36 protein-coding genes and 2 tRNA genes are annotated in these 43,953 nt (G+C 66.5%); 19 read left to right on the top strand and 19 right to left on the bottom strand.

Annotated features, from left to right (window positions below; translation table 11 throughout):
- A partial coding sequence (locus tag FB600_RS37555; protein WP_222432930.1) for a hypothetical protein occupies positions 1-199 on the top strand: 199 nt, incomplete at its 5' end.
- A gap of 149 nt (positions 200-348) precedes the next feature.
- A complete protein-coding gene (locus FB600_RS35505; protein WP_145758191.1) occupies positions 349-2,472 on the top strand; it encodes an NACHT domain-containing protein in 2,124 nt (707 codons plus the stop codon).
- A gap of 545 nt (positions 2,473-3,017) precedes the next feature.
- On the opposite strand, the gene ilvD is transcribed toward FB600_RS35505, so the two are convergent.
- Entirely contained in the window at positions 3,018-4,877 is a 1,860-nt protein-coding gene (ilvD, locus tag FB600_RS35500; protein ID WP_017918824.1) for a dihydroxy-acid dehydratase, read from the bottom strand.
- Between the two features lie 342 nt (positions 4,878-5,219).
- Entirely contained in the window at positions 5,220-9,290 is a 4,071-nt protein-coding gene (gene purL / locus FB600_RS35495) for a phosphoribosylformylglycinamidine synthase (protein ID WP_036041122.1), read from the bottom strand.
- A 298-nt stretch (positions 9,291-9,588) separates the two neighbouring features.
- Between purL and FB600_RS35490 the strand changes: the two genes are divergently transcribed.
- The 3 genes from FB600_RS35490 (at position 9,589) to pgi (ending at position 14,330) form a co-directional block, all read left to right on the top strand.
- Positions 9,589-10,893, top strand: a complete 1,305-nt coding sequence (locus tag FB600_RS35490) for an FAD-dependent oxidoreductase (RefSeq protein ID WP_046579727.1) — start codon at positions 9,589-9,591, stop codon at positions 10,891-10,893.
- A gap of 50 nt (positions 10,894-10,943) precedes the next feature.
- Complete coding sequence (locus FB600_RS35485; RefSeq protein WP_145758192.1) at positions 10,944-12,551, top strand: NAD(P)H-hydrate dehydratase; 1,608 nt, start codon at positions 10,944-10,946, stop codon at positions 12,549-12,551.
- Between the two features lie 156 nt (positions 12,552-12,707).
- On the top strand, positions 12,708-14,330 hold the full coding sequence (gene pgi, locus FB600_RS35480) for a glucose-6-phosphate isomerase (protein ID WP_105821313.1): 1,623 nt from the start codon (positions 12,708-12,710) through the stop codon (positions 14,328-14,330).
- A 77-nt stretch (positions 14,331-14,407) separates the two neighbouring features.
- Here the strand turns inward: pgi and FB600_RS35475 are convergent, their stop codons facing one another.
- The gene (locus FB600_RS35475; protein ID WP_096748695.1) at positions 14,408-15,121 is read right to left on the bottom strand and encodes an ABC transporter ATP-binding protein; all 714 of its coding nucleotides are present in this window, start codon (positions 15,119-15,121) and stop codon (positions 14,408-14,410) included.
- On the opposite strand from FB600_RS35475, the gene FB600_RS35470 reads away from it, so the two are divergent.
- Positions 15,120-15,824, top strand: a complete 705-nt coding sequence (locus tag FB600_RS35470) for an arylesterase (protein ID WP_080959666.1) — start codon at positions 15,120-15,122, stop codon at positions 15,822-15,824. The two genes, FB600_RS35475 and FB600_RS35470, sit on opposite strands and share 2 nt — an antisense overlap.
- A 128-nt stretch (positions 15,825-15,952) precedes the next feature.
- Here FB600_RS35470 and FB600_RS35465 read toward each other — a convergent pair whose 3' ends face one another.
- Complete coding sequence (locus FB600_RS35465; RefSeq protein ID WP_145758193.1) at positions 15,953-17,893, bottom strand: SurA N-terminal domain-containing protein; 1,941 nt, start codon at positions 17,891-17,893, stop codon at positions 15,953-15,955.
- 484 nt (positions 17,894-18,377) lie between these two features.
- Between FB600_RS35465 and FB600_RS35460 the strand changes: the two genes are divergently transcribed.
- A complete protein-coding gene (locus FB600_RS35460) occupies positions 18,378-20,126 on the top strand; it encodes a cholesterol oxidase substrate-binding domain-containing protein (protein ID WP_145758194.1) in 1,749 nt (582 codons plus the stop codon).
- A 112-nt stretch (positions 20,127-20,238) separates the two neighbouring features.
- On the opposite strand, the gene FB600_RS35455 is transcribed toward FB600_RS35460, so the two are convergent.
- The 7 genes from FB600_RS35455 to tig form a co-directional block, all read right to left on the bottom strand.
- Positions 20,239-20,315: transfer RNA gene (locus FB600_RS35455), tRNA-Asp, on the bottom strand.
- Between the two features lie 32 nt (positions 20,316-20,347).
- Positions 20,348-20,423, bottom strand: a tRNA-Val gene (locus tag FB600_RS35450).
- 70 nt (positions 20,424-20,493) lie between these two features.
- Positions 20,494-20,766 carry an HU family DNA-binding protein gene (locus tag FB600_RS35445; protein WP_013698345.1) on the bottom strand — a complete coding sequence of 91 codons (273 nt, stop codon included), beginning with the start codon at positions 20,764-20,766 and terminating at the stop codon, positions 20,494-20,496.
- A 244-nt stretch (positions 20,767-21,010) separates the two neighbouring features.
- On the bottom strand, positions 21,011-23,428 hold the full coding sequence (gene lon / locus FB600_RS35440; RefSeq protein ID WP_013698346.1) for an endopeptidase La: 2,418 nt from the start codon (positions 23,426-23,428) through the stop codon (positions 21,011-21,013).
- 199 nt (positions 23,429-23,627) lie between these two features.
- Positions 23,628-24,899: an ATP-dependent Clp protease ATP-binding subunit ClpX gene (gene clpX / locus FB600_RS35435; protein WP_013698347.1), complete on the bottom strand. Its 1,272-nt coding sequence runs from the start codon at positions 24,897-24,899 to the stop codon at positions 23,628-23,630.
- A gap of 157 nt (positions 24,900-25,056) precedes the next feature.
- Positions 25,057-25,710 (bottom strand): ATP-dependent Clp endopeptidase proteolytic subunit ClpP, encoded by a 654-nt coding sequence (gene clpP, locus FB600_RS35430; RefSeq protein ID WP_013698348.1) that lies wholly within the window; start codon positions 25,708-25,710, stop codon positions 25,057-25,059.
- A gap of 150 nt (positions 25,711-25,860) precedes the next feature.
- Positions 25,861-27,207 (bottom strand): trigger factor, encoded by a 1,347-nt coding sequence (gene tig / locus FB600_RS35425; RefSeq protein ID WP_036051213.1) that lies wholly within the window; start codon positions 27,205-27,207, stop codon positions 25,861-25,863.
- A 415-nt stretch (positions 27,208-27,622) separates the two neighbouring features.
- Here tig and FB600_RS35420 point away from each other — a divergent pair, with 415 nt between their 5' ends.
- Both FB600_RS35420 and FB600_RS35415 read left to right on the top strand, forming a co-directional pair.
- On the top strand, positions 27,623-28,795 hold the full coding sequence (locus FB600_RS35420) for a glycerate kinase (protein WP_096748692.1): 1,173 nt from the start codon (positions 27,623-27,625) through the stop codon (positions 28,793-28,795).
- 75 nt (positions 28,796-28,870) lie between these two features.
- Complete coding sequence (locus FB600_RS35415) at positions 28,871-29,320, top strand: MarR family winged helix-turn-helix transcriptional regulator (RefSeq protein WP_013698351.1); 450 nt, start codon at positions 28,871-28,873, stop codon at positions 29,318-29,320.
- Positions 29,321-29,552: 232 nt separating this feature from the next.
- Here FB600_RS35415 and FB600_RS35410 read toward each other — a convergent pair whose 3' ends face one another.
- Entirely contained in the window at positions 29,553-30,542 is a 990-nt protein-coding gene (locus FB600_RS35410) for a 2-dehydropantoate 2-reductase (RefSeq protein ID WP_145758195.1), read from the bottom strand.
- Positions 30,543-30,838: 296 nt separating this feature from the next.
- Here FB600_RS35410 and FB600_RS37440 point away from each other — a divergent pair, with 296 nt between their 5' ends.
- The 3 genes from FB600_RS37440 (at position 30,839) to FB600_RS35400 (ending at position 31,711) form a co-directional block, all read left to right on the top strand.
- The gene (locus FB600_RS37440) at positions 30,839-31,003 is read left to right on the top strand and encodes a hypothetical protein (protein WP_164465580.1); all 165 of its coding nucleotides are present in this window, start codon (positions 30,839-30,841) and stop codon (positions 31,001-31,003) included.
- Positions 31,004-31,073: 70 nt separating this feature from the next.
- On the top strand, positions 31,074-31,430 hold the full coding sequence (locus FB600_RS35405; protein ID WP_145758196.1) for a BON domain-containing protein: 357 nt from the start codon (positions 31,074-31,076) through the stop codon (positions 31,428-31,430).
- Between the two features lie 83 nt (positions 31,431-31,513).
- A complete protein-coding gene (locus FB600_RS35400; RefSeq protein WP_013698354.1) occupies positions 31,514-31,711 on the top strand; it encodes a CsbD family protein in 198 nt (65 codons plus the stop codon).
- A gap of 227 nt (positions 31,712-31,938) precedes the next feature.
- Here the strand turns inward: FB600_RS35400 and FB600_RS35395 are convergent, their stop codons facing one another.
- A complete protein-coding gene (locus tag FB600_RS35395) occupies positions 31,939-32,967 on the bottom strand; it encodes an aldose 1-epimerase (RefSeq protein WP_315898363.1) in 1,029 nt (342 codons plus the stop codon).
- Between the two features lie 181 nt (positions 32,968-33,148).
- Between FB600_RS35395 and FB600_RS35390 the strand changes: the two genes are divergently transcribed.
- The 7 genes from FB600_RS35390 (at position 33,149) to FB600_RS35365 (ending at position 40,772) form a co-directional block, all read left to right on the top strand.
- Positions 33,149-34,273, top strand: a complete 1,125-nt coding sequence (locus tag FB600_RS35390) for a LacI family DNA-binding transcriptional regulator (RefSeq protein ID WP_096748691.1) — start codon at positions 33,149-33,151, stop codon at positions 34,271-34,273.
- 89 nt (positions 34,274-34,362) lie between these two features.
- Entirely contained in the window at positions 34,363-35,394 is a 1,032-nt protein-coding gene (locus FB600_RS35385; protein ID WP_096748690.1) for an ABC transporter substrate-binding protein, read from the top strand.
- A 41-nt stretch (positions 35,395-35,435) separates the two neighbouring features.
- Positions 35,436-37,073, top strand: a complete 1,638-nt coding sequence (locus FB600_RS35380; RefSeq protein WP_105821318.1) for a sugar ABC transporter ATP-binding protein — start codon at positions 35,436-35,438, stop codon at positions 37,071-37,073.
- Positions 37,074-37,220: 147 nt separating this feature from the next.
- Positions 37,221-38,174, top strand: a complete 954-nt coding sequence (locus tag FB600_RS35375; RefSeq protein ID WP_227743898.1) for an ABC transporter permease — start codon at positions 37,221-37,223, stop codon at positions 38,172-38,174.
- The gene (locus tag FB600_RS35370) at positions 38,175-39,227 is read left to right on the top strand and encodes an ABC transporter permease (protein ID WP_244112440.1); all 1,053 of its coding nucleotides are present in this window, start codon (positions 38,175-38,177) and stop codon (positions 39,225-39,227) included.
- A 298-nt stretch (positions 39,228-39,525) separates the two neighbouring features.
- On the top strand, positions 39,526-39,693 hold the full coding sequence (locus tag FB600_RS37435) for a hypothetical protein (protein WP_186467898.1): 168 nt from the start codon (positions 39,526-39,528) through the stop codon (positions 39,691-39,693).
- A gap of 398 nt (positions 39,694-40,091) precedes the next feature.
- On the top strand, positions 40,092-40,772 hold the full coding sequence (locus tag FB600_RS35365; protein WP_145758198.1) for a hypothetical protein: 681 nt from the start codon (positions 40,092-40,094) through the stop codon (positions 40,770-40,772).
- 51 nt (positions 40,773-40,823) lie between these two features.
- Here FB600_RS35365 and FB600_RS35360 read toward each other — a convergent pair whose 3' ends face one another.
- From FB600_RS35360 to FB600_RS35335, 6 genes are all read right to left on the bottom strand, one after another.
- A complete protein-coding gene (locus FB600_RS35360) occupies positions 40,824-41,624 on the bottom strand; it encodes a patatin-like phospholipase family protein (RefSeq protein ID WP_145758199.1) in 801 nt (266 codons plus the stop codon).
- Positions 41,621-42,052 (bottom strand): hypothetical protein, encoded by a 432-nt coding sequence (locus tag FB600_RS35355; protein WP_145758200.1) that lies wholly within the window; start codon positions 42,050-42,052, stop codon positions 41,621-41,623. Before FB600_RS35355 ends, FB600_RS35360 begins: the two co-directional genes overlap by 4 nt.
- Positions 42,053-42,076: 24 nt before the next feature.
- The gene (locus tag FB600_RS35350) at positions 42,077-42,409 is read right to left on the bottom strand and encodes a hypothetical protein (protein WP_145758201.1); all 333 of its coding nucleotides are present in this window, start codon (positions 42,407-42,409) and stop codon (positions 42,077-42,079) included.
- Positions 42,406-42,708 carry a hypothetical protein gene (locus FB600_RS35345; RefSeq protein WP_145758202.1) on the bottom strand — a complete coding sequence of 101 codons (303 nt, stop codon included), beginning with the start codon at positions 42,706-42,708 and terminating at the stop codon, positions 42,406-42,408. Before FB600_RS35345 ends, FB600_RS35350 begins: the two co-directional genes overlap by 4 nt.
- A 37-nt stretch (positions 42,709-42,745) precedes the next feature.
- Positions 42,746-43,315 (bottom strand): glycoside hydrolase family 19 protein, encoded by a 570-nt coding sequence (locus FB600_RS35340; RefSeq protein ID WP_145758203.1) that lies wholly within the window; start codon positions 43,313-43,315, stop codon positions 42,746-42,748.
- The coding region (locus tag FB600_RS35335; RefSeq protein ID WP_222432931.1) for a hypothetical protein at positions 43,312-43,953 on the bottom strand (642 nt) is incomplete at its 5' end. The genes FB600_RS35340 and FB600_RS35335, both read right to left, overlap by 4 nt.

The following is a 43,953-nucleotide window of genomic DNA, read 5'->3' as shown; positions in this document are numbered from 1 at the left end:
GCTCGATGAAACGCATCGCGAAGCCGTTGAGCGAATTCATGCCATCTGCGGGAAACGTCCGAGTCCAGTCGATGGGTATTTCAACGGCCTGCTAGTGGTGATATCTGGTGCGATCGAACCAGTGAGTCGATTACGAGGTTTTTCAAGACTTATATTGGCGATTCATCGGCTGGCCAAATCGAACTTGGCAAGCTGGTAAAAGATGTCATTGCCGATGTTGCCGCCTACACTGAGGACTATTCAAGGCCAAGCTACTTTTTCGGCGATGAAGACGATTCTGGCAACCTCTTTGTTCCGTGGACACGTTCAACGAGCGAGGGCAATCAGTCTCGGATCGATGCGTTCCGAGTGGGCCCCAACAATAGGAAGGAGTGGAGAAACCCCGAAGACATTTGGCTTCCCTATTCCGATTTTCTAAAAAATATATCCAACTGGGAAATTCTGGCCAGACGAGTAGCGATCGGTCTTGACAATTTTTCGCAGGAGCGCGCCGCTGAAGAGTCATCGCGACTCGGACTCACAAAAAAGATAGCGACGCGAGGGCCCTCAAAGCTCAAGAGGAAAAAAGATGCGCTATCCCCTACGGATTACAGCGATGAAAACTTTGACCTGAAATCACGAATCGACGACTCCTGTCAGCGGATGAAACCATCAACGTCGGTTTATTTCCTGATTGGCCAAGCGGGACTTGGAAAGACTGAATTGATGGTGTCGCTTGCGAGCGAGCGCGCAAAGGAAATCGAGTCGAACCCGGCGCTGGAGCTTCCGCTGTACCTGTTTGTTTCATCCACCGGAAGAACGCTTTCTAGCCTTGAGGACGCTGTTAATAGCGCCTTGAACATCACGAAGATCCTGTCCAGCCAGAGCGCGAAGGCGCTTTGCCGAAATGGGCTTCTTGTCCTCCTAGTCGACGGATTCGATGAACTGTTAGGAAGCAGTGGATACGAGAATGCGCTAGGTTCACTTGAGCCATGGTTCCGGGAACTCGGTGGTCGCGGTGTGCTAGTGGCATCCGCTAGATCGTCTTACTATCTGACCCAGTATCGGAGATCGCTAGCACAGGCGGTCAATCTCAATGTCGACCATACACTGGTGGAGCTTCAGCCATGGTCAAGGAGCGCATCTGAAGCATACCTAAGAGAGATGGGCGTCTCATCCACCATTATTACCGGCATCAAAAATCGCGACTGGAGCATCCTAAGCGTCCCGTTCTTCGCCAAAGCTTTCGCCGCGTGGCTTGCTCGGGCGCATGGGACTGGCCGGACGGTGCTTTCAATCTACGAGATTGTAGTCGAGCAGTACTTGGAGCGTGAGGCGCAAAAGCTTACCGATCCCAATACGGGTCCGTTGCTAAATGCGGATGAATTGCGCGTGCTGTTCACTGAAGTTGCTGAACTGATGCAGGGCTCAAAAAATAGGGAGATAGAACAGGCTGACCTCGTTGCCTGCGCGGAGGTGGTTGTCAACACAGCCAATTTGGAGTTCGCCCGACCTGGCCTTACCCGAAGACTGTCATCTCTGTGTGGTTTGGGAGTGAGCCCTGATTCGGGCGGACAAAATCAGTTCGGATTCTCACATGAGGTTCTGTTCGACTGCTTCCTTTCTCTCGCAATCCAACAACGGATTTCTCACGTACTAAATGTCGGATCCCTCCTTCGGCTGCTCAGCACGAGTACTGTCAACGCATCGGTCTTCGAATGGCTGGTTGAAAAGAACCCCGAGGCGGTAGAAATTCTCTCGAAGGACGTCTCATTTAAACTGGCGAAGGAGGAAGAGGCTTACGTACTTTCCGCGAATTTAGGAGCTCTTTGGGAGGCAATGTTAGTGCACCGGAATGGCATTCCTCCAACAGCGATTGCGTCCGGCCTGCAACTGGAACGGTTAGATCTAGCGAGGGATGGCTGGCGCAATTTGGATCTGAACAGAAGCGTCATTGGCGACATTGTCATCCGCGAAGGATGCGCCGGGTGCATCAATGTTTCAGAAGCAGATATTGCATTTTTGAGGACGGAATCCGCAGATCAGGCCAAGCGCTCACTGAAGGGAATAAATTCAGCGGATGTTCATTCTGTCCATCTAGGTGACCAGTATGGCGACAGTCGAAAACAGGTTCGCGAGATACTGGAATCGTTACAGCTCGTTCAGCGAGAGCATCACGAAGGTGACCATGAGGCCCGTGAGGCAGCCTTGTACTTTCTAGACCGGCTGGCGCGTCGGCCTGACACCGCGGTTATCCTATCTCGTGAAGATCTGAGCGCAGATGATCAACGTCTATCTTGGATCAACCATTACGAGGCAGATCAATGGCGCTCTTTCGTCAGCGCACTTATAGGATCCGGAGTCGCTTCTTTGGAACCGCTTTCAACGGCCGGCAGACCCAAGGTTCGTCTTTCCTTCAGCAAACCTGTCGCGTCCTTGCTTAACCCGGATGAAAATAGTGACGAAATCCGCGAGTTCTGGAAGAAATTGTGATCTTGAACACGGTGCCACCGTGCGTGCCAATCTTAACCCGGCGGCAATCACCTTGATCATTGCGCTGCATCGGCTGTAAGACCGAAAAACCATTTCTACGCTGAGACATTATGAGGCATTACACTGACTGCTCGATGGAAAGAAAAGCGATTATGAGTGGCGCCCCGACAAATGCCAAGTTAGAGTAATTGATCGACCTATGGATGCCTTCGATACGTCAACGCTAGCATTCGACAAAAAATTCGCTCAGGTGCCCCGCGTGAATTGTTTCAAAATTCGTCTGCGATCGACTGCAAAAGCGATATTCGGACGACCTAATGAGCCAACCAGCGAGTGACCGTAATTGGCTGCGAATTCAGACTGTCACAGAATATCTTTGCCTTGCTGAAAACCGAATGAGGCAACAGACGACGACTCATGACATCCAGAACAACCGTCCACCCCACCACCACAGAAAAAATGCCGCCCACAGGGCGGCATTTTTTCACAACCTACCGAACAGATCCCCCGATCCCAAAACCGGACAACCCATCCGCCAACAAACCTCAATCATCCAACAACGACAAATCCCTCACCGCGCCCTTATCCGCCGACATCACCAGCTTCGCATAAGCCTTCAACGCCGCCGATACCTTGCGCGGCCGCGGCAGCGCCGGCTTCCAGCCCTTCGCATCCTGCTCGACGCGACGCTTGGCCAGTTCCTCATCGCTCACCAGCACATCGATGGTCCGATTCGGGATATCGATCCGAATCCGATCGCCATCGCGCACCAGGCCGATCGCCCCACCCGCCGCCGCTTCCGGCGAGCAATGCCCGATCGACAGCCCGGACGTGCCGCCCGAGAACCGCCCATCGGTCAGCAGCGCGCAGGCCTTGCCCAAGCCCTTCGACTTGATATAGCTGGTCGGGTAGAGCATTTCCTGCATCCCCGGCCCGCCTTTCGGCCCTTCGTAGCGAACGATCACCACATCGCCGGCCTTGACCTTGTCGGCCAGGATATTCTCGACCGCCTCGTCCTGCGATTCGACCACATGCGCCGGACCTTCGAACACGAGAATCGAGTCATCAACACCGGCCGTCTTCACCACGCAGCCGTCCTTGGCGATATTGCCCGTCAGCACCGCCAGCCCACCTTCCTTGCTGAACGCATGCTCATACGAGCGAATACACCCCTCGGCACGATCCAGGTCCAGGCTCGGCCAACGCGCATCCTGGCTGAACGCCACCTGCGTCGGAATCCCGCCCGGGCCCGCCATGTAGAACTTCTTCACGGCCGCATCGTCGGTCAGCGTGATATCCCACTGCTTCAACGCATCGCCGAGCGTCTTCGCATGCACGGTCGGCACATCCGTATGCAGCTTCCCTGCCCGCTCGAGCTCGCCCAGGATCGCCATGATCCCGCCGGCGCGATGCACATCCTCGATGTGATACTTGTTCGTGTTCGGCGCCACCTTGCACAGCTGCGGCACCACGCGCGAGAGCCGATCGATATCGCGCATCGAGAAATCGATCTCGGCTTCCTGCGCGATCGCCAGCAGGTGAAGAATCGTGTTGGTCGAACCGCCCATCGCGATATCGAGCGTCATGGCGTTCTCGAACGCCTTGAAGCCGACCGAGCGCGGCAGCACCGTCACGTCTTCCTGCTCGTAATACTGGCGCGCCAGTTCGACGATACGGCTGCCCGCGCGCTTGAACAGTTGCTCGCGGTCCGCGTGGGTGGCCACCACCGTGCCGTTGCCCGGCAGCGACAGGCCCAGCGCCTCGGTCAGGCAGTTCATCGAGTTCGCCGTGAACATGCCCGAGCAGGAACCGCAGGTCGGGCAGGCCGAACGCTCGACTTCCGCCACCTCGGCATCGCTGACCTTGCTGTCGGCGGCCATCACCATCGCGTCGATCAGGTCCAGCTTCTTGATCTGGATGGTGTTGGTGCCCGGCACGGCCAGCTTGGCCTTGCCGGCTTCCATCGGGCCACCCGACACGAAGATCACGGGGATGTTCAGGCGCATCGCGGCCATCAGCATCCCGGGGGTGATCTTGTCGCAGTTCGAGATGCAGACCATCGCGTCAGCGCAGTGCGCGTTCACCATGTACTCGACCGAGTCGGCAATGATGTCGCGGCTCGGCAGCGAATAGAGCATGCCGTCGTGGCCCATCGCGATGCCGTCGTCGACGGCGATGGTGTTGAATTCCTTGGCGACGCCGCCGGCCGCCTCGATCTCGCGCGCGACCAGTTGGCCGAGGTCCTTCAGGTGGACATGGCCGGGCACGAACTGCGTGAACGAGTTGACGACCGCGATGATCGGCTTGGAGAAATCTTCATCCTTCATGCCGGTGGCGCGCCAGAGCGAACGCGCGCCTGCCATGTTGCGGCCGGCCGTGGAAGTTTTGGAACGGTATGCGGGCATTGTTGTGGTAGCGAAACAGAAAGTGACCGGGGAAAGCGGCGGCCTCGTCGACACACGCCTTTGGGCCCGTCGAGACACGCCTGCGCGCACCACAACAGGCGCCTCTTGAGCGCCCGCCGATGCAAACCTGACGATTATGCCGTACCGCGCGCAGGGTTGCGCGCGCGGCCCGGCGGCTCGAGGCCCGGCGGCGCGGCGCCGGCCGGGGCCATCTCGACGCGATCGTCGGCGCGTCGAATCAAGCCTGAAAACGAACTCGACAACGGCAATCAAACAACGCGGCGCGGCGCGAGGCAGTTGCCCCGCGCCGCGCCGCGTATCAAACCTCGAATCTCATCGATCTCAACCGAGCCAGCGACGCGCGTTGCGGAACACGCGCATCCAGGGGCTGGCCTCGCCCCAGCCTTCGGGCGCCCAGCTCATCTGCACGGTGCGATGCACGCGCTCCATGTGCGGCATCAGCACGGTGAAGCGGCCATCGGCCGTGGTGACCGAGGTAATGCCCTGCGGCGAGCCGTTCGGGTTGAACGGATAACGCTCGGTGGCCTGGCCGCGATGGTCGACGAAGCGCATCGCCACGGCCACGCGGTCGGCATCGCCCTGCTGCGAGAAATCGGCGAAACCTTCGCCGTGCGCCACCGCCACCGGGATGCGCGAGCCTTCCATGCCGGCGAAGAAGATCGACGGCGAGGACTGCACCTCGACAAACGAGAAACGCGCCTCGAACTGCTCGGACTTGTTGCGCGTGAACTTCGGCCAGGCTTCGGCGCCGGGGATCATCGACGCCAGGCTCGACAGCATCTGGCAGCCGTTGCAGATGCCGAGCGCGAAGGTGTCGGGGCGCGCGAAGAAGGTCGAGAACATCTCGGCCAGGCCATCGTTGAAGCGGATCGTCTTGGCCCAGCCCTCGCCGGCGCCGAGCACGTCGCCGTAAGAAAAGCCGCCGCAGGCCACCGCGCCGGCGAAGTCGGCCAGGTTGGCGCGGCCGGCCAGCAGGTCGCTCATGTGCACGTCGTGCGCGTCGAAGCCGGCGCGATCGAAGGCATAGGCCGTTTCGAGGTGCGAGTTCACGCCCTGCTCGCGCAGGATCGCGACGCGCGGACGGGCGCCGGTAGCGATGAACGGCGCGGCCACGTCCTCGGCGGCGTCGAACGTCAGCACCGGCTGCATGCCCGGATCGGCCGCGTCGAGCAGCGCGTCGTATTCGGCATCGGCGCAGGCCGGGTTGTCGCGCAGGCGCGCGATGCGCCAGCTCACGTCGGTCCAGGCGCGCTGCAGTTCAGAGCGCGGCGCGTCGTAGATCTTCTTCGCGTCGCGGAACACCTCGATGCTGTCGCGCTCGTTGACCGTGCCGATCACGTGCGAGCAGGTCGACAGGCCATGTTCGCGCAGCGCGGCCAGCACGGCGTCGCGATCCGCGGCGCGCACCTGCACCACCGCGCCGAGCTCCTCGCTGAACAGCGCGCGGATCGTGCGGTCCTCGCGGCGGCCGCTGGTCTGCTTGGCCCAGTCCTTGGCGTCGCCGTAATCGGATTCGTGGTTCGGGTCCAGCGTCAGCATGTCGACGTTGATCGACACGCCGGCGTGGCCCGCGAAGGCCATTTCGCAGACGGTCGCCCACAGGCCGCCGTCCGAGCGATCGTGGTAGGCCAGCAGCTTGCCCTGCGCGTTCAGCGCCTGGATCGCCGTGAAGAAGCGCTTGAGATCTTCCGCGTCATCGACGTCGGGCACCGAGTCGCCCACCTGCTGCGTGACCTGGGCGAGGATGCTGCCGCCCATGCGGTTCTTGCCGCGGCCCAGGTCGATCGAGATCAGCACGCTGTCGCCGACGTCAGCCACGCGGCGCAGCTGCGGCGTGAGGTGGCGGCGCACGTCCTCGACCGGCGCGAACGCGGAGATGATCAGCGACACCGGCGAGACCACTTCCTTGGCCACGCCGCCGTCGTTCCACTTGGTCTTCATCGACAGCGAATCCTTGCCGACCGGGATGCCGATACCCAGCGCCGGGCACAGCTCCATGCCGATCGCCTTGACCGTGTCGTAGAGCGCGGCGTCTTCGCCGGCGGTGCCGCACGAAGCCATCCAGTTGGCCGACAGCTTGAGCTTGTCGAGCGAGGCGATCGGCGCGGCGGCGATGTTGGTGATCGCCTCGCCCACCGCCATGCGGCCCGAGGCGGGTGCGTCGATCACGGCCAGCGGCGTGCGCTCGGCCATGGTCATCGCCTCGCCGGCGAAACCGGCGTAGTCGAGCGCGGTGACGGCGCAGTCGGCCACCGGCACCTGCCAGGGGCCGACCATCTGGTCGCGCACCGAGGTGCCGCCGACCGAGCGGTCGCCGATCGTGATCAGGAAGGACTTGCTGGCGACAGTCGGGTGCTTCAGCACGCTCACGGCCGCATCGGCCAGCGACACGCCGGTCACGTCGACCGGGATACGCTCGACCGCCACGCGCGTGACGTCGCGATGCATCTTGGGCGGCTTGCCGAGCAGCACGTCCATCGGCATGTCGACCGGGAAGCCGTCCTGGCCTTCGGCGAGATCGTCGACCAGCTTCAGCTCGCGCGCCTCGGTGGCCACGCCGATCACGGCGAACGGGCAGCGCTCGCGCGTGCAGATCGCCTCGAAGCGCGCCAGGTCGGCCGGCGCGATCGCCAGCACGTAACGCTCCTGCGATTCGTTCGACCAGATCTCGCGCGGCGACAGCCCGCTTTCCTCGAGCTGGATCTTGCGCAGCTCGAAGCGCGCGCCCTTGTCGGCGCCGTCCACCAGCTCGGGGAAGGCGTTCGACAGGCCGCCCGCGCCCACGTCGTGGATCGACAGGATCGGGTTGGCCTCGCCGAGCTGCCAGCAGCCGTTGATCACTTCCTGGGCGCGCCGCTCGATTTCCGGGTTGCCGCGCTGCACGGAATCGAAGTCGAGCTCGGCCGTGTTGGCGCCGGTGGCCATCGAGCTGGCCGCGCCGCCGCCCATGCCGATGCGCATGCCGGGGCCGCCGATCTGGATCAGCAGGGTGCCGGCCGGCAGGTCGTGCTTGTGGGTGTGCGCGTCGGAGACGTTGCCGATGCCGCCGGCGATCATGATCGGCTTGTGATAGCCGCGCACGGTGCCGCCGACGTTCTGCTCGTAGACGCGGAAGTAGCCGCCCAGGTTGGGACGGCCGAATTCGTTGTTGAAGGCGGCGCCGCCGAGCGGGCCGTCGATCATGATCTGCAGCGGCGAGGCGATGCGGTCCGGGCGGCCATAGGGCGCGTGGGCATCGGCCGGGTTGCGCTCGGCCACCGGCTGGGCGGCGTCGCGTGCGTTTTCCCAGGCTTCGCGCGCGCCGGGAAGGTCCAGGTTCGAGACCGTGAAGCCGGTCAGGCCGGCCTTCGGGCGGGCGCCGCGGCCGGTCGCGCCTTCGTCGCGGATCTCGCCGCCCGCGCCCGTCGCGGCGCCGGCGAACGGCGAGATCGCGGTCGGGTGGTTATGCGTCTCGACCTTCATCAGCGTGTGCGTCAGCTCGCTGTGGCGGCCGTATTGCTCGGCGGGCGTGCCGTCGGCGCCGGCGCCGCGCGGGAACCAGCGCTCGGCCTGCGCGCCGCGCATGATCGAGGAATTGTCCGAGTAGGCGACGATGGTGCCCTGCGGGCTCATCTTCTCGGTGTTGCGGATCATCGCGAACAGCGACATGTCCTGCTTCGCGCCGTCGATGGTCCAGTCGGCGTTGAAGATCTTGTGGCGGCAGTGCTCGCTGTTGGCCTGCGCGAACATCATCAGCTCGACGTCGGTCGGGTTGCGCTCCAGCTTCGTGAAGGCGTCGACCAGGTAGACGATCTCGTCCTCGGCCAGCGCGAGGCCCAGCTCGAGGTTGGCCGTCTCCAGCGCGGCGCGGCCCTGGCCCAGCACGTCGACGCGGCCCAGCGGCTTGGCCGGCAGCTCGTCGAACAGGTGGTGCGCGTCCTCGCGTGCGGCCACCACGCTTTCCGTCATGCGGTCGTGCAGCGCGGCGGCCACCGCGGCGCGCACCTCGGGCGAGAGCGCCTTCTTGCCGCCCATGCCGAGCAGGCCGGCCTTCAGCGTGACCGTGAACTCGACGCCGCGCTCGATGCGGCGCACCGAGGCGAGGCCGCAATGCAGAGCGATGTCGGTCGCCTTGCTGGCCCACGGCGACACCGTGCCGATGCGCGGCAGCACGATGAAGGTGTCGGTCGCGCCCTTCTCGGCGGCCGGCTCGAACGGCGCGCCGTAGTGCATCAGCGCGTCGATGCGGGCCGACTCATCGGCCGACAGCGGCTCGGACGCGTTGACGAAGTGCAGGTACTGGCCGCGGATTGCGACGATATCGCCATCGATCTGCTTGAGCGTGTCGAGCAGGCGAGTCTGGCGGAAATCGGAAAGGGCGGCGGCGCCGGGAAAACACGAGAAGTGAGCCATGGGCTGGACGGACATCGATGAGTCGCGCGAGTCGGCGACATTGGGGCGAAAGGAAGACCGCAATTATACCCGGAAGTCATGCCGCCGAAGCCGTCCGCAAGGCTTTCCGCGGCCAGCGCGCCACGCCGGATCCGGCCACGGCGGGCTGCCGCGTCCGAGGCCGGCGCGCCCGCGACGGCGGCCGGGCGCCGCCGCGAGCGCCCGGTTTGGCGCTATCATTCGCGGTTCACCGGGTTCCACACGGCCCGCACGGAAGACCAGACCCGGGTCGCGACGCGGCCCGTTTTCGAATCACAACATGGATGTCATCGTCATCGGCGGCGGGATCGGCGGCGTCGCCACCGCCTACCAGTTGCGCGCCGCCGGCCACCGCGTCTGCATGGTCGAGCGCCACGCCACCGTCGCCCAGGGCGCCACCTACGGCCATGGCGGCCTGGTGCTGCCCACCCCGCTCGACGTCTGGTTCGGTCCGACCTTCATGCACCACCGCCGCGCGCTCAGGAGCGGCGTGGTCTACAAACCGGGCCTGAACGGCCCGCTGCGCCGTTTCACGCGCGAGCTGGCGAAGCTTCGCCATCCCGATGCCTTCGCCGCGCATTACGCGAAGCTCAAGCCGCTGGTCGACCTGTCGCGCGAATCGATCGCCGATATCGAGCGCCGCTTCGGCCTCGAGTTCGAGCAGCGCCCCGGCGTGCTGCACGTGATCCGCGAGCCGCAGGAATGGGCCGCCGCCCAGCCCGCGCTGGAGCTGCTGCGCGCCTACGAGGTCCCGCACCAGATCCTCGACGCCGAACAGTGCGCCGCGCTCGAGCACTCGGTGCCGGCCGACCCGCCCTTCGCGGGCGGCGTGCTGCTCGAGTTCGAGCGCACCGCGAACTGTCCCCTCTTCTCCAAGCTGGTCAAGCAGACGCTCGACGAACACGGCGTGCAGTTCTGCTTCGGCCGCGCCGTCACGGCGATCCGCGTCGAGGCCAACCGCGCGGCGGTGGAGCTGGCGCCGGAGCCGGGCGACCGGCTCGGCGCGCGCGGCAAGGAAGTCGACGTGATCTCGGCCGACGCGGTGGTGATCGCCGCCGGCACCGGCAGCGTGCCGCTGCTGGCCCGGCTCGGCATCACGCTGCCGCTGCACCCGGTGCGCGTCAACGCGCTGAGCGCGCCGGTCGCCTACGAGGAACATGCGCCGCATCTGAGCGTGATCGATTCGATCAAGCGCATCACCATGACGCGCATGCACCAACGCGTGCGGATCAGCGGCGCGCCGGTCCTGCAGAGCGAGAAGGACGTCGCCAGGCCGCTGCCCGAGGCGCTCAACGACGAGGCGCTGGCCCTGCTCGGCCAGGCCACCCACGACTGGATCCCGGGCGCCGCGAAAATCTCGGCCGCGCTGCCCTGGCAGGCCACGCGGCTGCTGTCGCCGGACGGGCTGCCGGTGGTCGGGCCGACGCGCCACCCGCGCGTGTTCGTCAATCTCGGCCATGGTCCGGCCGGCTGGGGCCTCGCCTGCGGCTCTGCTAAAGTGGTAAGCGATTATCTCGGCGGCACGCCGCATCACGTGCCGGCCGACACGCTCGCCGCGCTCCACGTGGACCGCTTCGCCACCTGACGCCGCCCTCGCGCGGCGTCTCGACCGGCCGCCCCGGCGGCCTTTCCGACATGACGCCGCTCGCTCCGTCCGCCTCGCTGTCCGCCGCCCCGCCCTCGCCGAACGCCCGGCCCGTTGATCCGTTCGACGCCCCGCTCGCCCACCTGCCCCTGGCGCTGTCCAGCGTCGCCGACCTGCGTGCCGCCGAAGCCGAGGCCGCCGCCGCGTTGCCGCCGCACACCTTGATGGCGCGTGCCGGCGCGGCCGCCGCGCGCTGGCTGGCCGAGCGCGGCGAACGCGAGGCGCGCCCGATCTGGCTCGCGGCGGGCCCCGGCAACAACGGCGGCGACGCGCTGGTCACGGCCGTCGAGCTGCTGCGGCTCGGCGTGCAGGTCGAGGTCTGTTTGCCGGTCGAGCCGAAACCCGAGGACGCGCGCTGGGCGCTGACGCTCGCGCGCGAGGCCGGCGTGCCGATCTCGCCCGAGCCGCCCGCCTCGCTCGACGCCTATGGCTGGTGCGTCGACGGCCTGTTCGGGATCGGCCTGGCGCGGCCCGTGGCGGGCCCCTTCGCGGCGCTCGCCGAGGCGTTGTCGGCGCGCTCGCGTGGCCTGGGGCGCGTGCTCGCGCTCGACGTGCCGAGCGGCATCGATGCCGACAGCGGCGCGCGCGTCGGCGACGGCCCCGCCGTCACGGCCACGCACACGCTGAGCTTCATCGCCGCCAAGCCGGGCCTGTATTTCGGCGACGGCCGCGACCACGCCGGCGAGATCGCGGTCGACACGCTCGACGCGGCGCCGGCCCGGCCGTCCGCCACGCTCAACGCGCCGGCCCTGTTCGCGCCTTGCTGGCCCGCGCGCGGCGCCGCCTCGCACAAGGGCAGCTTCGGCAGCGTGGCGATCGTCGGCGGCGACACCGGCATGTGCGGCGCGCCGATCCTGGCCGCGCGCGCCGCGCTGCATGCCGGCGCGGGCAAGGTTCATGTCGGTTTCCTCGGCGACGATGCCCCGCCCTACGACCCGCCCTTCCCCGAACTGATGCTGCATCCGGCGCGCTCGCTGAACCTGGAAGGGCTCAGCGCGATCGGCATCGGCTGCGGGCTGGGCACGCGCGAGCGCGCGATCGAGACGCTGCGCGAAGTCCTCGCGCTCGACCTGCCCTTGGTCATCGATGCCGATGCGCTGAACCTGGTCGCCGCGCATGCCGACTTGAACTCGGCCCTGGTCAAGCGTGGTGTGCGTCACGCCGTGTCGATCCTGACCCCGCATCCGCTCGAAGCGGCGCGGCTGCTCGGCACGCGCACCGCCGAGGTCCAGGGCGAGCGCCTCGCCGCCGCGCGCGAGCTGGCCGCGCGCTTCCACGCGATCGCGGTGCTCAAGGGTTCGGGCACGGTGATTGCCGAGCCGGCCGGGCGCGTCGCCGTCAACCCGACCGGCAATGCCGCGCTCGCCACCGGCGGCACCGGCGACGTGCTCGGCGGCCTGATCGCGGCCTTCGCGGCGCAGCGCCTGCCGGCCTGGGAAGCCGCGCTGGCGGGCGTCTACCTGCATGGCCTGGCGGCCGATTGCCTGAGCACGCTCGGCGCCGGCCCGGTGGGCCTGGCCGCCGGTGAACTGGCGCCGGCCGTGCGCCGGCTGCTGAACCGTCACTTTTACTCTCGCCTCGCGCCGTCGCCGCGGTGAGGCCGTTATACTGGATGGCCCCGCGCGCGCTCGATCCGCTCACGATCGATGCCGAGCGCAGCGCGCGCGGCTTTCGCAGTCCCCGGTAGTCCGCCGGCAAGCGGTGCATCCCGCCGCCCACGCCTTCCAAGTCACGACAGTTTCGCCAGAACCGATATGACGCTGAATTCGCTCCCCGCCTGGTCCGCCCTCCAATCGCACTACGACGAGATCCGCGACGCGCAGTTGCGCGACTGGTTCGCCCCCGCCAACGATCCCGCGCCGACGCGCGCCGAACGCTTCACCGTGGCGGGCGGCGGCCTCGCGATCGACTTCTCGAAGAACCGCATCACCGACGCGACGCTGAAGCTGCTGGTGCAGCTCGCGCGCGAGGCCGGCGTCGAGGCACGGCGCGACGCGATGTTCGCCGGCGAGGTGGTCAACCCGACCGAAGGGCGCGCCGCCCTGCACACCGCGCTGCGCGCGAGTTCGCCCGATGCGCCCTTCCACGCCCAGGTGCTGGCCGAGCGCAAGAAGATGGCCGCCTTCGCCGAGCAGGTCCGCGACGGCCGCTGGACCGGCTACACCGGCAAGCGCATCCGCCACGTGATCAACATCGGCATCGGCGGCTCGGACCTCGGCCCGAAGATGGTGGTGCACGCGCTCGACCATCTCGCCACCCGCGAGCTGTCCTGCGCCTTCGTCTCGAACGTGGACGGCGCCGATCTCTCCCGCGCGCTGGAGCACTGCGATCCCGAGGCAACGCTGGTGATCGTGGTCTCGAAGACCTTCACCACCCTCGAGACCATGACCAATGCGCGCTCGGCCCGCGACTGGCTGCTCGCGCACGGCTGCCCCGAGAACGCGCTGGCGAAACACTTCGTCGGCGTGTCGGCGAACCCGGAGGAAGTGGTCAAGTTCGGCATCGACGCGCACAACGTGTTCGAGATGTGGGACTGGGTGGGCGGGCGCTATTCGCTGTGGTCGGCGGTCGGCCTGTCGATCATGATCGCGATCGGGCCCGAGCAGTTCGACGAGCTGCTGGCCGGCGCCGACGAGATGGACCGCCATTTCCGCGAAGCGCCGCTGGAAGCGAACCTGCCGGTGCTGCTCGGCCTGATCGGCATCTGGTATCGCAACTTCTTCGGCTCGCAGAGCTACCTGGTGGCGCCGTATTCGGAAGCGCTGCACTTCCTGCCCTCGTACCTGCAGCAGCTCGAGATGGAGAGCAACGGCAAGTCGGCGCGCCTGGACGGCGCCTTCGTCGACTACCCGACCTCGGCCGTCACCTGGGGCGAGCCGGGCACCAACGGCCAGCACGCCTTCTTCCAGATGCTGCACCAGGGCCCGACCATCGTGCCGATCGACTTCATCGCGGTGCTCACGCCCGAGCATGCGCTCGCCAGCCATCATCCGAAGCTGCTGGCCAACTGCTTCGCGCAGAGCGAGGCGCTGATGCTGGGCCGCACGCTGGAGGAAGCGCGCAAGATCGCCGGCCCGGACAAGCCCGAGCTGGCACCGCACCTGACCTTCCCCGGCAACCGCCCGACCAGTACCATCCTGGTCGATGCGCTCACCGCGCGCACGCTGGGCGCCCTGATCGCGCTCTACGAGCACAAGGTGCTGGTACAGGCCTCGGTCTGGAACATCAACCCCTTCGATCAATGGGGCGTCGAGCTCGGCAAGATCCTCGGCAAGGTGGTGGAGGCCGATCTCACGGCAGCCGACGTCGATCCCGCCAAGCACGATTCCTCGACCTCGGCGCTGATCGCGCGGGCCCGCGCGGCGCTGAAGCGCTGAGCGACGACGTAAATGCAAACGGCCGGGATTTCCGGCCGTTTGTTCGTGGACAGGACGACATGCGTCGCGCCGCGAGCTCAGTTCGTGCTCGGCTCCGTGGCATCGGCGACGATGCGCCCGCCGTCGAGCGTGATCACCGTGCCGCAGCGGCGCGCGAGCGCCGGATCGTGCGTGACCAGCACCAGCGTCGCGCCCTGCGCGCGGTTCAGCTCGAACATCAGGTCGATCACGGCATGGCCGGTGGCGGCGTCGAGGCTGCCGGTCGGCTCGTCGGCGAACAGGATCGCGGGATCGGTGACGAAGGCGCGCGCCAGCGCGACGCGCTGCTGCTCGCCGCCCGACAGCAGCTTCGGGTAGTGACCGGTGCGCACGCCGAGCCCGACCCGCTCGAGCAGGCGACGCGCGCGTTCGGCCGCCTCGCGCGCCGTGATGCCGCCGCGCAGTTCGAGCGGCAGCATCACGTTCTCGAGCGCGGTGAGATGCGGCATCAACTGGAAGGACTGGAACACGAAGCCGACCGAGCCGCTGCGCAGCGCCGCGCGCGCGTCCTCGTCGAGCCCCTGCAGATCCCGGCCGAGCAGGCGAACCGTGCCCTCGGTCGCGCTGTCCAAGCCGGCAAGCAGGCCGAGCAAGGTGGACTTGCCCGACCCCGAGGCGCCGACGATCGCCAGGCTGCTGCCTGCCGCCACCGTCAGGTCGATGCCGTCGAGGATCGTCAGTTCGCCGGCCGCATCGGCCACCCGTTTCGCCACTTGTCGAACTTCAATGATCGGTTCCGTCATCTTGAGCATGAAGCAGAGTGATTCCTGGAAAGACGGCCTGCGCGCCGTCGTGATCGCCGTGGTCGCCACGGCCGGGTTCGGCGGCCTCGGTGCCGCCGCGCAGGCAGCCACGCAAGCGGCCGCGCCCGCGGCTACCTCACCCAGCGCGGCCAAGCCCAACATCGTGGTGCTCGGCGACAGCCTGTCCGCCGAATACGGCCTGCCGCGCGACACGGGCTGGGTCGCCCTGATGCGCGCGCGCATCGCGGATCAGCGAATCGATTATAGCGTCGCGAATGCCAGCGTCAGCGGCGACACCACCAATGGCGGCCGGGCCCGCCTGCCCGCCGTGCTCACGCGCCTGAAGCCCTCGATCCTGATCGTCGAGCTCGGCGCCAACGACGCGCTGCGCGGCGTGCCGCTGGCCACCACCGAGCAGAACCTGCGCGCGATCGTGGCACAGGCGCAGCAGGCCAAGGCGAAGGTGGTGCTGGTCGGCATGTACGTGCCGCCCAACTACGGCCTCGATTACACGCAGAAGTTCCATGCCATGTACGGCACCCTCGCGAAGGAGCTGCGCCTGCCGCTGGTGCCCTTCCTGCTGGCCGGCCTCGAGGACAAGCCCGACCAGTTCCAGGACGACCAGAACCACCCGAACCAGGGCGCGCAGCCCAGGCTGCTCGACAACGTCTGGCCGGTGGTGAAGCCGCTGCTGGGTCCGGGCGCGCACTGAGGCTCGCGGGAGGCGCAAGAGCGTCACCCTGCCCCGCAGCTCTCCCGCCTCGCCGCCAAAGAAAAAGCCCCGCTCGGTTTCGAGCGGGGCTTTGCGCTGTAGCCAGGTGCCTGGCGGCGCGGCGGCGATCAGTTGTCGTCGCTGTGGCTGCTGCTGTCGCCCAGCGAGCCGTAAATCTTGACCTTCGAGCGGTCGCGCAGCGCCTTCATGTACGCCTCGCTCTCGCTTTGCGCATAGACCTGGGCCAGTTGCTGCTGGGCGGCGGTCAGTTGCTGCGGACCCACCGGCGCGGGCGGCACGATCGCGTTGACGCGGAAGATCGCGTAACCGCCGTTCGCGCCGAGATCGACGCCGACATAGGCCGGCAGCGACTTCGCGTCGGCCTTGTAGATCGCAGCGATCGCCTCGGGCGACAGGCCCAGCGTCTGCGTGCGCGACACCTTCTCGGCCGGCAGGAAACCATCGGTCGACTTCGACTTCTGCAGCGCCGCCAGCTTCGCCGCGCCGTCCTGCTTGGCCAGCTTCGCGCTTTCGTCGGCGATGTACTTCTGGCGCACCACGTCCTTGATCGCGTCCAGCGCGGGCACCGCGGCCGGCTTGTCGGCCGTCACGCGCGCGGCGATCAGCGTGCTGTTGCCGACGTCGATCGCCTGCGTGTTGTTGCCGTTCTTGACCGAGTCCGCCGCGAACACGGCGGCCAGGAACTTCGGATTGTTGAGCGGGCTGTCAGGCGGCAGGGCCGGGTTCGGCTGCGGCGTGACGGTGGCGGTCTGGATCGTCAGCTTGTACTTGTCGGCGGCAGGCTGCAGGCTCTTGGCCTTCTCGTAGACCAGTGACGAGAAACCTTCCGAATTGTCGCTGAAGGCCTTGGCCGCGAACTGCTGCTTGAGCTCGGTCGCGATCGAATCCTTGACCTCGTCGAAGGGCTTGACCACGGCCGGCTTCACGTCGGTCGCCTTGAGGATGTGGTAGCCGAGGTCCGACTCGACCACCTTGCTGACCTCGCCCGACTTCAACGAGAAGGCCGCATCGTCGAAGGCCGGGCCGCCGGCGGTCGAGCCGCGCGTCACGTAGCCCAGGTCGCCGCCCTTGGCCGCCGAGGGCGCATCCTGCGAATTCTTCTCGGCGATCTGCGCGAACTGATCCGGATGGGCCGTCACCTCGGCCAGCAGTTGCTCGGCCTTGGCCTTCGCGGCGGCCTTGTCCGAGGCGCTGGCATTGCGCGCCGCGGCGATGAAGATGTGGCTCACGCGCACCTGCGCCTCGGTGCGGAAGCGCGCGGTGTTGTCCTCGTAGAACTTGTGGAGGTCCGCGTCGGACGGCTGCGCGTTGGCGGCAGCCGCGGCCGGCGTGAACACCAGGTACTGGATGCTGGCCGTCTCGGGCGTGGCGAACGCTTGCTTGTGCGCGTCGTAGTAGGCCGAGAGCTGGGCGTCGGTCGGCTGGACCTTGGCGGCGTAGTCGGCCGGCTTCAGCACCATCGCCTGGATCTCGCGCTGCTGCTGCGCCAGGTCGGTCAGGCGCTGGGCCATGCTCTTGGGCGTGAAGGCGCTGTTGATCAGGTTGTTGGGCAGCTGGCTCTGCGAGAGCTGGTAGCGCACCGATTCCTGGTACTGGTCCGGCGTCATGCCCTGCATCGCCAGCAGCTGCGTGTAGCGCTCGGCGTCGATCGAGCCGTCGGGCTTGCGCAGCGAGGCGATGATCGGATTCGACATCAGCGCTTCGCGCACCGCGTTGTCGGAAGCCGTCAGGTGCAGGCGGCGCACCTCGTCGGCCAGCGCGCGCTGCTCGATGATGCCGTCGAGCAGTTGTTGGCGACGCTCGGGCGTGTCGAACTGCTTGGCGTCGAAGTTCGCGCCGAGGGCCTGGCGCGCCTGGTCGATCTGCTGGCGGTAGGCGCCGTCGAATTCGGCGCGCGTGATCTTGTGTCCGTCGACCGATGCCACATTCGCGCTGTCGTCGAAGAAGTCGCGGAAGCCCTGTACCCCGACGAACCCGAGCCCCGGAAGCACGATCAGGAGCAGGAGGAACATCATCAGGCGCTGGTGATTGCGGAAGAAATCGAGCATGCGGAACCGGAGTGGCTGGACAAAACGACTGATATTACATCAGTGGCAAGGAAAAAAGGCGAAACCGGGGGGCGACCGCGCGCCGAGCCTGCCGATCGACGCCGGCGCAGCGGCTCCGACCATGCGTGACACGCGCTCGTGCATCGACACATGCCGCGTCGCCATTCACGAGAAATGCAATATATCGATCGATTGAAAATACAAAGCGGGCGGCTTGCCCCGGAAAAGCACGACCTGCCGACCCTGCATGCCATCGAATAAATCAAAACTTCGGAATTACCGTTTCGTCGTCGATCGATTTGCAGTAACAATACGACGACGCCCGCTTCACGGCGCCCTGGCGCGAGGGGCGTGGCCGTCGTCGGCTGACCAAGCCGCGCCTGATTCCACTGCCGTTTGCCAATCGATAATCGGCCGCCCGATTTGCTTTCCTTTTGTTTTACTCGTTGCAAATCGGGTGAATCGATAACAAAGAGAGAAAACAATGTCCGAGAAATCCCTGGACGAACGCTCGCCGCGTCGCGCGTTCCTGTCCGACATGGCCAAACTCGCGGCGGCCGGCGTGGTCGCCGGCTGGACCCCGATCTACCAGGTTGCCGCGCACGCGCAAACCACCGGCGCCACGCCGCCGAATTTCCCCGCCGACCTGCCGCTCTACAAGCAGGCCTTTCAGAACTGGAGCGGCGAGATCGTCCTGCAGGATGTCTGGACCGCCGCGCCGCGTTCGGCCGCCGACGTGCTGAACGTCGTCAACTGGGCCCGCGCGAACGGCTACAAGGTTCGCCCGCGCGGCCACATGCACAACTGGTCGCCGCTCACGCTCGACCCGGCGGCCGGCACCGCGAACCTGGTGCTGCTCGACACCACGCAATCGCTGACGGCCGTCTCGGTCGACACCTCGAGCAACCCGGCGCGCGTCACGGCGCAAACGGGCGTCTCGCTCGAATCGCTGCTGGCCACGCTCGAAACCAGCCAGCTCGGCCTGGTGGCCGTGCCGGCACCGGGCGACATCACGCTCGGCGGCGCCCTCGCGATCGACGCGCACGGCACGGCCGTGCCGGCCGCCGGCGAAACACGCCAGCCCGGCCAGACCTACGGCTCGCTGAGCAACCTGGTGGTCTCGCTGACGGCCGTGGTGTTCGACTCGGGTTCGCAGCAATACGTGCTGCGAACCTTCCAGCGCAACGATCCCGATATCGGCGCCCTGCTCGCGCACGTCGGCCGCGCCTTCGTCGTCGAGGCAACCCTGGTCGCCGCGCCGAACCAGCGCCTGCGATGCCAGAGCTATACCAACATCCCGGCGACGGAGCTGTTCGCGCCGGCCGGTTCGAGCGGGCGCACCGTGGCGTCCTTCCTCGACCAGACCGGCCGCATGGAAGCGATCTGGTTCCCGTTCACCGCGAATCCATGGCTCAAGGTCTGGACCGTCGCGCCGAACAAGCCGCTACTCTCGCGAGCGGTCACCCAGCCATACAACTATCCGTTCTCCGACTCGATTCCGAAGCAGTTGTCGGATCTGATCCAGGGCATCATCGGCGGCGGCGACGGCAGCCTGACGCCGCTGTTCGGGCAGACCCAGCTCGCCGTCACCACCGCGGGCCTGGCGCTCACCTTGTCGGCCGACATCTGGGGCTGGTCGCGCACCGTGCAGCAGTACATCCGCCCGACCACGCTGCGGGTGACCGCCAACGGTTATGCGGTGCTGACACGCCGCGCCGACGTGCAGCGCGCCATCAACGAGTTCGTGCAGTTCTACCAGAACCGCGTGAGCGCCTACCAGGCGCAGGGCCTGTATCCGATGAACGGCCCGGTGGAGATCCGCGTGACCGGCCTCGACCAGCCGGGCGACATCGGTACCGGCACGGTCGCGCCGACCCTCTCCGCGCTCAAGCCGCGCCCGGATCATGCCGAATGGGATGTGGCGGTGTGGTTCGACATCCTCTCGCTGCCCGGCACGCCTTCGGCGGATCGCTTCTATCGCGAGATCGAGCAATGGATGCTGTCGAACTACAGCGGCTCCTACGCGACGCTGCGCCCCGAATGGTCGAAGGGCTGGGGCTATACCGATACGGCGGCCTGGCAGGATGCCACCATGATCGGCACCACCATCCCGGGCCTGTATCGCGACGGCCAGCCCGCCTCGAGCAACTGGGATACCGCGCGCGCCACGCTCGATCGCCTCGACCCGAGCCGGATCTTCAGCTCGCCGCTGCTCGACAAACTGCTGCCCTGAAGGTGGTGCCCCGGGCGGCGACGGGATCGTACCGCTCGGACGAACATCTCGTCGAGACGCACCAAAGCAAAAAGCCCCGTGAGCGTGAACTCACGGGGCTTCGTACTGAATCTGGCGGAGCGGACGGGACTCGAACCCGCGACCCCCGGCGTGACAGGCCGGTATTCTAACCAACTGAACTACCGCTCCTTGGTGTGGTACCGCAGGCAAGATCACGAAACTGGTGGGTGCTGAGAGGCTCGAACTCCCGACCTACGCCTTGTAAGGGCGCCGCTCTACCAACTGAGCTAAGCACCCGTTTCGCGCTTGCCACCTGCCTGCCGACACCCTGGATACTGCGCGTGGATATCGTCAAGCAGCTAGCCCGCTAGTTTAGCGCATCCTTCAGGGCTTTGCCAGCCCTGAATTTCGCGACTCGCGCCGCCTCGATGCGGATCGTTTCGCCGGTCTGCGGGTTGCGCCCATTGCGCGCGATCCGCTCGCCCACCTCGAAGGTGCCGAAGCCGGCCAGCGTGACGCTGCCGCCGCTTTCCAGCGCCTGCACCACACCGGCGATCAGCGCGTCGAGCGCGCGTCCTGCCGATGCCTTGGATAAATCTGCCTCGCGTGCGATGTGGTCGATCAAGTCCGTCTTGTTCATGCCGTCCCCTTTCGTCAGTGGTCCCATGTCAGGACGGCCGCCCCGTTGTCGGCCGTCGCCCGGTACATGCCGGGTCGATCATTAAATGAAGCCGAAACGGGCCTGTCAAGCGCCGAAGCTGAGACAGCGCAAGGCATTGATGCATCTTTCGCCACGAAGCGCCAATAAAAAACCCGCGGCGATGGCCGCGGGTTGGTTCCCTGCGTGGAGCCTCATGCTTCGAAGCTCACACTGTGGGATGCACTCAGTGCTTGACGACTTCCGTCGAGGCATCTTTCGGGGCTTCGGCAACCGGCGCCGCGGCCTTCGCTTCGTCCTCGGGCAGCGCGCTCGGCGTACGCTCGAGCGCCAGTTCGAGCACCTTGTCGATCCAGCGGACCGGCACGATCTCGATGGCGTTCTTCACGTTGTCCGGAATGTCGGCGAGATCCTTCACGTTCTCTTCCGGGATCAGCACGAGCTTGATGCCGCCGCGATGCGCCGCCAGCAGTTTCTCCTTCAGCCCGCCGATCGGCAGCACCTCGCCGCGCAGCGTGATTTCACCCGTCATCGCGACATCCGCGCGGACCGGGATGCCGGTCAGCACCGACACCAGCGCCGTGGTCATCGCGATACCGGCGGACGGACCGTCCTTCGGCGTCGCGCCTTCCGGCACGTGGATGTGGATGTCCTGCTTCTCGAAGGCCTCGTCCTTCACGCCCAGGCGGCGCGAACGCGAACGCACCACCGAGCGGGCGGCCTCGACCGATTCCTTCATCACGTCGCCAAGCGAGCCGGTGCGGATCACGTTGCCCTTGCCGGGCATCACGGCCGCCTCGATCGTCAGCAGGTCGCCGCCGACTTCCGTCCAGGCCAGGCCCGTGACCTGACCCACCTGGTTTTCCTTGGCGGCCAGGCCGAAGTCGTACTTGCGCACGCCGAGGAAGGTGTCGAGGTTGCCGGCATCAACCTTCACCGGGCTCGCCGCCTTCTTCAACAGCAGCATCTTCACGACCTTGCGGCAGATCTTCGAGACTTCGCGCTCGAGCGAACGAACGCCCGCTTCACGGGTGTAGTAGCGGATGATGTCGCGGATCGCTTCTTCCGTGACGTCGATCTCGCCGTCCTTCAGCCCGTTGTTCTTCTTCTGCTTCGGCAGCAGATAGCGTTGCGCGATGCTGACCTTCTCGTCTTCCGTGTAGCCCGACAGGCGGATCACTTCCATCCGGTCCAGCAGCGGCGGCGGAATGTTCAGCGAGTTCGAGGTGGCCACGAACATCACGTCCGACAGATCGAAATCGACTTCGACGTAGTGATCGGCGAACGTGTGGTTCTGTTCCGGATCGAGCACCTCGAGCAGCGCCGACGACGGATCGCCGCGGAAATCCATGCCCATCTTGTCGACTTCGTCGAGCAGGAACAGCGGATTGCGCACGCCGACCTTGGTCAGGCTCTGCAGGATCTTGCCCGGCATCGAGCCGATGTAGGTCCGGCGGTGGCCGCGGATCTCGGCCTCGTCACGCACGCCGCCGAGCGCCATGCGCACGAACTTGCGGTTCGTGGCGCGGGCGATCGACTGGCCGAGCGAGGTCTTGCCGACGCCCGGGGGCCCGACCAGGCACAGGATCGGCGCCTTGACCTTGTCGACGCGCTGTTGCACCGCGAGATACTCGAGGATCCGTTCCTTGACCTTCTCGAGGCCGAAGTGGTCCTCGTCGAGCACCTGCTCGGCGTTCGACAGGTCGTTGTTGACCTTGCTCTTCTTGCGCCACGGCAGGCCGATCAGCGTGTCGATGTAGTTGCGCACGACGGTGGCCTCGGCCGACATCGGCGACATCAGCTTGAGCTTCTTGAGCTCGGCATCGGCCTTCTTCTTGGCTTCCTTGGGCATGCGCGCGGCATTGATGCGCTTCTCGAGTTCCTCGAGATCGGCGCCTTCCTCGCCCTCGCCCAGTTCCTTCTGGATCGCCTTGACCTGCTCGTTGAGGTAGTACTCGCGCTGGCTCTTCTCCATCTGGCGCTTGACGCGACCGCGGATGCGCTTTTCCACCTGCAGGATGTCGATCTCGGCCTCGAGCTGCGCGAGCAGGTGCTCGAGACGCTCGATGACGGGGAACATTTCCAGGATGTGCTGCTTCTGGTCGAGCTTGAGCGGCAGGTGCGCCGCGATCGTGTCGGCCAGGCGGCCCGCCTCGTCGATGCCCGACAGCGAGGTCAGGATCTCCGGCGGGATCTTCTTGTTCAGCTTCACGTACTGATCGAACTGGGACACGATCGCGCGACGCAGGGCCTCGGTTTCGGCGCTGTCGGCGTGGTCGGGTTCCAGCGGCAGCACTTCGCACGAGAACTGGGTTTCCTGTTCCTCGATCGACAGTGCCTGGGCGCGCTGCAGGCCTTCGACGAGCACCTTCACGGTGCCGTCCGGCAGCTTCAGCATCTGCAGGATGTTGGCGATACAGCCGACCTCGTACATGTCCTTTTCGGTCGGCTCGTCCTTCGCGGCGGTCTTCTGGGCGACCAGCATGATGTGCTTGCCGCCTTCCATCGCCGCCTCGAGGGCCTTGATCGACTTCGGCCGACCCACGAAGAGCGGGATCACCATATGCGGGAAAACGACGACATCCCGCAGCGGCAGCAGCGGGAGCGTAATGCGTTCCGGCGGGAGAAGTTGGGTGCCTGACATTTTCATTTCCCCATGAGTGGAATCAATTGTTCGGTAGTTGAGGCCGGCGAAACGGATTGCAAGCCTTCAGCGCGTGGGAAATATTCGGTAAAAAAGTCGCCGTGCAGCGGAAAGTCAGTGTTACCCACAAGACTAAACGAAAAAAAGCCGTTCACGACGCCATGAACGGCTTTTTTGCTTCCTCAGACAGTCAAGCCGATCAATTCGAACCCGCCACTTTTGGCGTGTCCTCGTAGATCAGCAAGGGCTTGCCGTCGCCATCGATCACGTTGTCGTCGATGATGACCTTGCTCACCCCCTTCAGGGTCGGCAATTCGTACATCACGTCGAGCAGCGCCTGCTCGATGATCGAGCGCAGTCCGCGCGCCCCGGTCTTGCGGCGGATCGCCTTGCGGGCCACCGCCTGCAGCGCGTCGGGGCGCAGTTCCAGCTCCACGCGCTCCATCGCGAACAGCTTCTGGTACTGCTTGACCAGCGCGTTCTTCGGCTCGACCAGGATCTTCATCAGGGCGGCCTCGTCGAGCTTGCCGAGCGTGGCGACCACCGGCAGACGGCCGATCAGCTCGGGAATCAACCCGAATTTGATCAGGTCTTCCGGCTCGACCTCGCGCAGCACCTCGCCCGAATCGCGCTCCTGCTTGCTCTTCACCGAGGCGCCGAAGCCGATGCCGGTCTTTTCGGTGCGATCGGTGATGACCTTCTCCAGGCCGTCGAACGCGCCGCCGCAGATGAACAGGATGTTGGTCGTGTCGACCTGGATGAAATCCTGGTTCGGATGCTTGCGCCCGCCTTGCGGCGGCACCGAGGCCATGGTGCCCTCGACCAGCTTGAGCAGCGCCTGCTGGACGCCCTCGCCCGACACGTCGCGGGTGATCGAGGGGTTGTCCGACTTGCGGCTGATCTTGTCGATCTCGTCGATGTAGACGATCCCGCGCTGGGCCTTGTCGACCTCGTAATTGCAGTTCTGCAGCAGCTTCTGGATGATGTTCTCGACATCCTCGCCCACGTAGCCGGCTTCGGTCAGCGTGGTCGCGTCGGCGATCACGAAGGGCACGTTCAACAGGCGAGCCAGGGTCTGCGCGAGCAGCGTCTTGCCCGAGCCGGTCGGCCCGATCAGCAGGATGTTGCTCTTCGAGAGCTCGACCTCGTCCTTCTTGTCGAGATGCTTGAGACGCTTGTAGTGGTTGTAGACGGCCACCGCGAGGATCTTCTTCGCGCGCTCCTGGCCGATCACGTACTGATCGAGGATCTCGCGGATTTCCTGCGGGCTCGGCAAGTCCGATTTCGACAGACTGGCTTCGACCCCGGATGCGGCGGCCTCGTCGCGGATGATTTCGTTGCAGAGGTCGATGCACTCATCGCAGATGAACACCGACGGGCCGGCGATGAGTTTCTTCACCTCATGCTGGCTTTTCCCGCAGAACGAGCAATACAACAGCTTTTCGCTGTTCGAACCTTTTTTGTCCGCCATGGATGTATGAGCCTCCGGACACACGAGTTACATAATACGCCGTTTGGCCAGCCGCCCATGACGTCGCCATGGGTATTGGCCGGCCGCGCTGGTCTTGCCGCAGATGCTCGAGGCGCGAGGCGCCGCCCGTTTTAGGGCGGCACCCCGTTTGCTGGGATTACGGACGCTTGGCCGTCACGTGGTCGATCAGGCCGTAAGCCTTGGCATCGTCGCTGGACATGAAATTATCACGATCCGTGTCGCGCGCGATCCGCTCGACGTCCTGGCCGGTGTTGTCGGCCAGGATCTTGTTCAGGCGCTCGCGCAGGTACAGGATCTCGCGCGCCTGGATCTCGATGTCCGAGGCCTGGCCACGCGCGCCGCCCAGCGGCTGGTGGATCATCACGCGCGCGTTGGGCAGCGCGTAGCGCTTGCCCTTGGCGCCCGAGGACAGCAGGAAGGCGCCCATGCTGGCCGCCAGGCCCATGCACAGCGTCGACACGTCCGGTTTGATGAACTGCATCGTGTCGTAGATCGCCAGGCCCGCCGAGACCGAACCGCCCGGGCTGTTGATGTACAGGCTGATGTCCTTGTCCGGGTTTTCACTCTCGAGGAACAGCAGCTGCGCGACCACCAGGTTCGCGGTCTGGTCGTTCACTTCGCCGACCATGAACACGATCCGCTCCTTGAGCAGACGCGAGTAGATGTCGTACGAACGCTCGCCGCGGCCGCTGGTCTCGACCACGATCGGCACCAGCCCGAGCGCCTTCGTCTCGAAATCCTGCGGAGCATGGGAAGCCAGCGTATCCAGCAATTCTGCGCGATTGATCATGCAATGAGCCTTGTCCGAAATGAATGTTGAACGGAAGAAAGGACCGCCGGCACGAAGTTTCGCGTCGCCGGCCGGCCTCGGGCCGGCCCTCGACGCAAAAACGGCGTGCGGGCCGTCGCTCCGACAGCCGGCACGCCGCTGAAACGACGCTTAAGCCTGCGCGGATGCGCTGGCCAGTGCCTCGAAGCTCACTTCCTTGTCCGTCACCTTCGCCTTGCCGAGCACGAAGTCGACGACGTTGCTTTCAACGACGAACGCTTCCATTTCGGCCAGGCGCTGCTGGTTCGAATAATACCAGCGGACCACTTCCTTCGGGTCTTCGTAGCTCTTCGCGAACTCGTCGACTTCGGCACGGATCTGCTCGGGCTTCGCTTCCAGGCCGTTGGCCTTGACCAGCTCGGCGATCACCAGGCCCAGCTTGACGCGGCGCTCGGCCTGCTCCTTGAACATCTCGACCGGGATCGGGGCATTCGCCGCGTTGGGCACGCCGCGTTGCGCAAGATCCTGGCGAGCCATTTCAACCAGGCGCTGCTGGTCCTGCTCGACCAGCGCGTTCGGCACGTCCAGCTCCGAGATCTTCAGGACCGCGTCCATCACTTGGTTCTTGACCAGCGACTGGGTGCGGCGCTTGGCTTCGCGCTCCAGGTTTTCCTTGATCTCGTTGCGCATCTTGGCGGTGTCGCCGTCCTCGATGCCGAGCGTCTTGGCGAACTCACCGTCGATTTCCGGCAGGTGCGGCCACTCGACCTTCTTCATCGTGACCGTGAACTTCGCCGTCTTGCCGGCCACGTCCTTGCCGTGATAGTCCTCGGGGAAGGTCAGGTCGAACTCGCGAGCCTCGCCGACCTTCAGGCCCAGCGCGGCCGTCTCGAATTCCGGCAGCATGCGGCCTTCGCCGAGCACGAACGGGAAGTCCTCGGCGGTGCCGCCCGGGAAGGCGACGTCGTCGATCTTGCCGACGAAGTCGACCGTCACGCGGTCGCCGTTCTGGGCAGCCGTCTCCGCGCCGCCGTCGCCATGCTCGCCGCCTTCGCCGCGAGCGTGGAAGTGCACGCGCTGCTTGCGCAGGATGTCCAGGGTGCGATCGATCTCGGCGTCGCCGATGCTGGTGGTCGAGCGCTCGACCTCAGCGGTGGCCAGATCGCCGATCTTCACTTCCGGGTAAACCTCGAAGGTCGCATCGAACGCGTAAGCGTCGGCAGCCGCCTCGGCCTTCGGCGCGAAGCTCGGCTGGCCTGCCACGCGCAGGTTCTCGGTGCGGCTGACTTCGAAGAACTCCTGGCCGATCTTGTCGCTCAGCACTTCCGCCTCGACCTGGCCAGCGTATTGTTGCGCGACCATCTTGAGCGGCACCTTGCCCGGGCGGAAGCCCGGCATGCGCACGTTCTTCGCGAGTTTCTGGATACGGGCGTCGATCTCCTTCTGCACGACTTCCTTGGGCAGGGAAATCGTCACACGGCGTTCGAGCTTGCCGAGGTTTTCAACAACGTTAGCCATGGCTTCAATCGTCCTAAAATTATTCGAGCGAATCGGTTTTCCTTGCCGTGCCCGCCTCGCGACGCGATAGTCCCATTGGTCATCGCCTCGCCGCCGTTCCCATTCGTCGGCACCGCCCCGCCTTGCGGAGCGCGGCGCCTGCGGCTTGAAAAGCACGGCTTTGGCCGGAAGAATCGACTATTCTAGCAAACTATTTTCCCCAAGCCGCCAGATTGCGCCCTCGCGCGCAAAGCGCGCGCCGCGCGCCTCGATTCCGGTCATACCGTCCCGCCTATTCGCCGCGCGCCGCAGCCCTGTTAAGCTCGCGTCTGCCCGGCTCGGCACCACGCGCCAGCGTCGCGGGCACCTCGATCGCAACCCGGCCGCAGCCGCGGCGAACGTTGCGACCCCAACCGAATATCCCACCGGAGACACCATGCAGCCCTTCCCGTCCGCGCCTGTCGTCGTCATTGCGCCCGATTCGTTCAAGGGATCCTTGTCCGCGCAACAGGTAACGGACGCGATCGCGGCCGGCCTGCGCCGCGCGCGGCCCGACGCGATCGTGCGCGGCTGCCCGATGGCCGACGGCGGCGAGGGCACGCTCGACGCGATGCTCGCGCACGGCGGCACGCGCCGCACCCTGGCGGTGCCCGGTGCCTCGCTCGCGCCGCGCGAGGCGGCCGCCGGCCTGGTCGACGCGCATACCGCGATCATCGAGACCGCCGAGGTCGTCGGCATCACCGATCCGGTCGGCATGGCGGTGCCGGTGGAGGCGCGCAGCACGCGCGGCATGGGCGAGGCGATCCGCCAGTTGCTCGACGAGGGCGTGCGCAGCTTCTTCGTGGCGCTCGGCGGCAGCAGCACCAACGACGCCGGCGCGGGCCTGCTGGCCGGGCTCGGCCTGCGCGCGCTCGACGCCGAGGGCCGCGAGATCGAGCCGACGCCCGAGCGGCTCGCGACGATCGCCCGGCTCGATACCTCGGGGCTCGATCCGCGGCTCGCGCAAAGCCGCTTCGTCGGCATGTCCGACGTCGACAATCCGCTCACCGGCGAGCATGGCGCCACCGCCGTCTTCGGCCCGCAGAAGGGCGTGCGCCCCGAGCAGGTCGCCCCGCTCGACGCCGCGCTCTCGCATTACGCCGATCTGGCCGAAGCCGCGCTCGGCCGCCAGGTACGCGAATTGCCGGGCGCGGGTGCGGCGGGCGGCCTGGGCTTCGCGCTGCACCTGCTGGGCGCGAGCTTCGAGCCGGGCGCCGAGGTGGTGGCGCGCCAGGTCGGCCTCGACGCCGCGCTGGACGGCGCACACTGGCTGATCACCGGCGAGGGACGCTCGGACGGCCAGACCCTGCACGGCAAGGCGCCCTTCATCGCCTGCCGCCACGCGGCCGCGGCCGGCGTGCCGGCCAGCCTGCTGTCGGGCGCGGTCGACCCGGCGGCGCTGCCGCAATTGTCAGAACATTTCGACGGCTGCTTTTCGCCCGCGCCGGGACCGATTACGCTCGAGGTGGCGATCCGCGACGCCGCCCGGCTGCTGGCCGACCAGGCCGAGCAACTGGCGCGGCTGCGCTTGGGCCGCCGCAGCGACGCCGCGGCGGCAGCGGCACGTTGATCCCGGTCGACCGCGGTTGACCGCGCCCGGCGATCCGGGAACAATCGGGCCGCCGACCATCCTTCAGGAACCGCCATGAAAGGCAGCCAAGCCGGACTCGACCAGTTTCTGACGCAGCGCCTGCACACGATCAACAAGCTCACCGATCGCGCGATCGGCGAGCTGTATCGCGACAAGCTCGGCATCACCCTGCCGGAGGCGCGCGTGATCAGCTCGGTCGGCGCCTTCGGGCCGTTTTCGATCATGGAACTCGCGCGTCACACGCATCTCGACAAGAGCCAGGCCAGCCGCGCCGCGGAGGCGCTGATCCTGCAGGGCCTGCTGTCGCGCACGACCAGCGACGAGGACGGCCGCGTGGTGGTGATCGCGCTCACGCGCGAGGGCGCCGCGCTGAACCGCCGGATCATGACGCTCGCGCGGCGCTGGAACGCCGAGCTGGCCGAGCGCTTGACCGAGAACGAGCGCGGCGCGCTGGAGCGGGCGCTCGACAAGCTGATCGCCCATACGCGGGAGCGGATCGAGTAGCGCGCGAGCGGCGGCAAGCCGCCTTGCCGCCATCTCGCCGCCGCACCGGATCTCAACCAGGCCTCTCCCGCCATCCGCCGCTCGATGGCCGGCTGCGTTTCAGCGCGACTTGCGCTCCTGCGCGTCTCGCCGCGCCTCGGCAGTCGAGCGCCGCCAGCAGCCAGGCGGCACCGCCCGCCGACACGCGCGATCGAGCGGCGCCGGCAAGCAGCGCCTCCCTACGCCCTTCCGCTTACAACCCGCTGTTGCGCGCACGCTGGCGCAGCAGCCCGAGCACCGCGTCGCAGAACGGCGTCGACACGCCGAGCGCGCGGCCCAGTTCCGGAAACACGCCCAGGATCGGCTCGATCTCGAGCGGGCGGCCCGCCTCGAAATCCTGCAGCATCGAGGTGCGGAACGCGCCGAGCCTGCGCGTGATCGCGGTCCGCTCGACGCTGCTGATGCCGGTCGACAGGCCGAGCCTCTCGCCCACCGCGGCGGCCTCGTCCATCATGCTCAGCGCCAGCGCATGGGTATGGGGATCGTCGAGCAGCCCGGCCGTGGTCGAGCCGGTCAGCGCGCTGAGCGGGTTCATGTTCATGTTGCCCCACAGCTTCACCCAGATCGCGGTCCGGATTTCGGCCGACGTCTCCACCTCGAAACCGCCCTCGACGAGCGCCTCGGCGAGCACCCGGGCCGCCGCCGCGCGCGCCGCGTCCGGCGCGCCGACGAACAGGCGGTTGCCGGCCACGCGCCGCACCACGCCCGGCGCATCGGTGGACGACGAGAGGTGCACCACGCAGCCGATCGACTGCGCCGGCGGCAACACGGCGGCGATCGCGCCGCCCGGGTCGACCGCCTCCAGCGAGCGGCCGTCGAACGCGCCGCCGATCCCATGCATGAACCACCAGGGCAGCCCGTTCATGGCCGTCACGATGGTGGTGCGCGGGCCCACCAGCGGCGCAAGGCTCGGCGCCAGCGCGGGCAGCGCCTGGGCCTTGAGGGCGATCACCAGGTAGTCCTGCTCGCCGAGCTCGCGCGCGTCGTCAGTGGCACGCAGCGGTGTGCGGCTCACCGCGCCCTGCTCGTCGACGATCGTCAGGCCGTCGTCTCGCAGCGCGGCCAGCGTATGGCCGCGCGCCAGCGCCGCGACCGACCAGCCCGCGCGCGCCAGCGCCGCGGCCAGCAGGCCGCCGATCGCGCCCAGGCCGACCACGGTGACCTTCTGCGGTGAATTCTTCATGCGCAGCACTCCTCGATAGAGAAAAAGTCTCGATGATGAGCCAGGCGCCCGGTCCCCGCACCTCGCCAAAAAGTTGCGCCCGCAACCTTGCCGACACAAATGCTTACCGGCGGCGCGGCCCGACGCGGCGCGGCTGCGACCGACCCAGCGGGTCCCGCGCGCCGCCGACCGGTAACAAAACGTGACGGCGCCGCTCAGGGCAAACGCACTAGAAAGCCCCGTGCATTTGGCCCTGTTGGCGGCACGTGGATCTTCGTATTCTGACCTGACTCCGACTCCCGTGAAGGAGACAGGCAATGAAACTCCATACCACGCCCGATCCGCAGCCGATCGAGCCGCAGCCGCCACCGGGCGATCCCTTGCCCGGGCGCGACCTGCCCGGCAAGCCGCAACCGGATGTGCCCGTGCCGCCGCCGGGGTTGCCGCCCGTGACGCCGATTCCCGACCCGCCGCGCGGGTAACGCGGAATCGGCACTCGAATCGATCATTATCGTCAACGACGACATCATCCACTCAACGGAGAACGACATCATGAACAACACCAACAAGACCACCCTGGCTTCGATCCTCACCGTCAGTGCTGCCCTGCTGCTGGGCACCGCCGGCATGCCGGCCGCCTACGCGCAGGCTTCCGCGGCCGACAGCAACAGCGCGATGAAGTCGGACCAGCCGGTCAGCGATACCTGGATCACCACCAAGGTGAAGGCCCAGTTGGCCACCACCAAGGGCGTGAAGAGCACGGAAGTCGACGTGAAGACCGTGGACGGCGTGGTGACGCTGACCGGCGTGCTGCCCTCGAAGATCGCCGTGAAGAAGGCGGTGGCCGTCACCAAGGCCGTGAAGGGCGTCAAGCAGGTGGACGACTCGGGCCTGAAGTCGCAGGGCTAATGCAGGGCTGAACCAGCAGGCGTAACCGACAGCGCCGCCCTCGCGGCGCCGACATCCGGCAACCCTCAAGGGAGGAACGCATCATGAACGAAGACAAGATCAAGGGTCAGTGGAAGCAACTCGCGGGCAAGCTCAAGGCCAAGTGGGGCAAGCTCACCGACGACGACCTGAAGGTACTGGACGGCAACCGTGAATACCTGGCGGGCCGGATCCAGGAACGCTATGGCATCGCGCGCGACGAAGTGGACAAGCAACTGAACGACTTCGACCGTACGCTGTAAACGACTGACGGGCGCGGCACACCGAAGCGGTGAAGCCGCGCCGCACGAGGAGGACCGAGATGGGTAAATACCTGATCGCCTGGTTGTTGGGCGTGCCGATCGGGCTCCTGATCGTGATCTACCTGATCGCGCACATTTTCTGATTGCGCATGGCGCGGTGCATTGCCGTAAGGCGGTGCGCCGCGCATCTTTTTGCCTCCCCTTCCCGCGTTCCCCGACGTTCCCGCTCAGACATCCCGTTCCGGCAACCAGACGATGCTCGCCTCGATGGTTTCGCCCGGTGCCAGCACGCAGCCGCCGCGCGCGCCTTCCGGCAGGTCGAGATTGAGCCAGTCGGTGGTGTTGCTGACCGGCTCGGCGCAGAAGAAGGCCTCGCCGCGCGGCGAATAGAGCACGAAGCAGTCGAGCGGCGCATCGGCGCGCATGGTCAGCCGGCGCCGCTCCTCCGGCCAGTCGATCACGGTCTCGCGGCGCCAGCCGACGAAGTTGTTGTCGCGCGGCACCGCCTCGACGGCCACGCCGCGTGCGAGCGCCTCGACCGCCGGATCGGCGCCGAGCGAGACCGGCAGCAATTCGCCGTCGCTATGCCACATCGCCGCCACCTCGGTGCGGATCTGCGTGCTCGCGCCGCGCGGATAGTAAGGATGATGGCCGAAGCCGAACGGCATCGGCCGGCTGTCGAGATTGCGCGCCGCGAGCGTCAGCTTCAGGCCCAGCGGGCCGAGCTCGATGCGCTGCGTGGCGGCATAACGAAACGGCCAGCCGGGATGCTGCTCGGTGCCCGCGCCGGCTTCCGGCTCATACTCGAAGGCCAGCTCGACGCCCGCGTCGTCCTGCTCGATCACCTGCCAGGGCCGCTGCCAGGCATGGCCGTGCAGCGCATGGCGCAACGCGCCGTCGCCCATCGGCAACCGCCACTCCCGTCCCTCGAAACGGAATCGCCCGTCGCGAATCCGGTTGCAATACGGCATCAGCGGGAAACTGGCCAGCAGCAGGGGATCGCCGCTGTCGAGCGCGGCCTGCCCGGTCGGGCGCAGCCAGTGCACCGGCCCGGCCGGCGTCTCGTCGTAGAACCCGGCCAGCGAGCCGCCCAGCGCCGGCGCCACCAGCACGCGCCGCGCGCCCTCGCTCAGCACCAGCAGCCCGGGATCCTCGGGCCGCTCGCGGACGGGCCGGGACGAGGCCCGCGAGGCCGCGGGCGCGATCAGGGAACACGAGGGGGAGGGTAACGACGAGGCTTCGGGCCGGCTATTCAAGACGATGACTCCCATGACGGCAGGTTGGCGGTCGAGCTGGCATCCTGATCGAGCTGGACGCCCGGGCCTGCCCGCACCGCAGCAGCGTCGCATAGGCATTGCATTTCCGTCAATTTATTACTAATAATTCGTCAATGAACGGCGCAGACGATGCGCCCCCGTATCCCGCCTTAGCTCCCGAATGAAAAAATCGACCCAGCGCCGTCCGACCATGACCGATATCGCCAAGATCACCGGCGTATCGCAATCCACGGTGTCGCTCGTGCTGAACGGCGCGGTCGGCGCCAAGTTCTCCGACGACACGCGCCAGAAGGTGCTCAAGACCGCCGAGGAACTCGGCTACCAGTTGCCGACCCGTGCCAGCGCGCCGGCCGCGCCCGGCGAACGCCACCAGATCGTCTACATCGCCGACGAGATCTCGACCAGCCCGCACCCGGTGGTCAGCATCGACGGCGCGCGCGACGCGGCCTGGAACAACGGCTGCCTGCTGGCGGTGTACTCCACCCACGGCAATGCCGAGATCGAGCAGCGGGTGCTGCAGCAGGCGCTGTCGAGCCCGAACGTGCTGGGGGTGATCTATGCGACGGTCTATACCCGCAAGGTGACGGTGCCCGCCGCCCTGCTCAAGGTGCCCACCGTGCTGCTGAACTGCTACAGCAGCGAGCGGCCGCTGTCCTCGGTGGTGCCGGCCGAGGTGGCCGGCGGCCATACCGCCACCGAGTACCTGACCGCCGCGGGCCATCGCCGGATCGCCTTCATCAACGGCGAAACCTGGCAGGACGCGGCCAAGGACCGGCTCAAGGGCTACCGCCAGGCGCTGGCCACCGCCGACCTGCGCTTCGACCCGAATCTGGTGCGCGACGGCGACTGGAGCTCGGGCAAGGGCTTCGAGCACACGCTGTCGCTGATGAAGGAGCCGCATCCGCCCACCGCGATCTTCTGCGCCAACGACCTGACCGCGATCGGCGCGATCGAGGCGCTCAAGCAGCTCGGCCTGCGCGTGCCGGAGGACGTCTCGGTGATGGGCTACGACGACCAGGAAATCGCCCGCCACACGCACCCGCCGCTCACCACCGTGGTGCTGCCGAACTACGAGCTGGGCCGCTGGGCGGTGGAGACGCTGCTGCAGGAGCACGAGAACCGCGATGCCGGCGCGCCGTTCCGGCAGCGCACCGTCAAGCTCGACGGGCCGCTGATCGAGCGCGGCTCGGTGGGCGCGCCGGCAGGCGCCGAAACCGGGGCGGAACCGGGAGCGGAACCGGCCGCCGACCTCGGGGATACCCGAAGTAATATTTTTAATTCATGACTGTTAATATTAATTCGATCGCCGGCGCCGGAGGCGCCAACCACACCTCGTCGTGAAACGTGTTGGGTCAACAAGAAACGGAGACAAGCATGTCAACTGCTTCGCTGCATCGCAATCTCGTCACCCTGGCGCTGTGCCTGGCCGGCGCGTGGTCGGCCGCCGCGCTCGCGCAGGACACCGCCGCGCAGAAGGTCGGCAACAGCTCGAACGAGACCTGCACCAACCCGAAACCGGGCAGCCTCAAGCTGGGCGACCTGGTGGTGGGCTTCTCGCAGTCGGAAAACGAACAGAATCCGTTCCGCGCCACCGAGACCGCCTCGGTGCGCGCCGCCGCCAAGGCCGCCGGCGTCAAGCGCCTGCTCTACACCAACGCGAACAACAACCCGGCCAAGCAGGTGTCGGACATCCAGAGCATGATCAACCAGGGCGCGCAGGCGCTGATCGTGGCGCCGAACAACTCCACGGGCCTGCAACCGGCCTTCGCGCAGGCCAAGGCCAAGGGTATCCCGGTGGTCACCATCGACCGCCAGACCGCCGGCACCTTCTGCGAGGACTTCATCACCTTCCTCGGCTCCGACTTCTTCGAGCAGGGCCGCCGCGCCGCGCAGGCGCTGGCCGACGCCACCGGCGGCAAGGCGGTGATCGCCGAGATCCAGGGCGGCTACGGCAACACGGTGGAAAGCCAGCGCACCGACGGCTTCGCCGAAGGGCTCAAGAAGTACCCGAACATGAAGATCGCCGCCGCGCAGACCGCCAACTGGTCGACCACCGAGGCGCAGAAGGTGATGGAGCAGATCCTGCTCTCGCATCCCGACGTCAACGCCGTCTACACGCATGCCGACGTGATGACGCTGGGCGCGATCACCGCGCTGCGCCAGGCCGGCAAGCTCAAGGGCGTGACGATCGTCTCGATCGACGGCACCAAGGACGTGGTGCGCGACATCTCGGCCGGCACCGTGGCGGCCGACGTCGAGACCAATCCGCGCTTCGGGCCGCTCGCCATCCAGTCGCTGTCCGACTGGTTCGCCGGCAAGCCCGTGCCGCAGAAGCAGATCATGAAGGACGCGCTCTACGACAAGAGCAACGCCAAGCAGTCGCTCGACGCCGGCGCCGTGTACTGACGCCCCGCCCGCTCCCGCCATCACGCCCCGGAGGCCCCGCGATGAACGACCCGGCCAAGACAGCAGCGGCCTCATCAAGCACGGCCGCCGGGCCCGCCCGCGAGGCGGGCCGGGTCGTGCTCGAGACGCGTCACGCGTCCAAGACCTTCGGCGTGGTGCGCGCGCTGCGCGACGTCTCGCTGACGCTGCGCGCCGGCGAGGTGCATGGCCTGATCGGCGAGAACGGTGCCGGCAAATCGACGCTGATCAAGGTGCTGACCGGCTTTCATCCGCTCGACGAGGGCGCGGTCCACCTCGACGGCGAGCCGGTCGCCTTCGCCTCGCCGCGCGACGCGCAGCGCCGGGGCGTGAGCGCGGTCTACCAGGAAATCAACCTGATACCCGAACGCAGCGTGGCCGAGAACATCTTCATCGGCCACGAGCCGCGACGCTTCGGTCTGCTGATCGATCGGCGCCGCATGAACGCGCTGGCCGGCGAGATCGTGCAGCGCTACGGCCTGAGCGTGGACCCGGCCGCCAAGCTCAGCGCGCTCGGGCTCGGCGAGCAGCAGATGGTGTCGATCGCGCGCGGCGTGTCGCTCGGCGCGCGCGTGCTGATCCTCGACGAACCCACCTCGGCACTGTCGGGGGCCGAGGTCGAGGTGCTGTTCGGGGTGGTCGAGCGGCTGCGCGCCGACGGCATCGCCCTGCTGTTCGTCAGCCACCGGCTGTCCGAATGCTACCGGCTCTGCGACCGCTTCACGGTGATGCGCGACGGCGCGATCGTGAAGACCGGCACGCCCGCCGAGCTGCCGCGCGCGGCCCTGATCGCCGCGATGCTGGGCCGCGAGGGCAAGGGCCATGGCGGCCGCGTCGAGCGGCCCGCAGCCGCCTGCACCACGCAGGCCGCGCCCGCCCTGCAGGTCGAGCGCCTGCGCTGGCGCACGCGGGTGCGCGACGTCTCGCTGCGCATCGCGCCGAAGGAAATCGTCGGGCTCGCCGGGCTGCTCGGCTCGGGCCGCACCGAGACCTTCAAGGCCGTGTTCGGCGCACAGAAGGCCGAGGGCGGCGAGGTGCGCGTCGGCGACGGCCAGCCGCTGCGTCATGCCGTGCCGGCCCGCTCGATCGAGCGCGGCCTGGCCTTCCTGTCCGAGGACCGCCGCTCCGAAGGCATCTTTCCGCGCCTGTCGGTGCGCGACAACCTGGTGGCTTCGGTGCTGCCGCGCATCTCGCGCTTCGGCTTCATCTCGACGCGCCGCCAGGACGAACTGGTGGCCCGCTACATCGAGGCGCTCGGCATCAAGACCGCCGGGCCCGGCGCGCCGATCTCCACGCTGTCCGGCGGCAACCAGCAGAAGGTGCTGATCGCGCGCTGCCTGTCCACCCATCCCAGCGTGCTGCTGCTCGACGACCCGACGCGCGGCATCGACGTCGGCGCCAAGGAGGAGGTGCATCGCGTGGTGCGGGGCCTGGCCGACGACGGGCTCGCGGTGGTGGTGACCTCCTCCGAGATGGAGGAACTGCTGGAGCTGACCGATCGCCTGGTGGTGCTCAACGAGGGCGTGACCACCGGCTCGCTGGAGACGCGCGGCGCCAGCTCCGACGACGTGCTGGCGATCCTCGCGCGCAGCGCCCAGGACGAGCCGCGCGACGTCGATGCCGGCGAGCTCGCGCCCGACGATGCGCCTCGCCGAGGATGAACCGGCCGTGATGCGCGCTCGCCGCGCCGGCCGGCGGACCGCCATGCGCATCGCCGCTTCCATCGTCACTTCGATCGCCATGTCCGGCTCCGCGCCGGGCTGCTCCAACCCACTCGCGAGGATCGCTTGAGCCTGTCGAACTCTCCCGTGCAACGTCCGGCCGGCAACGCGGCCGGCCATGCCGCGCTGATCTGGGCGCGCGACCACAGCGTCTACGTGGCGCTCGCGCTGCTGGTGCTGATCAACCTGGCCATCACGCCCGGCTTCTCCAATCCGCTCGCCGCGCGCAGCCTGCTGTTCGAGGCCGCGCCGGTGGTGCTGATCGCGCTCGGCCAGAACCTCGCGATCGCCACGCGCGGCATCGACCTGTCGGTCGGCTCGGTGATGGCGCTGGCCAGCGCGACCCTGGCGGTCTGCCTCGATGCCGGCACCGGCACGGCGATCGCGGCCGGCATCGCGGCAGGCCTGCTGGTGGGCCTCTTCAACGGCGCGTTGGTCTCGATCCTGCGCATCGATCCGCTGATCTCGGGGCTGGCGTTGCTGGTCGCCGCGCGCGGGCTCGCGCAGGCCCTGGTGGGCGGCTCGCGCGTGAGCCTGCCGGGCGCCGATGCCTTCGACCTGCTCGGCACCGGCTCGCTCGGCCCGCTGCCGGTGGTGATGCTGATCGCGCTCGCGCTGGCCGTGCTGGTGATGCTGGTGGTCCAGCACACCACCTTCGGCCGCTACACCGTGCTGATCGGCGCGAGCCGCGCCGCGGCCTATCTCGCCGGAATCCCGGTGCGCCGCACGCTGTTCCTGGTCTATGCCGCCAGCGGCACGCTGGCGGGCCTGGCCGGCGTGTTCGCCTCGGCCCGGCTCGGTGCGTCCGACCCGAACTACGTCGGCGTGAACTTCGAACTCGACGCGATCGCCGCCTCGGTGATCGGCGGCACGCCGCTCTCGGGCGGCCGCATCTCGATCGTCGGCACCGTGTTCGGCGTGCTGCTGCTGCAGGTGCTCGATGCCAGCTTCATCATGAACAACGTCAGCTTCACCTATGCGCAGATCCTCAAGGCCGTGTTCATCGTCGTCGCGCTCTACCTGCAGCGCCAGGGAGGCTGAATGAACGCGCGCACCGACCTCGATCGCAACGGCGCGCCGCCCGCGCGCGTCGACACGCCCGCCCCCGGCTCCCCGCCGCCGTACACCGCGCCGCTGCGCGCCGGCAAGGCACGCCGCGCACGCCTGCTCGGGCTGATCCAGTCGCGCGGCGCGATCGGCATCCTGGTGCTGGTCTGCGCGGTGTCCGGCGCGGTCTTTCCCGATTTCCTGCGTCCCGCCAACCTGGCGGACATCGTCTCCGCAGGTTCTTTCCTCGGCCTGATCGCGATCGGCCAGAGCCTGGTGATCATCATGGGCGGCTTCGACCTGTCGGTCGGCTCGATGGTCGGGCTCGGCACCGTGATCGCCGCCTACGCGGCGCCCTATGGCTGGGGCGCGGCGATGCTCGCGCCGATCGTCGCGGGGCTGGTGGTCGGGCTGGTCAACGGCGTGCTGATCGCGCGGGCGCGCATGGCGCCCTTCATCGTCACGCTGGCCGCCCTGCTCGGCCTCAAGGGCCTCGCCCTGGTACTGGCCAGCCAGGACCTGCTGATCGAGAATCCCGGCTTCTTCACGCAGATCGCCAACGGCTCGATCCTCGGCGTCAGCTCGCTGATCTGGCTGCTGGTGCTGGCCTACCTGATCGGCGCCGTGGTGCTGAACGCCACGCCCTATGGCTCGGCCCTGTTCGCGATCGGCGGCAACGAGGAAGCGGCGCGCATGCTCGGCGTGCGCGTCGAGCGCGTGAAGATCCTCACCTACGGGCTGAGCGGGGCGCTGGCGGGCCTGGCCGGCGCGCTGCTGGCCTCGCACCTGGACTCGGGCCTGTCGGGCGCGGGCAGCGGCTACGAGCTGCAGTCGATCGCGGCGGCCGTGATCGGCGGCGTGCTGCTCACCGGCGGCGTCGGCACCATGGCGGGGCCGCTGGCCGGCGTGCTGCTGCTCGGCGTGATCCAGAACGTGATCAACCAGGTCGGCACCCTGAGCCCCTACTACCAGAACCTCGCCAGCGGCGTGTTCCTGCTGATCGCGGTGATCGTGCAGACGGTGCTGACCAGCTCGCGCAAGACGTGAGCACGCGCGCCGCGCGGCGGATTCGGGCTGCGCGGCATCGGGCGGGAAACGGGGGAATCAGAACGAGGAATGCAAACGGGGGGGTGGTGCTGAGGCCGGCATCATACTGGAAGCATGACCTATTGATTTACATGCACTTTTTCCAGTTCGTTTTTCTTGTATGCCCCCAGATATGCCCCCGGACATTTTCGTTGTTTTTCAGAACACGAACCCGGACAAATGGCGTCTCCCAAGTAGCTGTGAATTTCGCGCAACGGTCTTCCGATCGCTGCGCAGCTACTGTCTACAAGGGAACACTATGGATGAGCAGACCGCACGCGCAATTCTCAACCAAGCCGAAGGCTACATCGATTGGGACGACCTACGAGATTGCCCAGAATGGTACCGCAGCAAGGTCATACTTGAGGGACGGTTCACGTCCGACGAACTGCGGGCGATCATTGAATTTGAAAGAAAGCAGAAGTAAGTTCCCCCACGAACAACGCCTCTGAGCATATGCTCTCTGTCTCGATGTTGTTGAATTGCTTCAGCATGCGTCACCGAGTAGACTCCGCGGCAAGCTGGTCTTGCTATAATCCCCTCGCTGGTTGCACGGCTAGTCATCCGTGTACTACGAGTGGCGGTGTCCGTCCTAGCGTCACTGCTGGCCTCCTTTCATTGAAGGGTAGCTAGGTCAGAATTGTGCAGGTGGTCGTAGGTTCGAATCCTATCGCTCCGACCAAAGGAATCAATGGTTTAAGACAAGCCTTTGCAGGCATGTCTAATGGTGTGTCCAAGTAGTGTCTAATTGACCTACGGGGACACTCCAGCGAATTGCCCGCCTCGTGCGGGCTTTTTTGCGTTGCCCAACAGACTGAGGGACATATGCCGGATTGGCTTAAAGCATGGATCGATAGCACGGGGCCGCTTTTTGTTTCCAACACCGCCGCGATGATCACAACGCTGGTGGTAGGTGCAATTGCTGGCTTCACGCTGGGTCGGTTACTCGGAACCTCAAAATACGATGGCCTTAAGACTCAACTAGATGCACGAGACGAACGTATTGACGGATATAAAGAACAGATCGCCAGGGATCAAGATTCGGTCGCTGAACTACAGAAAAAAGTCTCGGAATATCGACGAATGCTAGGCTTCGACGAGCCGGGGAAACATCGGTATGCGGCTATGAGCAACTCAGAACTAAGAAGTTGCGCGATCAACATGGCGTCCGAAATCCAAACCGTACTTGACACGTACAAACAAAAGTCAAGTAAAAACAATTTCAGATTCGATAGGACCGTGTCGGATGAGGTTAACCGGGCAAATTGGAGAGACGAAGGAGATAGAATCAGTAGGGCTTCCCAAGAGATGATGCAAGACTATGAGCGACGCTTTAAAGCCGATGCTTTTGTGCTATTTGAAACTTTGAAATATCGAGGCGCTAGACCTTCTGCTACGACTCCTCGCCGTGATCAGGCCGAGGCTTTCGGCAGGCCAATCAATACCTTCGATATCGCAGACATCATTCAGCTTCTAGCGACCGGAGCTAAGACTCTTCCCGAATAAAAGGCAACCATTGGCTGGCGCTCGTATCATCGGGCGCCCAGGGTTGTAATATCAAGCGTCGAAAGCGTTACTGACGACCGAGTAGCCATCATCATAGAGGCGCTGCCGGATGGCCAGCGCCATGTTGCGGTCGAACGAGCTTGCATAGCCAGTCGGCACGTCGACGATAGTCGCCCCGCTCTGCCGGTCCGCCGCCATCCGAGCCGTTTCGTTCGACGCCAGCATCAGGTCGATGATCCGAGGCGCCAGCACGCGCAGCCCGTAGTTGCGCCCGTGCGGCAGATCCTTATCGTCAGAGCGGAGGAAGACACCGAAACGCGGCACCCGATCGACAACCAAGTCGCTGACCGGCATGTTGTCGGTCGTGCCGCCGTCGACCAGCAGCGCGCCGCCGGCCTCGACCGGCGCGAAAACGAACGGGATCGACGCGCTGGCGCGCGCGGCCAGCGCAATCGGCACATCGGGCGTGCGATCGCGCGAGAACTGAAATTCCCGCTCGGTCAGCAAGTCGGACGCGATGACCTTCAGGTCGACGTCGAGCTGCGCGAACGTGAGGCCCCCGGTGACCTCGACCAGAAACGCCAGCAGCCGGTCGCCGCTGCAGAGCGCCCGGTGCCGCAGCATCGACCAGGCCGAAAAGCGCATCATCGGCGACCAGTCGGTTTCCATCGCCAGGCGGCGCATGTCGGAAAGCGGCACGCCGGCGGCGAACAGCGCCGCGACGATCGAGCCGCCGGACGTGCCGGCGATCTCGATGACGGTGTAGCCAGCGTCGACGATCGCCTGCAGCGCGCCAACGTGCGCGCCGAGGCGGAAGCCCGAGCCGCTCAACGCGACGCGCAGCGGCTTCATTGCGGCGCGCTCGCGGCGGCGGCCGCCGAGCTGGCCGGCGTGGTGGCCGCCGCCATCGGGAAGGCCGTATCGATCAGCCCCTTCACGGTCCCGATCGCCAGGATCGCCGTCGTCTTCTGGTCGGCCGGTATGCTGGATGCCTTCACGATCCCGATCAGCAGCGGCGCGGCCGCCGACGAGAGCGTCTGCACGTTGACCTGCGTCACCGTCGCGCCGGCTTGGCAGACGGCATCGACGGCCGGCCCGATCTTCTCGTTCAGCGTGTCGGCAGCTCCGCCGGTGAACAAGCCAGCCGTCGACAGCGTGTCAAGCTCGGCGGTCAGCAGCGGACAGACGTTCGCCGCGACCTGCGCCGGCGTCTGTTTCGGAACGCTCCCGCACGCGGCGAGCAGGAGCATGGATGCGGCAACGCCTGCCGCGAGCAGCATTTTCATCTTCATGAGGTGGTTTCCTTACGGGAGGGTCTTCACTGCCGCGGCGGCCGCTGTTGCGGCGGCGCCGACGGCGTCGGATGCGGCAGCCGCCGCGGTGGCTTGCCCCGCGAAGGCCTGAACGTCGGTCTCGTGGAGCGTGATGCTGTAGGTGTCGGGCGACGTGTGCTGGAATTGCGCGTCAACGGTGGCCATCTGCTTGCCGTTCCAGACGCGCAGCACGCAGCAGCCCGTCGGCGTGCCTCCCGGGTCGGTGGTGGGCCCGATCTCGTAGCGCGCGATGCCGGCATACTCGAGCGACGAGCAGCCGGCCAGAGCCAGGCACCCGGCAACCAGGAAGACGCCGCGGATCACTGGATCGTCGGCGCCGGCGCCGCTTTCTGAGCAGCCGAAACCGGCGCGGGTTGCGCCTCGGCGCGCGGTACCGTATCCACGGATGCGGCGGCCATTGCCGGAGTGGCGTCGCCTTCGACCAGGGCTGCGATCATCGGCTTTGCAACCGGGCCGATCGTCGCGTGGTAGATGCCGAGGCCGGCCAGGGTGTATCCGATCGCATCGACCAGGGATTGCGCCGGCACGAAATGCAGCAGCACGAGCGCCAGCCATGCACCGAAGAGCAGGACGGCCGCAAGGAACTTCATCCACGGGTTCATGTGGAACTACCTCCAGAAATGCCGCAATCGCGGCGGGTCAAGTTGAGGCGCCGAGGGCAGCTTTACAGCTATCCCAAAGCGCCAGGCGGTCGGCCATGCCGTTCGGCGTGGCAGCTGAGCGTGGATTGCCCAGGTTGATTGCGCGGCTGATCGAGAGGAAGTCGCCGGCGTCGGCGAGAGCGCTGAGCGCGTTGTCCGCCCAGAACTGGGCCGATGCGAGCACAGCGACCGACGGCGTGCTTATCTGGTCCGGGTTGCCTTCCAGGTCGACGCCGATCTTCTGGCCCATGACACGGAAGTTGTAGCAGCCGGTGATCTGCAGCAGGCCGCCACCGCGGTACCGGAAGCCGTCACCCGGCTGCGTGTTGCCCAGTTCGGCAGCCTTCGCGGACGGCGGCTCATACGCACGCTGTGCGGGCGTCGGCCCCCATATCTCGCGCAGCCAGAGGAACCGGCCGCACTCGTGACCGCACTGAGCGAGGAACGCTGCCTGGCGTGCCGCCGAATCGATCGCATAGAGCGCCATCGCGGCCGTAAGCGGGTCGGCCCACGGCGTCGCTCGCTCGAGCGGGATCTGGAGCGCGCTCGCAAGGATATCGGGCGTCATTTGTTGGTCTTCCCGTCAACATTGCCTACGCGGAATTCGAGCACCGTCAGCCGACGGTCGTTGCTCTGCTGGTCGGTGGCCGCCTTGTCTTGCAAGCGCGCGAGCTGCGCGTCTCGGGCATCCTTCGCTTTCGCGATATCGTCGGCCCACGGGTGCCATTGCGAGTACAGGCCGCCAGCAGCGAGGAACAGAAGACTTCCCAAGCTGGCAACCCATTTCCAAGCGCGCCGAGCACCTGCGATTTCCACCTTGATCGGTTCGAGTTCCACCTTCCGCAGCTCGTCGAGCGCATCGTCGATCCGGTCCGTCTTTCCGAGAGCTACATCTGCCTTGCGATCGACTGCGACAACATCTCGCTCGAGGTTGGCCACGCGCGTATGCACGACATGCATCGCGTCGACCTTCCCCTTCATTTCCTTGATGTCGTCGACCACGCCGCTGATGCGCTCGACAAGCACTGCAATGGATTCGCCTGAAACCATCGATTCATCCATCCTTCCCCCGAGAAATGAAAAAGCCGCCCGAAGGCGGCTTTTTGCTGGACCATGACCCGTCCTGAAATAGGTTGACACTTTTTCGACGAATCGAAGAGGTGGCAAGTGGGGCAAGGGATCAAGCGGACGCAGCGCGACTACAGC

This window comes from Burkholderia sp. SJZ089 (genome assembly GCF_007828315.1).
Classification (GTDB): domain Bacteria; phylum Pseudomonadota; class Gammaproteobacteria; order Burkholderiales; family Burkholderiaceae; genus Burkholderia; species Burkholderia gladioli.
This window is presented reverse-complemented; position numbering and strand designations above follow the sequence as displayed.

Excerpts from the sequence above, each read along its gene's own strand:
- FB600_RS35460 (WP_145758194.1), top strand. The coding sequence starts at position 18,378 with ATGTCCGAGAAATCCCTGGACGAACGCTCGCCGCGTCGCGCGTTCCTG.
- FB600_RS35390 (WP_096748691.1), top strand. The coding sequence starts at position 33,149 with ATGAAAAAATCGACCCAGCGCCGTCCGACCATGACCGATATCGCCAAG.
- clpX (WP_013698347.1), bottom strand. The coding sequence starts at position 24,899 with ATGGCGGACAAAAAAGGTTCGAACAGCGAAAAGCTGTTGTATTGCTCG.
- FB600_RS37435 (WP_186467898.1), top strand. The coding sequence starts at position 39,526 with ATGGATGAGCAGACCGCACGCGCAATTCTCAACCAAGCCGAAGGCTAC.
- FB600_RS35465 (WP_145758193.1), bottom strand. The coding sequence starts at position 17,893 with ATGCTCGATTTCTTCCGCAATCACCAGCGCCTGATGATGTTCCTCCTG.
- purL (WP_036041122.1), bottom strand. The coding sequence starts at position 9,290 with ATGGCTCACTTCTCGTGTTTTCCCGGCGCCGCCGCCCTTTCCGATTTC.
- FB600_RS35445 (WP_013698345.1), bottom strand. The coding sequence starts at position 20,766 with ATGAACAAGACGGACTTGATCGACCACATCGCACGCGAGGCAGATTTA.
- ilvD (WP_017918824.1), bottom strand. The coding sequence starts at position 4,877 with ATGCCCGCATACCGTTCCAAAACTTCCACGGCCGGCCGCAACATGGCA.
- FB600_RS35485 (WP_145758192.1), top strand. The coding sequence starts at position 10,944 with ATGACGCCGCTCGCTCCGTCCGCCTCGCTGTCCGCCGCCCCGCCCTCG.
- FB600_RS35490 (WP_046579727.1), top strand. The coding sequence starts at position 9,589 with ATGGATGTCATCGTCATCGGCGGCGGGATCGGCGGCGTCGCCACCGCC.
- FB600_RS35405 (WP_145758196.1), top strand. The coding sequence starts at position 31,074 with ATGAACAACACCAACAAGACCACCCTGGCTTCGATCCTCACCGTCAGT.
- FB600_RS35415 (WP_013698351.1), top strand. The coding sequence starts at position 28,871 with ATGAAAGGCAGCCAAGCCGGACTCGACCAGTTTCTGACGCAGCGCCTG.
- FB600_RS35370 (WP_244112440.1), top strand. The coding sequence starts at position 38,175 with ATGAACGCGCGCACCGACCTCGATCGCAACGGCGCGCCGCCCGCGCGC.
- FB600_RS35400 (WP_013698354.1), top strand. The coding sequence starts at position 31,514 with ATGAACGAAGACAAGATCAAGGGTCAGTGGAAGCAACTCGCGGGCAAG.
- tig (WP_036051213.1), bottom strand. The coding sequence starts at position 27,207 with ATGGCTAACGTTGTTGAAAACCTCGGCAAGCTCGAACGCCGTGTGACG.
- clpP (WP_013698348.1), bottom strand. The coding sequence starts at position 25,710 with ATGATCAATCGCGCAGAATTGCTGGATACGCTGGCTTCCCATGCTCCG.
- FB600_RS35475 (WP_096748695.1), bottom strand. The coding sequence starts at position 15,121 with ATGCTCAAGATGACGGAACCGATCATTGAAGTTCGACAAGTGGCGAAA.
- FB600_RS35365 (WP_145758198.1), top strand. The coding sequence starts at position 40,092 with ATGCCGGATTGGCTTAAAGCATGGATCGATAGCACGGGGCCGCTTTTT.
- FB600_RS35340 (WP_145758203.1), bottom strand. The coding sequence starts at position 43,315 with ATGACGCCCGATATCCTTGCGAGCGCGCTCCAGATCCCGCTCGAGCGA.
- FB600_RS37440 (WP_164465580.1), top strand. The coding sequence starts at position 30,839 with ATGAAACTCCATACCACGCCCGATCCGCAGCCGATCGAGCCGCAGCCG.
- FB600_RS35345 (WP_145758202.1), bottom strand. The coding sequence starts at position 42,708 with ATGAACCCGTGGATGAAGTTCCTTGCGGCCGTCCTGCTCTTCGGTGCA.
- pgi (WP_105821313.1), top strand. The coding sequence starts at position 12,708 with ATGACGCTGAATTCGCTCCCCGCCTGGTCCGCCCTCCAATCGCACTAC.
- FB600_RS35355 (WP_145758200.1), bottom strand. The coding sequence starts at position 42,052 with ATGCTGCTCGCGGCAGGCGTTGCCGCATCCATGCTCCTGCTCGCCGCG.
- lon (WP_013698346.1), bottom strand. The coding sequence starts at position 23,428 with ATGTCAGGCACCCAACTTCTCCCGCCGGAACGCATTACGCTCCCGCTG.
- FB600_RS35380 (WP_105821318.1), top strand. The coding sequence starts at position 35,436 with ATGAACGACCCGGCCAAGACAGCAGCGGCCTCATCAAGCACGGCCGCC.
- FB600_RS35470 (WP_080959666.1), top strand. The coding sequence starts at position 15,120 with ATGAAGCAGAGTGATTCCTGGAAAGACGGCCTGCGCGCCGTCGTGATC.
- FB600_RS35410 (WP_145758195.1), bottom strand. The coding sequence starts at position 30,542 with ATGAAGAATTCACCGCAGAAGGTCACCGTGGTCGGCCTGGGCGCGATC.
- FB600_RS35420 (WP_096748692.1), top strand. The coding sequence starts at position 27,623 with ATGCAGCCCTTCCCGTCCGCGCCTGTCGTCGTCATTGCGCCCGATTCG.
- FB600_RS35385 (WP_096748690.1), top strand. The coding sequence starts at position 34,363 with ATGTCAACTGCTTCGCTGCATCGCAATCTCGTCACCCTGGCGCTGTGC.
- FB600_RS35360 (WP_145758199.1), bottom strand. The coding sequence starts at position 41,624 with ATGAAGCCGCTGCGCGTCGCGTTGAGCGGCTCGGGCTTCCGCCTCGGC.